The 46,910-nt window shown below is 49.2% G+C and carries 33 protein-coding genes and 1 pseudogene; 17 read left to right on the forward strand and 17 right to left on the reverse strand.

Annotation, left to right across the window (positions count from 1 at the left end):
• The 4 genes from ACOJTG_RS07310 to ACOJTG_RS07325 all read left to right on the forward strand — a co-directional run.
• A partial coding sequence (locus ACOJTG_RS07310; RefSeq protein WP_420153202.1) for an efflux RND transporter permease subunit occupies nucleotides 1-292 on the forward strand: 292 nt, incomplete at its 5' end.
• Nucleotides 285-1,721 (forward strand): TolC family protein, encoded by a 1,437-nt coding sequence (locus ACOJTG_RS07315; protein WP_420153203.1) that lies wholly within the window; start codon nucleotides 285-287, stop codon nucleotides 1,719-1,721. The genes ACOJTG_RS07310 and ACOJTG_RS07315, both read left to right, overlap by 8 nt.
• 696 nt (nucleotides 1,722-2,417) lie before the next feature.
• Nucleotides 2,418-4,826, forward strand: coding sequence for a TonB-dependent receptor (locus ACOJTG_RS07320; RefSeq protein ID WP_420153204.1), 2,409 nt, complete (start codon nucleotides 2,418-2,420; stop codon nucleotides 4,824-4,826).
• 12 nt (nucleotides 4,827-4,838) lie between these two features.
• Nucleotides 4,839-6,170 (forward strand): hypothetical protein, encoded by a 1,332-nt coding sequence (locus ACOJTG_RS07325; RefSeq protein ID WP_420153205.1) that lies wholly within the window; start codon nucleotides 4,839-4,841, stop codon nucleotides 6,168-6,170.
• 108 nt (nucleotides 6,171-6,278) lie between these two features.
• Here the strand turns inward: ACOJTG_RS07325 and ACOJTG_RS07330 are convergent, their stop codons facing one another.
• The 8 genes from ACOJTG_RS07330 to ACOJTG_RS07365 all read right to left on the reverse strand — a co-directional run bounded on the left by ACOJTG_RS07330 (nucleotide 6,279) and on the right by ACOJTG_RS07365 (nucleotide 13,667).
• Nucleotides 6,279-7,100, reverse strand: coding sequence for an alpha/beta fold hydrolase (locus ACOJTG_RS07330; RefSeq protein WP_420153206.1), 822 nt, complete (start codon nucleotides 7,098-7,100; stop codon nucleotides 6,279-6,281).
• Between the two features lie 113 nt (nucleotides 7,101-7,213).
• Nucleotides 7,214-7,729: a DsbA family protein gene (locus ACOJTG_RS07335; RefSeq protein WP_420153207.1), complete on the reverse strand. Its 516-nt coding sequence runs from the start codon at nucleotides 7,727-7,729 to the stop codon at nucleotides 7,214-7,216.
• A gap of 2 nt (nucleotides 7,730-7,731) precedes the next feature.
• A complete protein-coding gene (locus ACOJTG_RS07340; RefSeq protein ID WP_420153208.1) occupies nucleotides 7,732-8,193 on the reverse strand; it encodes a redoxin domain-containing protein in 462 nt (153 codons plus the stop codon).
• 46 nt (nucleotides 8,194-8,239) lie between these two features.
• The gene (locus tag ACOJTG_RS07345) at nucleotides 8,240-8,893 is read right to left on the reverse strand and encodes a YoaK family protein (protein WP_420153209.1); all 654 of its coding nucleotides are present in this window, start codon (nucleotides 8,891-8,893) and stop codon (nucleotides 8,240-8,242) included.
• 3 nt (nucleotides 8,894-8,896) lie between these two features.
• Nucleotides 8,897-9,928, reverse strand: coding sequence for a cupin domain-containing protein (locus ACOJTG_RS07350; protein WP_420153210.1), 1,032 nt, complete (start codon nucleotides 9,926-9,928; stop codon nucleotides 8,897-8,899).
• A gap of 183 nt (nucleotides 9,929-10,111) precedes the next feature.
• Nucleotides 10,112-12,322, reverse strand: coding sequence for a response regulator (locus tag ACOJTG_RS07355; RefSeq protein WP_420153211.1), 2,211 nt, complete (start codon nucleotides 12,320-12,322; stop codon nucleotides 10,112-10,114).
• Nucleotides 12,323-12,388: 66 nt separating this feature from the next.
• A complete protein-coding gene (locus tag ACOJTG_RS07360) occupies nucleotides 12,389-13,084 on the reverse strand; it encodes a LytR/AlgR family response regulator transcription factor (protein ID WP_420153212.1) in 696 nt (231 codons plus the stop codon).
• A gap of 109 nt (nucleotides 13,085-13,193) precedes the next feature.
• Complete coding sequence (locus ACOJTG_RS07365; protein WP_420153213.1) at nucleotides 13,194-13,667, reverse strand: Dps family protein; 474 nt, start codon at nucleotides 13,665-13,667, stop codon at nucleotides 13,194-13,196.
• Between the two features lie 342 nt (nucleotides 13,668-14,009).
• On the opposite strand from ACOJTG_RS07365, the gene ACOJTG_RS07370 reads away from it, so the two are divergent.
• The gene (locus ACOJTG_RS07370; protein WP_420153214.1) at nucleotides 14,010-17,450 is read left to right on the forward strand and encodes a PAS domain-containing protein; all 3,441 of its coding nucleotides are present in this window, start codon (nucleotides 14,010-14,012) and stop codon (nucleotides 17,448-17,450) included.
• Between the two features lie 91 nt (nucleotides 17,451-17,541).
• Here ACOJTG_RS07370 and ACOJTG_RS07375 read toward each other — a convergent pair whose 3' ends face one another.
• Nucleotides 17,542-18,756 carry a hypothetical protein gene (locus ACOJTG_RS07375; protein WP_420153215.1) on the reverse strand — a complete coding sequence of 405 codons (1,215 nt, stop codon included), beginning with the start codon at nucleotides 18,754-18,756 and terminating at the stop codon, nucleotides 17,542-17,544.
• Between the two features lie 124 nt (nucleotides 18,757-18,880).
• On the opposite strand from ACOJTG_RS07375, the gene ACOJTG_RS07380 reads away from it, so the two are divergent.
• Nucleotides 18,881-19,534: a hypothetical protein gene (locus tag ACOJTG_RS07380; RefSeq protein WP_420153216.1), complete on the forward strand. Its 654-nt coding sequence runs from the start codon at nucleotides 18,881-18,883 to the stop codon at nucleotides 19,532-19,534.
• Nucleotides 19,535-19,536: 2 nt separating this feature from the next.
• On the opposite strand, the gene ACOJTG_RS07385 is transcribed toward ACOJTG_RS07380, so the two are convergent.
• A complete protein-coding gene (locus tag ACOJTG_RS07385; RefSeq protein ID WP_420153217.1) occupies nucleotides 19,537-20,127 on the reverse strand; it encodes a M949_RS01915 family surface polysaccharide biosynthesis protein in 591 nt (196 codons plus the stop codon).
• A gap of 156 nt (nucleotides 20,128-20,283) precedes the next feature.
• Between ACOJTG_RS07385 and ACOJTG_RS07390 the strand changes: the two genes are divergently transcribed.
• On the forward strand, nucleotides 20,284-21,276 hold the full coding sequence (locus tag ACOJTG_RS07390) for a hypothetical protein (protein ID WP_420153218.1): 993 nt from the start codon (nucleotides 20,284-20,286) through the stop codon (nucleotides 21,274-21,276).
• Between the two features lie 88 nt (nucleotides 21,277-21,364).
• On the opposite strand, the gene ACOJTG_RS07395 is transcribed toward ACOJTG_RS07390, so the two are convergent.
• Together ACOJTG_RS07395 and ACOJTG_RS07400 are read right to left on the reverse strand one after the other, a co-directional pair.
• The gene (locus tag ACOJTG_RS07395) at nucleotides 21,365-23,275 is read right to left on the reverse strand and encodes a DUF4153 domain-containing protein (protein WP_420153219.1); all 1,911 of its coding nucleotides are present in this window, start codon (nucleotides 23,273-23,275) and stop codon (nucleotides 21,365-21,367) included.
• A 44-nt stretch (nucleotides 23,276-23,319) separates the two neighbouring features.
• Entirely contained in the window at nucleotides 23,320-23,736 is a 417-nt protein-coding gene (locus tag ACOJTG_RS07400) for a hypothetical protein (RefSeq protein ID WP_420153220.1), read from the reverse strand.
• Between the two features lie 235 nt (nucleotides 23,737-23,971).
• Between ACOJTG_RS07400 and ACOJTG_RS07405 the strand changes: the two genes are divergently transcribed.
• From ACOJTG_RS07405 to ACOJTG_RS07430, 6 genes are all read left to right on the forward strand, one after another.
• Nucleotides 23,972-25,507 carry a TPM domain-containing protein gene (locus tag ACOJTG_RS07405; RefSeq protein ID WP_420153221.1) on the forward strand — a complete coding sequence of 512 codons (1,536 nt, stop codon included), beginning with the start codon at nucleotides 23,972-23,974 and terminating at the stop codon, nucleotides 25,505-25,507.
• 195 nt (nucleotides 25,508-25,702) lie between these two features.
• Nucleotides 25,703-26,566 carry a pirin family protein gene (locus ACOJTG_RS07410; RefSeq protein ID WP_420153222.1) on the forward strand — a complete coding sequence of 288 codons (864 nt, stop codon included), beginning with the start codon at nucleotides 25,703-25,705 and terminating at the stop codon, nucleotides 26,564-26,566.
• A 25-nt stretch (nucleotides 26,567-26,591) separates the two neighbouring features.
• The gene (locus ACOJTG_RS07415) at nucleotides 26,592-27,203 is read left to right on the forward strand and encodes an NADPH-dependent F420 reductase (RefSeq protein ID WP_420153223.1); all 612 of its coding nucleotides are present in this window, start codon (nucleotides 26,592-26,594) and stop codon (nucleotides 27,201-27,203) included.
• A 37-nt stretch (nucleotides 27,204-27,240) separates the two neighbouring features.
• Nucleotides 27,241-27,522 (forward strand): GNAT family N-acetyltransferase, encoded by a 282-nt coding sequence (locus ACOJTG_RS07420; protein ID WP_420153224.1) that lies wholly within the window; start codon nucleotides 27,241-27,243, stop codon nucleotides 27,520-27,522.
• A 139-nt stretch (nucleotides 27,523-27,661) separates the two neighbouring features.
• Complete coding sequence (locus tag ACOJTG_RS07425; protein ID WP_420153225.1) at nucleotides 27,662-27,871, forward strand: (4Fe-4S)-binding protein; 210 nt, start codon at nucleotides 27,662-27,664, stop codon at nucleotides 27,869-27,871.
• Between the two features lie 148 nt (nucleotides 27,872-28,019).
• The gene (locus ACOJTG_RS07430; protein ID WP_420153226.1) at nucleotides 28,020-28,367 is read left to right on the forward strand and encodes a nuclear transport factor 2 family protein; all 348 of its coding nucleotides are present in this window, start codon (nucleotides 28,020-28,022) and stop codon (nucleotides 28,365-28,367) included.
• Between the two features lie 55 nt (nucleotides 28,368-28,422).
• Here ACOJTG_RS07430 and ACOJTG_RS07435 read toward each other — a convergent pair whose 3' ends face one another.
• The 4 genes from ACOJTG_RS07435 to ACOJTG_RS07450 all read right to left on the reverse strand — a co-directional run bounded on the left by ACOJTG_RS07435 (nucleotide 28,423) and on the right by ACOJTG_RS07450 (nucleotide 34,352).
• Entirely contained in the window at nucleotides 28,423-29,010 is a 588-nt protein-coding gene (locus tag ACOJTG_RS07435) for a Crp/Fnr family transcriptional regulator (protein ID WP_420153227.1), read from the reverse strand.
• Between the two features lie 146 nt (nucleotides 29,011-29,156).
• Nucleotides 29,157-29,546 (reverse strand): YidH family protein, encoded by a 390-nt coding sequence (locus tag ACOJTG_RS07440; RefSeq protein WP_420153228.1) that lies wholly within the window; start codon nucleotides 29,544-29,546, stop codon nucleotides 29,157-29,159.
• 180 nt (nucleotides 29,547-29,726) lie between these two features.
• Nucleotides 29,727-31,418 (reverse strand): RagB/SusD family nutrient uptake outer membrane protein, encoded by a 1,692-nt coding sequence (locus tag ACOJTG_RS07445; protein WP_420153229.1) that lies wholly within the window; start codon nucleotides 31,416-31,418, stop codon nucleotides 29,727-29,729.
• Nucleotides 31,419-31,430: 12 nt separating this feature from the next.
• Nucleotides 31,431-34,352 carry a SusC/RagA family TonB-linked outer membrane protein gene (locus tag ACOJTG_RS07450; protein ID WP_420153230.1) on the reverse strand — a complete coding sequence of 974 codons (2,922 nt, stop codon included), beginning with the start codon at nucleotides 34,350-34,352 and terminating at the stop codon, nucleotides 31,431-31,433.
• A gap of 345 nt (nucleotides 34,353-34,697) precedes the next feature.
• Here ACOJTG_RS07450 and ACOJTG_RS07455 point away from each other — a divergent pair, with 345 nt between their 5' ends.
• Nucleotides 34,698-38,633, forward strand: coding sequence for a hybrid sensor histidine kinase/response regulator transcription factor (locus tag ACOJTG_RS07455; RefSeq protein ID WP_420153231.1), 3,936 nt, complete (start codon nucleotides 34,698-34,700; stop codon nucleotides 38,631-38,633).
• A 464-nt stretch (nucleotides 38,634-39,097) separates the two neighbouring features.
• Here ACOJTG_RS07455 and ACOJTG_RS07460 read toward each other — a convergent pair whose 3' ends face one another.
• On the reverse strand, nucleotides 39,098-40,432 hold the full coding sequence (locus tag ACOJTG_RS07460; RefSeq protein WP_420153232.1) for a hypothetical protein: 1,335 nt from the start codon (nucleotides 40,430-40,432) through the stop codon (nucleotides 39,098-39,100).
• Between the two features lie 167 nt (nucleotides 40,433-40,599).
• Between ACOJTG_RS07460 and ACOJTG_RS07465 the strand changes: the two genes are divergently transcribed.
• From ACOJTG_RS07465 to ACOJTG_RS07475, 3 genes and pseudogenes are all read left to right on the forward strand, one after another.
• The gene (locus tag ACOJTG_RS07465; RefSeq protein ID WP_420153233.1) at nucleotides 40,600-43,623 is read left to right on the forward strand and encodes a SusC/RagA family TonB-linked outer membrane protein; all 3,024 of its coding nucleotides are present in this window, start codon (nucleotides 40,600-40,602) and stop codon (nucleotides 43,621-43,623) included.
• 19 nt (nucleotides 43,624-43,642) lie between these two features.
• Nucleotides 43,643-45,319, forward strand: coding sequence for a RagB/SusD family nutrient uptake outer membrane protein (locus ACOJTG_RS07470; protein ID WP_420153234.1), 1,677 nt, complete (start codon nucleotides 43,643-43,645; stop codon nucleotides 45,317-45,319).
• A gap of 47 nt (nucleotides 45,320-45,366) precedes the next feature.
• Nucleotides 45,367-46,910: pseudogene (locus ACOJTG_RS07475) on the forward strand (hypothetical protein); the annotation flags it as partial.

Consider the following 46,910-nt stretch of genomic DNA (forward strand, 5'->3'; position numbering starts at 1 on the left):
GGTTTTCAATGCCGCCATCGAGGGAGCCAAGGCTCGTTTCCGCCCCATTTTGATGACTTCTTTCGCCTTTATTGCGGGACTGATTCCGCTGGTGATTGCTACGGGCCCCGGTGCCATTGGTAACCGTACCATTGGCTCATCCGCTCTGGGTGGGATGCTTTTCGGAACGGTATTCGGCGTTATCGTCGTACCGGGTCTGTACTACATCTTTGGCAGTATTGCGGCCAAGCGTAAACTCATCAAGCACGAAGAGGAAAATCCCTTAACTGAAGAAATTGAGCATCATGTTTAGAAATCGAATCATTCAGTACGCGGGCCTGATTCTTTTTTGCCTGCTGTACACCACGGCGTGTAAGGTACCTTCGCTGGTGCCGAAAACCGAAAATAAAAAGTTACCGGGCAGCTACGGCTCTTCGGAGGATTCCACCAACACGGCTCAGCTTAAGTGGCGGGAGTTTTACAACGACCCCAACCTGGTAGCCCTGATTGACACAGCCCTGAAGAATAATCAGGAATTGAATGTGGTCTTGCAGGAGATTGAGATTTCCCGGAATGAAATCAGTGTCCGTCGGGGGGAATACCTCCCCTTCGTGGGCCTGAGAGCCGGAGCGGGTTTCGATAAAGTACCCCGGTATACCAACATCGGAGCCATGGAAGCCACTACGGAGATTAAACCGGGCAAACCCATGCCCGAACCCGTACCCGACCTTGGCTTAGGGGCCTATGCTCGCTGGGAAGTGGATATCTGGCACAAACTGCGGAATGCTCAGAAGTCAGCCGTGAAACGGTATCTGGCTTCCAGCGAAGGTCGGAACTTCGTCATTACGAACCTGATTGCCGAAGTAGCCAATAACTACTTCGAACTGTTGGCTCTGGATAATCAGCTGGCCATTCTGAAACAGAACATCGAGATTCAGACCAATGCGTTGGAAATCGTGCGACTGCAGAAGCAGGCGACCCGCGTAACTGAACTGGCCGTACGTCGATTTGAAGCTCAGGTATTGAATACCCGTAGCTTGCAGTACGACATTCAGCAACGGATTACGGAAACGGAAAACCGGATTAACTTCCTGCTGGCTCGCTATCCGCAGCCCATCGCCCGGAATGACGACGCTTTTAATACCATGATTCCGAAAACGATTCAGGCGGGTTTACCCTCGCAGTTGCTTACCAATCGTCCGGACATTCGCCGGGCGGAGTTTGAGTTGGCCGCGGCCAAGCTGGATGTACAGGTAGCACGGGCTCAATTCTACCCTTCGCTGGGTATTTCGGCTTCACTCGGTTACCGGGCCTTCAGTCCCGCCTTTTTGTTCAGCACGCCCGAGTCGATTCTGTACTCGCTGGCGGGTGAACTGGTAGGACCGCTGGTTAACCGACGAGCGATTACAGCAACTTACGCGAATGCCAATGCTCGCCAGACGCAAACGGTGTACAACTACGAGCGGGTCGTTTTGAATGCGTATTTTGAAGTAGCTAATCAACTGGCCAAGATCAATAACCTGGAAAGAAGTTATGATCTGAAATCGCAGGAAGTACAAGCCCTCACGCAGTCGATTGATATCTCCAATGATTTGTTCCAATCGACCCGGGCGGATTACATGGAGGTACTGCTTACCCAACGGGATGCTCTGGAATCACGGTTTGAACTGATCGAGACCAAAAAGCAGCAACTTAATGCCATGGTGAATATCTATCAGGCCTTAGGAGGCGGCTGGAATTAATACATTCGTCAAGCGAGTACGCTGACAAAAAGCCCGGATTCAGTTGAATCCGGGCTTTTTTGTTGGTTCAGAAAAAGCTCTTACCGGAGAACTCTCTCAGAAGATGAATGCAACCTTACCATGTTCCCGGAAGACTTCCCTAAGTACCCTTGCAAAAGCATGCTTACCCAACCAAGCAGGTTGAAACCCTAGGAATCAATAGAAATCATTAAACAAATTTTAATATATATTAAACTGAAGTTAGTCTAAAAAAGCTGGTTTTTGATTAAAATTAAAACTTCCCCATCATTTTTTAGCTTCGCTTTTTACTTGCCGTCACGGCTGGAAGTGTGTTCTTGTCAGGTCTCTTTTCTCGAAATTTTACGTCTTTCATTATCTGTTATTCAAGTAATAAATAAAGTATCAATAATTTCATTATCAAATACAAATCCCTATTTATCAATAGATTACATACTACAAATAGTCAAAACAAAAGGCATTCATTGTATAAGATCAGTCATTCGTAGAAGTACATCACCAGACGAATGGCAACCTGACATACAGACTAACAACCGCTACTGATTTCCTTACTCGCTTCATTGTAATCTTTAGCATTTTTAAAAACGGCGTTCGGAATTTTAATCCCGTTTTTATATTTTCGCACCACCATTTATTTAGTCTTGGTCTAAATAACATCCCATTGAAATTTTACCACGCATGAAATATATTTATCTGGTGTGCTTACTGCTGGCCAGTGGTTTGGCTTTTGCTCAAACCACCCCACTTCAGGTCGCTACCGTGAAAGGCAATATTCATTTCGAAGGAGGTACCGGCGTAGAGCATGTCACGGTCCGCATTAAGAATAGCAACGTAGTAACCATGTCCGATCAGCAGGGCGGTTTCGAGCTAAAGAACGTACCCTATGGACACCAGGAGATTCTGATTACATCGGTAGAAATCCAACCCAGGAGTTTAAAACTCAGCGTCCATAAATCGTCCCACAGCGTATCCGTTCTCGTTAACAAGGCCGTACAGGATCTGGCCGAAGTGCAGGTGACCCACAAAACCGAAAAAAAAGAGCTGGAAACCCAGGGCTTTGCGGTCAACGTAATCGAGACCAAGGATGTCGCCACCCGCAATTTTCAAACCAACGAAATGCTGGATCGCACCGTTGGGGTACGCGTTCGTCAGAACGGGGGTCTGGGTTCGGCAGTAACGTACAACTTGAACGGCATGTCGGGTGAGTCGGTACGTATATTTATTGACGGCATTCCTATTTCCACCTACGGAGCTTCCTTCAGTTTGAACAGCATTCCCCCGGCCTTAATCGAGCGAATTGAAGTATACAAGGGCGTCATTCCGGCTCATTTGTCTGACGATGCCCTGGGCGGAGCCATTAATGTGATCTTGAAAAAAGGGATGAGTAATAACCTCACGGCCTCGGTTTCGTACGGTTCCTTCAATACGCTACAGGCCAATGTCAGCGGTACGCATCGGTCGGCCAAAAGTGGGTTTACCGTAAAAGCTTCGGGCTTCTATAATTACTCGGACAATGATTATGAAGTGTGGGGAAAATTCGTTCGGAATATTCTTCCGAATGGTCGTTATGATTACGTTCGGGCTCGTCGCTTTAATGATTCGTATCGCTCCGTTGGCGGCCAGATTGAACTGGGTTTCACGGATGTAAAATGGGCCGATCAGTTTTTCATTGGCTACAATGGCTCCAGCGATTATAAGGAAGTACAGCACGGAACGTACATGTCCATTCCCTACAAAGGACGTTTTACGGAATCCGAAGCCCACGTGTTCAGCCTGAATTACCGCAAGAAAAACTTCGTGGTAAAGGGATTGGAGTTAACCGTAAGCGGGATGTCGAGTATGCGGAAACAGGTGGTTGTGGATACGGTGAAATGGAATTACAACTGGTACGGCGAGCGTAGCGTCGGCCTCGACGGCAGACCCATTTTGCGTCCTACGGGTGCTCAGCAGGGTGCTCCTACCATCAATCACATCAACCGAAACGTGACGACCTTCCGGGCGGGGGTAAACTATGATTTTCACAAGAACCACCGCTTGGTTGTCAACCAAATCTACTACAACATTGACCGGGATCAGCAGGATTTCATGCGATCCGTACTTGAGCGGGAATTTATCGGAACCCGTAATCTGGCCAAAAATATCACTTCGGTAGCGTACGAACTGAAAGCACTGAATTCCAAGTTACGAGCGAACATTTTCGGTAAATATTACCAACAGAAAATCGACCGCATGGATCCTGTACTGGTAGAAAACAACCGGCGGGAAAACCGCACGTCGAGTAACAAAACGACAACTGGTTACGGAGCGGCTCTTTCCTACGCGGTTATCCCTAATCTGTACCTACTTACTTCCGCCGAACGGGCGGTACGCCTTCCTTCTGAAAATGAAGTCTTTGGTAGTCCGGGCGAAAACATTGTAGAGAACTTCGGAATCCGTCCGGAAACCAGTAATAACCTCAACGTGGGTTTCCGAGCCGGAACGTACACATCCGGATCACACAAGTACAACTTTGCTGTTTCCGGTTTCATTCGGGATACCCGGGATAAGATTGTCCAACGAGTGAACCCGCGTCTGAACGATGCCGTACAAACTGATCCTTTCGAAAACCTGGGCAAGACGAAATCGATTGGTTTCGAAGTCGAGGGTAACTACATCTATAACAATAACCTGACCGTTGGACTGAGTGCCTCGAAGTTCAATTCGGTCTTCAATATGCAGTACGACCCGAATGGTCGGGAATATGATTACTACCGTCGCCAGTTGCCCAATGAGCCTTTCTTCACTATTAACAGTACGGTTCAGTATTCTTTCAAAAATGTGCTGAAGTCAAATGCAAGACTGAATGTGTATTACGGATTTCGTTTCGTAGAGCGGTTTTACACCACCTGGATGATCATTGAGGATTTCCGCACCCCGCGTCAGTACATCCAGGATCTGGGAGCGAGTTACATGTTCCCTAACAAACGCTTCATCGTGAGTGCCGACATCAAGAATATGTTCGACCGACAGGCGTACGACAATTTCGCCGTTCAGAAGCCCGGACGAGCCTTTTACCTGAAGTTAAATTACACTATAAACAATTTTTAATCAATCGCTTCCATGAGAAAACAAGGTCTGAATCTTTCCCTGTTAGCCGGTCTTTTGATGACGGTTGCCCTGACGGGTTGTAAGGATAGTAATACGGGTACCGACCCAGAAACCGACCCTAATGCGGATCGTTGGATTACGGTAGCGGGAGCCTTGATGGGCACTACGCCCGGTGATGGCAACGGGGGTACGATGGTCTATTCCGTAAGTAAGGAGGATGCCAAAAATCCGAATGTATCCATCAGTGTTTACGATAATGGTTTCGGTGTAAAATCAACGCGTACCGCTCGTTTACAAGCTTCCGAAGATGGCAAGACGCTTTTCAACATTGCTTATAACGGTGATAATGGCGGAGAATTTGCCCGCTATAAAGTAGAAGGAGCTGGCAAATACACGCAGGAAGATGTAACGGTAAACATCTCGCAGTACGCGAGTGCAACCCCACGCTGGGTGAAGCTTTTCGATGGTGACAAAACGGGTATTGCCGTAAACGTAACGACGCCGACGGCTAATAATGCTTCGAGTGGACCTACGCCATCGGCTCCCTTCGCGTATTTCCGGGGTACGGCGACGATCCTGGCTCTGAATTTACAAGACGTTTTGATTACGGGTTACAAACAGTATCAGATTCCTTTAACGGCGGCTGAAGAATTACAGGGTCACACCATTTTCCGTCTGGACGCTCCCGTACTGAACAAAGCTCAGAATAAACTCATCGTGGGTACCTGGATGCAGAAAAGAAACCCAGCCACGGGTACTACCGAATCAAACTTTACGCGTCTGGGAAGTAAAGCCGTGATTGTTGATTATCCTTCCCTGGAAAATCCGAAGGTAATTACGTCAACCGTAGGTTTTGGTGATAACAGCGGTTACCGTAGCCACAACTCATTCTTAGCGGATGATGGTAACATTTATCAGGCGACGCAACGCGACTCAAAAGGTTCGCACATTCTGAAAATCAACCAGAGTAACGAATACGACAACTCCTATGTATTCAGCTTAGACGCTGCTTTGGGCGTGAAAAACGTGTACGTGGATTGCTGGAAATACGCGGGTAATGGCATCGCGTATGCTTTGTACAGCCAGGATGGTTCGGATCAGGGTTACGTAGCTCGTTTGGATCTGAACGCGAAAACGGCTACGAAAGTAGATTTGCCTTACGAAGATGGTCTTGATTTTGGTCAGTATCAGGGCATTCTGGTGAGCGGAGACGAAGTATACATTGCCTTCACTCCCGTAGGAAAAGATGGCAATATCTACATCATTAACCGTACGTCCGGTGCCATAACCAAAGGGGCTAAACTGGTAAATAAAGCTGGTAACCACTACATCGGTATTTTCTAGTACTCTTTCGTACGAACATCAATAAAAAGCTGTCTCCCTTTCGAAAGGGAGACAGCTTTTTATTGATTAGCCCGTAGGTAACTAGACTAAGAAGAATATGGACTTCCGTTACGCTTGGATGAACGCCAGTATATCTGCATTGATCGTGGGGGCTTCAGTTGTAGGCATACCGTGCGGAAATCCTGGGTAGGTAATGAGTTTTCCGTTTTTGAGCAGTTTCACCGCTTTTTCCGCTGAGTTATGGATCGGCACGATTTGATCGTCTTCGCCGTGGAGCACCAGAACGGGAATGTCCACCGCTTTTAAGTCTTCCGTAAAATCCGTCTCTGAAAACACTTTGATACAGTCATAATGAGCTTTGATCCCGCCCATCATGGCCTGTCGCCACCAGTTATCCTGAATGCCCGGCGAAACGTTCGCTCCTTCACGATTGTATCCGTAAAAAGCCGTCGTAAAATCTTTAAAATACTGGGGTCGCTTTGTGGCCGTTCCCTCCCGGATTTCATCAAAAACCGATAAGGGTACGCCATCGGGATTATTCTCGCTTTGAACCATGACGGGCGTTACGGCACTGATCAAAACCGCTTTGGCTACGCGATCTCTTCCGTACTTGGCTACGTACCGAATGACCTCACCTCCACCCGTGGAATGCCCGATGTGGATGGCATCTTTCAAATCAAGAAAAGTAGTAAGCTCGGCGACATCGGCTGCGTAGGTATCCATGTCGTTGCCGGTATCGGTTTGCGTAGACCGGCCGTGTCCCCGACGATCATGGGCAATCACCCGGAATCCCTTTTCGAGGAAAAACATTAATTGAGCATCCCAATCATCACTCGACAGGGGCCAGCCGTGGTGAAACACGATGGGTTGACCCGTTCCCCAGTCTTTGTAATAGATTTCGGTACCGTCTTTAAGCGTTAACTTACTCATGGTTTTTGGGTTTAAAAGGTTGTTCACTACTCAGAAGATACTAGAAATTGACGCGGCTTACTACAAGCTTTTTTACAAACCAGCAATATGTATTGGGAAGAAGGACCCTATTTCTAGCTAGCGTTTGATCGAATGAGATCCAGCAAATTTTCTGCTCCGCCGTTAAATTTCTGGCCGTTTACAAAGAAGGAAGGGGTACCATTGACCCCACTGTGCATCCCACTTTCAAAATCGGCGTCTACTCGATCTTCCAACGAATCCTGCTTTAAATCATGTTGAAGTTTTGTTTGATCCAGGCCTAGTTTTTCAGCCAGCTCAAACAGAAAGTCGGTACTTAATGATGATTGGTTTTCGTAAATAGCGTCGTGCATTTCCCAGAATTTTCCCTGCAACGCGGCGGCCTCGGCTACGAGTGCGGCTGGACGAGCAAAGGGGTGAATTTCAGACAAGGGAAAGTTGCGGAATACGAACTTGATTTGATCCCCGAATTCACGCATTAATTCTTTCAAAACCGGATACGCCGCTCCGCAGTAAGGGCATTGGTAATCCCCATATTCGACGATTACCAAATTGGCGTCTGCCTTACCGATTGCGTGGTCTTGACTGCTAACGGATGGTTTTAATTGCATGGCTAGTGATTGGTTAGAGATTCCAGAGCGTCCAAAATTCCATCGGCACCGGGATTTATCGCCGTCGGTGACCGATAACTCCAGGCAATGACGCCGTCCTTATCAATGACAAAAAGAGCCCGATCGCATTCACCCTCGGCCTCGTTATAGACTCCGTATTGCTTAGAGATGTCTCCCTTCGGTTCAAAATCGGCCAGTAGGGGGAAGTGTAAATTTCTGGATTGAGAAAAAGCCAGATGGCACCACTTACTATCTACCGAAATACCCAAAATTTGAGCATTGTACTTTTTAAAATACTTGAGCATTTCATTGTACAAGGCCATCTGGTCACTGCATACGGGACTCCAGTCAGCGGGGTAAAAGGCCAGGACCACATTACTACCTCTAAATTCACTCAGACTAACTTTCTGATCGGGGGTGGCATACAAAGTGAAATCCGGGGCTTTGTCATGAACAGTTAACATAAGCAGTAGAGGTTGAGATAAGGTGTTGGCCCGTAGGTTAATTACTTCACAAACGAGTATAGGTATACGACAAAAACCATAAGGCCCCAGCTGGTACGCACAATACCCAGGAATGAAAGGTCTGCAAACAAACTACTGCCAGCCCCGCTCCTCCGATAAAACCCAGCCATATCAGTAACAGACGCAAAGCATTCTTTTTGCTTTGCTGCTTATCAGCAAAGTTTTTTGCCGTAGTAAACAAAGCCATCTGGCGGGCAATGGTACTAAGCGTACCCGTTACAAAATCGGTATTGACCGCTTGTTTTCCCACTGCAGTAATGAGGGTATTCATCAGCCCCATCGCGAAAGCAATGACTCCAACGGAGATCGTTTGGGCGATGGTAAGGACGTGCGATAAAAATACATAAAAAAACAGAATGCCGGAAATTACCCGGAAGAGTCTAATTCGAGTACGTTCACCTTCGCCAATCAAGGCGTAAGTTCCCGCGTATACGCCCGTCGTAAAACTTACTATGGCCGTCATACAGGTAAGCACGATGCCGTATTTTTCTTGAGTAATCGAAAAACCAGCCTGGGTCGTATTGCCACTCATGAACGATACGTACGTTTTGCATTGCAGGAAAGCCACCGCATCGATGAATCCTGCCAGAAGGGCCATAATAACGGCCAGTCGTTGCTGAGCCGCCAGTGACGCTTGCATAGTTTAGGGAATCAGGAATTTCTGCGTATGCGGGAATTGATTCACGATTTCCGCCCCTACTCCGAAATTACCTTCCAGTAGATCTGCTGGGTTGCCCTTTAGCCACATACTCAAATCGATGGCTTCATAGTGGCCACTGTTGAACCCGAGTAATACAATCAGTTTGGTATCTCCGGTGTTTTTAATGTAATGGCCCGCACCCATGGGTACGTATCCCACATCTCCCGCTTCAAAGTCATCCCGAACGAAGTTTCCTTCCGCCAAGAATACGCCCATTTCGGCCTTGCCCTGAATGAAATACTGCCATTCATCCGCGTTCGGATGCCAATGGAGTTCGCGTAACCCACCGGGTTCGATTTCGAACACCGTTCCAGTAATTGTTTTGGCAATGGGGAAGTCAGCCTGCGTTACGACTCGCTGGGTTCCACCTCCCGGAACGACACGGGGCTGCTGGGCTCCCAGTGGATACCGGTGTGGGGAAGTCAACGTGGCGGTAGGGCTTGGCAATCCGATGCCTGAGCTGACGGACGGCACTTGCCCCTGAGCGAAGTAGACTTCTTTGTGCGGAAGCTTGCCTACCTCTTCCACGCTGATCCCCAGATTTTGGGCGGCTATTTCAGGCGGTACCGAAGAAACAAAGTCAGTAATACTAAAGGTGTGGTCTTCAGAGAAGTTACCATTATCGAAAATGAGAATGAAGTGACACTGCTCCGTACCCATGCACTGAAGCACGTGTCCGTATCCCCTGGGAAAGTACCAGACGTCCCCCGGCGAAAAAAGGTCTACGTGTGTATTGCCTTGCGGATCAACTACGGTAGTGCGAAGGTTCCCCGAGATAACGTAGGCCCATTCGGCGGCGTTGGCGTGCCAGTGTAGTTCCCGCATGGCTCCGGGGTCCAGTCGCATGGACACACCCGCCAAACCGACCGATGCCGGAAAATCAACTACGGATGCTCCCCGGGTAATCCCACCATCACCGAGGCGAGGTTCTTTTTTCTCCAGTTCGTATTTAAAACTAATTTTTTCCTGAGCCATGATAGATTAGATAAGAGGTTTTTTTGTTTTCTGAATTAAAAGTACCGCTCTTCTAGGTCTGAACCCAGGATGAATCGTTGAACAGGCAAAAGCAATCGTTGAAATCAAGAGCCGGATCGTTCAGCATAAAAAAGCCCCGGATGTCGCAGGACAGCGGGGCTTTTGGGCAAATACGCAGAGCTACTAAGGGTGATTGGCGTAGAAATGCATGGCCTCTTTCAGGGAAGTTTCAAGAATGGTCTGAATTTCCTGTAGTATCTGTAGTGTCTCCGGGACAGGCTGGGTTTGATGTTCCAGAAAATCCAGTTGGTTTTCCAGCAAGGGCAGTATCCCCATCATCGAAACGCTGGTCTTTAAATCGTGAGCTATGTGATTGACTAAGGGATAATCCCCCAACTGATACGCCTGCATCAATTGCTTTAGAGCCTGGGGTACCTCCTCGATGAATTGCAAGGTTACCTTTTTCTCAAAATTTTGGTCGCCACCGCTGATTAATCGCATGTAACTCAGATCAATCTTTTCGTACGAACCCGGAATACGTTCGGAAATTGTTACGGGCTGTTTCGGTTTCAAAAAGCCGAATCGCGAGATTACATTAAAAAGTTCCTCTTCATTGATCGGCTTGGAAATGTATTCATTCATCCCTCGACTAAGGCATTTTTCCCTTTCCCCCGCCATCGCATGGGCCGTCATGGCAATAATAGGTATCTCCAGTTGAAGCACTTCCCGGATCTGCTGGGTAGCCGTATAGCCATCCATGTGTGGCATCTGAATATCCATCAATATCAAATCGTAGGTACTATCCCGCAGCTTTTCCAGGGCCTCTAAACCGTTACTTACCACGTCAAAAGCTACATTCCATTGTAGCAACAAATGCTTCATCAGACTCTGATTCGTCGCATTATCGTCAACAACCAGAATAGACAGCGGCATGTAGGTTTTGTCTTTCAAATAAATAGCCTCCGAAACGGGCTTTTGATCCAATTGCTCTTCGGCCACTTCGTATGGAATGTAAAAGTCGAAGGTGGTACCTTTTCCCGGTTTACTCTGAACCGTAATCGTCCCCTGCTGTAAGAAAATGAGATTTTTAGCGATGGACAGGCCTAAACCCGTACCGCCATAATTCCGGGTGGTCGAGGCTTCGCCCTGATTAAACCGATCGAAGATTTCTTCCAGTTTTTCACTTTCAATGCCGATTCCGGTATCCGTAATTCGAAAGCCCAGTTGAATGGCCTTATTCCCTAACGATTTATTATATACGTCAATACTGATATGGCCTTGCTGCGTAAACTTGATGGCATTACCGATCAGGTTGACTAAGACTTGCGTAAGCCGGGTAGCATCACCGATTAGCGTGTCGGGAATGGAAGGATCGATGGTTACGTACAGTTGTAACCCTTTTTCTTTCAGTCGTTCGCCGAATAAGGTTTGAATGGAATGTACTAATCCACTCACGCTGAACACCCCAGGCGTAATCCGCATCATTCCGGCCTCGATTTTGGATAAATCTAGAATCTCATTGATGATGGCCAGCAGACTTTCGCCTGACTTCTGAATGGAATGCACGAACGCCATGGATTCAGTATCCAGTTTTCTTTTTTGCAGTAAATTGGTGAAGCCCAACATACCGCTCAGGGGCGTACGGATCTCGTGGCTCATATTCGCCAGAAAATTTTCCTTAGCCTGAGCAGCAACGGATGCTTTCTTCTCCGACTCATTCAACTCCTGGATCAGCTGATTTTGTCGCTGAAACTGTCGGACAATAAACAAACAAATGACCCCGCCACCCGCGAACAGTAAAATCAGAATCGCCAGATCATACCAGCGGGCCTTGTTACCCCGCTCTTCACTTTCCTGACTCAGTTGCATCATTTCGTACTGCCGGCTTTCGTAGATTTTAGCCGTTGTCGCCGTGATCTCGTCCGAGATTTTCCGGGCTCGGGGATTGACGATTGAGCTGGTTTCATTCATGTTTCCCTGTACCAGAAAACGATTCAACAGCCTTTCCTTGGTGCTTTTCTTTTCCAGTGCCAGCACGCTCAATCGCCGGATCATGCGGTGAACGGCCGTATCCGTCGTGTTGGTTGAAAGCGAATCCAGGAACATTTCCACCTTATCGATATTCTCGTCCACCCCTTTTAGGTGCGAGGTATCATTGGTAGCAATGGATGCCCTGATACGACTTTCGACGCTTAAAATATCCCGATCTATTTCGCGGAGGTAATTCCCGGCACGCAGCTCTTTGAGCAACGTTGCATTCGTATTAATCAGCTTTACCGTGTTTCGGGTTGAATTGATTTGTAAAGCCAAGAGCAAAACAGTCCCGGCAATGAAGGCCAGAAAAATGAAATAGGCGAAACGCTTATTACCCATTACCGAAGAAATAATTGTCATTGGAAGCTCTGGGTAGGCATGATGATAACTCCATTACGTTTATACATTGACCTTTTCTAAAGGAGATCAAAACACATTCATTCGAGCATTAAGGCTTTTTCGGTACGCATCGGCTACGGGCAGAAATTTATCCCCAATCGTCACGCCGCCATCCTGAAGCGTATCAATTTTATTGACGGACACAATGTAGGACCGATGAATCCGGATAAATTGGGTGGAAGGTAGTCGTTCTTCCGCCGTTTTCAGTTTCCCGTGAATGGCAAACATTTTCTGGGCTGTATAAAACTTTACATAATCCCCCATGGCTTCCGCGTACAGAATATCTTCGAAACGCAATCGTCGAATGATCGTGGTATCCCGGATAAACAAAAACTCATCGTTTTCATAGTGCACGTTTTCCCGTTTGCTATCGACAATGGATTTTGCTTTGGCAATCGCCTGAATGAACCGAGCCGGCGTAACGGGTTTTAGCAGATAATCGGCAATGTTCAGTTCAAACGCCTCCAGTGCGTACTCCTTTTTTGAAGTCGTAAATACGATAACCAGATTTTGGCCTACTAAATTTCGGGTTAACTCCAAACCCGTCATTTCAGGCATTTCAATATCCAGAAATAGTAAGTCTACTTCCTGTTGTTGCAGGTGATTATACGCATCCATTGCATTGGAATACTCTCCTACGATCGTCAGGCCATTTACCTGCTTGGCGAGCTGACTCAGAATGGATCTGGCAATGGCATTATCGTCGACAATTAGGCCGGTCATAGCGGGGATTCGGTTGTTGCTTTCAAATATATTTGATTCCCTACGATGCTCGTTCTTTTCACCCGCAAAATTGCCTCCTGCGTTACTGGCTCAGTAAAAAAAGGATAATCTAACGGAAATAGGACCGCAACATCCAGGCCATTTGTTCGTGTTTTTCCATCAGACCCGTAATGAAGTCACTGGTTCCGTAATCTTTGTATTGCTCCGCAAAGGGTACGATGTTACCCCGTAGAAAGGCAATGATACTTTCATGATCAGCCAGCAAATCTTTCATAAACCCCCGACCATCATTGGTATGTTCGGTGTATTCCGTCAGGTGCGTTAATTGCAGAAACACTTTCATACTGGCGGGGGCGTAATGACCAATCTGACGAATGCGTTCGGCTACACTATCGACGAGTTCATCCAATTGCCGATACTGCGTTTCGAAGAAGAGATGCATGGCGTGAAAATCATCGCCGGTTACATTCCAATGGGCATTACGGGTTTTCGTGTAAAGCAGATACTCATCGGTTAAAACCTTGGTTAACTGAGCAGATACGGCGTGCGTATGGGGTTCGGGAATACCAATATTTACTTTCATGACCGTAGCGTTTGTGTCTGTTGACAAAACTATAACTACCGATAAGAATGTAACAACGGTAATCGTTGGACGGGTCAACTCAATCGTTGAATCAGCCTTCTTACCCTACGAAAGCCCTTTACATCTTTGGTAGATTAATCAACTTTTTACAGTATTTCAAAAGTCGTTCCTTAAGCTTGCCCACACACGAATGAGTACCCTAAAAAAAAATCCACTACCTCAAGCCTAGAAAAAGAGTTAACCTCGTCTTTTTATACTTATATAAGACCAAATAGACTTATCTTGGTGCTTGTACGCAAGCTATAAGTTACCCGCCAAATGCATTATCTGAGACAAGAACTTTTGAAATTACTAGTGAACGATGACCGCATTTTTGATTTTTTTCAAGATGCGGGCATCTGGACCTGGGATTTAGTTAATCCTGACAATCAGTGGATGAATCATACCTTTTGGGAAACGTTAGGTTATCAGCCTGACGAGATGCCTGAAATTTTCCAAGGCTGGCGAACCCTGATTCATCCGGACGATGTCAAATTAGTTCAACAGTCATTGCAGAGCCATCTAGCGGACCCCTCGCAACCGTTTGAAGCCATTATTCGGTATTTGCATAAAAATGGCTCCTTGGTATGGATTCGCTGCCGGGGTATTGCGTTGCGTGACCAATCGGGTAAAGCGATCCGCATGCTAGTCTCGCACATAGACATAACGAAAGAAAAAGAAGCCGAATTAAAAGCCCGTCAGGAGTCGCTACTCTACCAGTACATTACCAATAGCGAAGTTCTATACATTGCCAAGACGGACCTAGAAGGCAGATACACTTTTGTGAGTGAGTATTACGCCAAAGTTTTAGGGCACACCCCGGAATACCTGATGGGCCGATTGGCCAGTGAAGATGTCATCGAAGAAGATTTGCCCATTGGACATGAAACATACCAAGCCTGCATCCAACAACCGGAAGTCCCCATTACGATTTTATTAAGAAAAAGAATCTATCCCAATCTGGTAAAAGCTTACGAATGGACCTACCTGGGCTTGACGGATGGGCAAGATCGTCCGGTATCAGAAATTCTTTTTTTAGGCCGTGACGTTTCTGAAAGTGTAAGAACCGAAGCCGATTTATCGGTTTTGCTTTCCAGTATGAGTGATATTTTTTTCATGAGTACGCCCAAAGGCTTGATTACGTATTTAGCTCCGGTCTGGACTCGCGTGTTGGGCTATGAGGTAGAATCCTGTTTAGGGCAACCCTTAGAGGCCTTTATTCATCCGGAAGATGTTGCTCCGTCCTGGGAGGCTATGGAACAAGCGAATACGTCGGGACGAGCCCGCCTGATTCAGCGACTACGGCACCAGGATGGTCATTATTTATGGATGCAAACGCAGGCAAATCGGCACGAAGTAAGCGGAGAAATCGTCTGGACCAGTGATGACATAACGGATCGTAAAGAGGCGGAAGAAGCTTTACTACGGACCCAACAACTTTTAGAACATACGGCTCAGATCGCTCGCGTGGGAGGCTGGGAGTACATCGTTAGTACGGAGAAAGTATATCGCTCTTTGGAAGCTCAGGCCATTTACGAGGTAGAGCAGAGTGAGATTTTGGATACTGACAGCGTTTTTCAAGCTTTTACGGATGTAAACCTCCGTCAGCAGGCTAGGGATATTCTTCTGCATGCGAGAGACACGAATAGTACCTGGGATTTCGAGGGCGAGATTTTAACCGCGAAGGGTAATCGCAAGTGGATTAGAAGTCAGGGAAGAGCTGAATTTAAAAATGGCACGTGTGAACGCCTCATTGGTACTACCCAGGACATTACCGAGCAGAAAGCCGCTCAGGTAGAGTTATTACGAACGCAACAGTTTTTGGAAGATACGGGCCGGATGGCCAAAGTCGGAGGCTGGGAATTAAGTCTGCCCAACGAGCAACTCTACTGGTCTTCGGTTACGAAAGAAATACATGAAATGCCTCCGGAGGTTGAACCAACCCTAGCTGCCGCACTTAGTTTTTATGCCACGCCTCAAGACCAAGAGCTAATTTTGAAGGCCTTGCAACAGACCATACAAACGGGTATCCCCTGGGATTTGGAAGCCCGTATCCGAACGGCAACGGGCCAACTCAAATGGGTGCGATCAAAGGGCCGGACTGAATTTGTGAAAGGACAGTGCGTACGGGTATTTGGAACGTTTCAGGACATTGATGATCGCAAACAAATCCAGGCCGAAACCGAAAAAGCCCGCCAGCAGGCCGAAGCAGCAAGCCGGGCTAAATCGGAGTTTCTGGCCAATATGAGCCACGAAATCCGCACTCCCCTGAATGGGGTTATCGGCTTTACGGAACTTTTACTAAAATCCCAACTTGACGAGACGCAAGTACAGTACCAGCAAATGGTCCTCCAATCGGCCAATTCCCTACTGGACATCATCAGTGACATTCTCGATTTTTCAAAAATCGAAGCGGGTAAACTGGCCCTCAATCCCGATAAAATAAATGTCTGGCAGCTTACCGAGCAGGCCCTAACGATCATCACTTCGCAAGCCCACCAAAAAGGGTTGGAAGTTCTCCTCAATATTGACCCTGCGGTACCAAGCTGGATTTGGATCGATGGTGTTCGTTTACGACAAATCCTGGTCAATCTGCTGGGAAATGCCGTTAAATTTACCCTCAGCGGTGAAATTGAGTTGAGTATTCATGTGATCAAAACCCAAGGTAACCAGGCTACTTTACGCTTTTCCGTTCGCGATACGGGCGTGGGTATTGCCCTTGAAAATCAGCAGAAAATCTTCGAAGCATTCACGCAGGAAGACCTTTCCACCACGAAAAAATTCGGTGGTACAGGCTTAGGACTGACCATTTCAAGCCGCCTCTTACGACTGATGAACAGTGTTTTCGTTCTGGAGAGTACGCCCAATCAGGGCAGCACCTTCAGCTTTGACCTGGACGTACCGGTTGAATCCCAGCCCCGTAAAACCTGGCCTAACTTAAAAGCGATCCGCTCCGTATTGATTGTGGACGATAATGCCAGTAATCGGCTCATCCTGGAACGAATGCTTCTGCTGGAAAATATTGCCAGTACGCAGGCGAAAGACGGAATAGAGGCTCTAACGTTAGCCGCTCGTCAGGATTTTGATGTGATCATCCTGGATTACCACATGCCTTCGCTCAACGGCTTGGATACCTTGACGCAACTGCGAACGTACAGTCGCAAAGCTCAACAACCCTTTGTGATCATGTACAGCTCTTCCGACGATGAGCAGTTGCAACGTATTTCGCCGGATTTACAGGTGGCCCAGCGACTGATTAAACCCGTACGAACGCATCAATTGTTTAGCGTACTTTCAAGCTTGTTTGAACCTCCCCGCACTCCTGCTACGGATACTGCTGTCGCGTCGGAACAAGACTTATCAAAAAGCTTTTCCGTACTGATTGTGGAAGATAATCCGGTCAACCTTTTATTGGCTAAAAAGCTCATCGGCTCCCTCAGACCCGATCTGAAACTTTACGAAGCAAAGGATGGCTTTCAGGGCGTGAAAGCGTATCAAAATTACCAGCCGGACCTGATTCTAATGGATATCCAAATGCCGGAAATGAATGGCTACGAAGCTACGCAGGCGATCCGGGCCTTGGAGGCTTCGAGGGGTACGCATACACCGATCTTAGCCCTTACCGCGGGAACCTTACCCGGCGAACGCGAACGGTGTCTGGCTGCGGGCATGGATGAGTACCTGACCAAACCCGTCGCACGAGCGGTACTGGAAAAAGCATTGAATGAGGTTTTACCCCGTTGAGTTGATTAAAATACGGTAGTAGTTCCGTTCCAGGTATTCCGATTCAAGGTTAGTACCTGGAACCTTATAAACCCTACGCTTAACCTAGCCTTTATTCCATGCGGGAGAGCTTATAGTCGTGAATCACCTTTCCCGCTGGCGATACCACTAACACGCCGTGGACGTAATCCGCTTCCGGACCTCGGCGGTACTCGATGGCAAATCCCTGCTTACATTTCGCCGTGCTATACAAGGTGTAGGTGTCGGGTGCTAAGGCCCACAAAATTTCTCCCGTTTGTACATCGATTCGCTGAATCGTGATGGGCGGATTGGGGGCGGCTGTCGTATTGACTACAATTAGTAATGCTTTGTCATCCTGATACAGAATTTTCGGAGCAAAGTATTTTCTTCCGGGGGTCAGATTTTGCCGCTTTACTTCACCCGTAGTTTTGGAATAGTTCGTTTCGATGAGCTGATACTCCCGGTTCTCATCGAAGGGACCACCCAAATAACCGAATTCAAAGAAATGACGGTCGAACTCCGTTTTCCATACCAGCTCCGCCTGCTCCACTGTTTCTACCAGTCGCTGAATCGTTGGAAAGTAGTAATAGCTTTTCCCTTCGTTGTTCATCACCTTGATCATCGCTTTAGCGTAATCAAAGTCCAGTCGGGCTACGCCTGAACTCAGGGCAGGGAAGTCTTTAAAAACTTCTTGCGTAACTTCCTTTAACTCATTATGCTCGACATCCAGTTGTACCAATTGCGTACTACAACCAATGGCGTAGATCAGATGGGGAGCGTAGGTTTTGAAATCCAGAGCACACCGCTTTGTACCAAACGTTTCGTCAGCGATTACGCGATCTATCAATAATTTTCCGTCCGTTACCCGATTAAACTGAGCGTGTACTTCCTGCTTTCCGGTACCGTTTCCCTGGTCGATAGGATCTGTTCCCAAACGCAGATAGACCGGGTCGCCCGTGAGGGCGTTGGTGTACACGAAGCTGTCGTAGTACATGCGGGGCGGCTTATACGTAGAAACCACATACGTGGTTGCTTTTTTGGATTGAAAACCAATCACGATACCATACACGACCAAAATTCCCGCAATAATACCAAGCAGCAGAAACATCGGCAGCCGCCCGTTCCCCGGTGGTGCGGAGCTGGGCCGAGGCGGCACCGGATCGTAGTGGTGATACACATGGGTATCGTTGCTCTCCAGGTAGTATTCCGTACGGCAATTCTGGCACTGAAATAGGTTGGGTCTAAGCTCAATTTTGAGCGTACTGCTGCAATGCGGACAATGGATTGCTTTGATTTGTTGGGCCATGCTTGGATAAAAACAATCGAAACATGGATTAGGTTTTAGGAAAAGTACGTCGGTTTGGGAGCCATCCCTTTCCGGCATTCATTCACGTTCTGATCTAACCTGAATCCGTCTTAATAGTACCCGTATGCATCGTTTCGCCACTGGATTCTTGCTTGGATACGGGATCTTGGTTCTGATGGTTCACGTCAGTATCGACTATTTTCTGGATTTGTACACGTTTACGGATTCCGGTACGGTGGCACTCGTTGCCGGTGTGGCGGTCTTGCCATTGGCCGTATACACCCTCTTTCGGCTCCTGCCTATCCTCGAATGGCCGTGGTACGGTAATGTGCTCATCAGTTTCGCCATCGGCGGTTTTTACGTTCTATCCGCCTATTTCACCGTCAAAAAACTGGATCTGCTCTGGAGTGTGGCTACGCGACCCGGTACTGAACAACAGTGGCCAATCGGTGCCGTCGAAAAAGTTTTTGCCGGACGAGCGGGCTTCGTCCATACCCAAGTTACGTTACGGATGAATCAGAAACCGATCCCTCTGGAAGCCTCCCGAAGTAGCTATTTCTGGTTGAAAAACCGAAAAACCATTCGTGGAAAAGTAAGTATTTCCGGTCTCAATGAATACGTGATACGAGAGCTAGACGTATCCGCCAACGAACGCTGGCAGGCCCGAGGAGCGTACGGGCAGGACTGGTTTCAGCGGTATCGGTGGCTGGGTATACTCCTCGTTTTGTACGTGATCTGGCAAGTGCTTAAAGACCGATTTTTCTCGAAGACGCCCTAGTCTTATTCCATCACTTCCACCAGATAGGCCTTCCATAGCTGCTCGGCGTACCTTTCAAACGTACTCTTTCGAAAGCCATTGCTGGTAATGGTTCCGCCGTCGGGTTGTACGGCATGGCCCACTTTCAGTTTGCCCATACCCCGCATCGCGTATTTCGTAGTGCCTTCGTGCATGATGATTTTTAGCTCACTGGGACTCACGTCTCCCCGGCAACCGATCCGATACGCTACCCATACTTCCGCCTTTCCATTTTTGTCTAGATCCGTAACTTTAAAAGAACCGGGAACAAAGACAGCGACCCGATCCAGCGGACAATCGCTTATGCCATCGCGTAATTGCCAGAGCATTGAACCGTTTGACGTATACACATACGCAGCAAGATGAGCCTGATCTTCCAACGTAGTAGTTTCGGTAGTAAGGGCTACGTAATTGCCCGTTTGATCCTGAAACTGAAGGGCCTGCAAGGGCTTTCCCTTATACAAAAGGCCGGAAGGCAAGGCGGTAGGGGCCACTACCTTTGACTGTACTTGTCCCCAGACTACAGCCTGAATCGAGACGATGAAAAGGGTACTCAGCAAGCGTAGAAGTATCATGATTCGGTAAGACCTAAATCTTAGTACAATCCCGTAGAAAGAAGTGCTTCGAAGAATGAACGGCGTTTTTGGTTTCAGTACTAGGCGATCCATTTCTTCAGAAAAACCATTTTCTTAGCCAAAAGTTATTGCTAAAACCTTTTTCAATCTATTCCTATGTCTTTGAAAAGTCTGTCAAAAACCCGCTGGAGCCTTGAACCGCAGCGGGTGGTTATTTACCCGTCCGGAGTATTTTACCTATTTACGATTGTCTTTGCCGTATTTGCTACCGGGCTCCTGTTACTTTACGTCACCTATCAAAACACCACGTTTTCCGAATCGCTTCCTTTTGTGCTTTTTCTACTCCTGATCGTGGCGATCTTCTGGGGTCATGCGGGTACGTTCGTCGAATTTGATCACAACAAAGGGCACATGCGTAAGATGTTCTTGGGATTTATTCCAACGACGACTACGCCACTATTCAAACTTCAGGGAATCAATGCGGTAAGTAATTTGGCGGGCAGCTATAATTATCGGCTATTTCGTAAAGATTCCCGCTATGGGAAGGGCTTGGTTGTTTCCTGCGGGTATACCAAATCCAATGACCCGAACGCCCTGGCATTTGTCGAGGAAGCCGTACCAGTAATCCATCAGTTCCTGGATCAATACAATACGCCCGCTGATTACGTAAAGGTACCGCTTACATCCTATCAATTTTTCACGAAAGAAGGGCCTGTTTTTACGGTTAAAAACACTAAAGCCGGAGCAATCGTGATTGGATTAATTTTCATCGCCATTGGTATTTCGCTGCTGGGTCTGGAAACTAACGGCCTATTGGCGAAAGTAGTAATCATCGCGATTATGCTGGGACTCGGATTTATTTTCTTCAATGCCGCCTATACCCAAACGACTTTAAACACCGATACGCAGTTGATCGAACGAACCGGATGGATCAAGGGTCTGAACAAACGGTATCACTTTGGAGCTTTCGCTGGACTGCAAACCGTACGCCAATCGATTAATTTCGTGTATACGGGCACCTCCATTAACATGCATTTTCACGTACCCGGCAAGGCCGATCGGCAGGACGTGTTTGCCATTGCCACGTTCCGAAAAAGTGCTCAGGTAGAACGTTTCGTCGATGAGCTTTACCAGATCATGGAAGGTTAAAGAGAAAACGTAGGTAATAACTCCGTAACCATCGGACGAAGCAAGGCCTTGCTTCGTCCGATTTTCGTTTAGTAGTACGTTGGTCGAATCAATCCGTTTGCTTGATGAAATACAATACGCGAAAGGAAAGGATTTTAGGGCCTTGCTTCTTCGCGTATTCGAAATTCAACTCCTGAAGTTGTGCCATCACCCGGAAGCCTTCTTTCTCCTGCGTCAACTGCAGCATCTCCTTTGGCAGCGTATAGTTTCGATTCAGTGCCTGCGAACTCGCCTGATTTTCGTACGCTTTCAATTGCTTTTCCTGCTGCACGATTCGCAAGGCCAGTTCGTTGGTTGGAAACACAAAACGGGTCTTGCCGATCATAAAAGTCAGGTTATAATCAACGCTATCGCTATACGTAATTACAGAGCCAGCCAGCGTATCTGATAAGCTAGTATCGACAAACATAGATCTATCCAATAGGTAATCATAGCCTTTCAGGTTGGATAGGTTACTTCTCGTGCGGATGAAGTAGCTGGTGCTCAGTTCAGGAGTATTCTCTTCTTCGGCCTCGTACGAACGGTACTCATACCCACTCAGGCCCAAATAGTTTTGTACCCAGGCAGTACCCGCCCATTTGATTTCCAACTCAGAAGGCGTGTAATCTCCGCTCTTCTTATACGTTCGGCGGAGTGAGTCTTCCTTCTGGGCTAAATCGATACTGAGAATGGGTTGCAAGGCCGTAAACTCGTAATTCTTTAAAATATATCCCAGAGCACTCGCCATTCGTACCGCTGTGCGGGGTTTCAGGGTAGTAGCGTCAACCGGAACCAGTTTTTCTTCTCGCACGGCCTTTGCCTGCGTGAACAGATCTACGAGAATGTTCTTCTGGGAACGGAAACTAACGGACGTCGCACTTTGTGGACCATAGGTAATCAACAGAATCGCTAAGGCCAGCGAAACGGGGATCGTTTCAATGGTGGCTTTTTTGTACCCTAAAAAGTAGACCGTCAGGAAGGTAAGCCAGGCTGCCAGTACCATCAAAAAATACCGATGCTGGGTGATGCCATACGTACTTACTCGCTTGGTAATGGCCAGTACCAACAGAATTAACAGAGGAATCAGACCTACGTAAAAGTATTGACTATAGGCACTAATCCAGCCACGGCCCTCCTGCTTGCGAATAGGATATACCAGGAGCAGAGCCAGCAGCCCAAGACCCGCGTAACCCAGAATAAGTCCCGAAACCAATCCTTTTGGCAATTGCCATTCGATCAGTATTTTCAACTCGTACGCTAGTAGAATAACTAGGTACACCAGGGCCAGTGGCACCAGAATGTACTGGCTGAAAAACTGCAAGGCTTTGGGATATGACTCAGGATTTTCTTCTTCCCGGAGCTGCTCGGGAATTCCACTCAGAAAGAACAACGTATTGAATAAACCGAAGATCACTGCCCAGATTTTGTACAGGTGATGCCAGGCCATATTTAAACCAAACAGGGAATTAACGGCCGTATAAGCGGTTGTTAACCCAAGCACCAGCACCAGACTGTACAAAACAGCCGTCATAAATCGCATAAAGAGCGTTTTGTTGAATTGCCAAAAAAACAGCGTATCGCCCGTACCCGTAAAACCCGCAAACGAAACCAGCAAGTGTGTACCAACGAATAGTAAGCCAAAGTGTACGGCATCCTGGGGGTACGCTTCCGGTCGAAGTATCCAGAAAAAGAAAAAAGCGATCGCCGCTGCCAAACCCTGTACTACCCATCGGCGTTCTTGGGGCCAGCCTTTACTGTGTCCAAACAGCGACGCCGACAAGCAAAGCGGCAGACCCAATGCGGCCATCATCACCAGGCGGATGTACTCATCTCGAGTCAATGGCCCCCCGGGCTCATCCGCGGTTAGAATGGCCGCCGCTATCGTGCCGATCAGAGCGAAGGTACATTCCAGCGGGTAACGTCTCAGGGTCTGAGCCGTGTTCTGAACGAGAACGGTGGCAGTTGGGAGCTTAAGAGCCATAGTACTGATTAAGTTGAAGGTTGGATAAATAACTATCGGATCAGCTAGAAGAAAATATCAATGTAATCGGTAGTGATGCCGTCGCAGTTGAGCTTCTCGAACAGCCGCCAGTACTTGCGAGTACCCGTAGCCCGAAACACCTGAGGTCCCACGCGTTCGCAGGGTTTTCCTTCGTTGATGGATTCGATTCTGGAAACGATTTTTCCGTCAAACAAAAGTTTTCGTTCGGCTACCTCAACGGTTCCTTGAATGGTTACGTATTCATTTCGAGTTGGGTCCCGCTGTTCACCTTTGATTTTGTATTTACCTTTGCCTATGGACGTTACCTCAACCGTTCCCGGTTTGGCATTATTGAATTCGATCCACTGAATCCGCAGGTCGTGGGAGCCGGTTCGGAGTTCCTGAGCAAAAAGGGGACTAGTCAGAAAAGAGAGAAAAATCAACAGAAAAGGGATTTTCATAAGGAATGCGTATACCATTAAAAATTGCAATAAGTAGGGGTTCTGTTCGCGACCCAACGGTACCTATTTTAAACGTGTTTTGATAATAATTGTCTGGAATTTGATCATTACCAGCTACCGAATCTCCCATGGACAGAACGCGAATTAAGTGCTTTTACGTAGGTTTTAAGCAAACCTTATCTTTTTTCGATCGTTAACGAAAGAAGTACTGTTTCGAACTACCCGCCACGTACGCATGAATCCTACGACGCTTCTTTGCTCCAGAATATTTTCAGTAATAGCGATCAACCGTATTCTTTTCGCTGGTCTTGGACTGATCCTATGGTTGGGGTTGATTGGGGTACAGGCCCAGAGTTTTTCGACCGTAGAAGATATTCCGAATCCCAAAGAGGACGCTCAGGGCTACATCAGTGACCCCGCCGGGTTACTTCCTCTTTCCGATTTTGATTCCATTACGCACGTTTTACAAAGACTTGAACGTCGTACGGGCGTCGAGACAGCCATCGTGATCATTCCTGATTTTAACGAAGATGAGGACGATTTCAGCTTTGCTACCGAACTGTTTCGTCACTGGGGTATAGGCAAGGCCAAAGCCAATAACGGTCTTCTGCTCTTCATTGCTACGCAGCGACGGCAGTACCGTTTTATTACGGGTTACGGGTTGGAAGGAATACTGCCCGACGCTACGCTAAAAGCCATGGGCGAGGAATTGCTAGTACCGGCCTTTCGTAAACAAGAGTACGGCGAAGGTATCCTGGCAACCGTGCGAACTTTGTCCGATTACCTGCAACAGCCCGCTCACGAAAAAGAACTTTCTTCCCTGCTCAGGCAGTACAAACCCCGATCCAGTACTGATCTATCGGGTTTGCTTGTCTTTCTCGTACTGGTGAGTTTAGCCGGATTGGCTTTGTGGCAGCTAGCTAGCTTTACGAAAGGTGCTCCGGTAAAAATCATTCCGAACCGTTACTCCGAAACGCTGGAAATCGTCGTACTGGGTTTGATTATCGTCGTGGGTATCCTAATCGTCCTTCTTTTTTTTACGGGATCGTTTTCAAAATTATTCCAGCATTTTGCTCAGGTACTGCCCTACCTGACCTACGTTACCATTGGTTTTGTACTGTTTTTCAAGCACCTCCATACGCTGGCTCACCTGAGAAGCCAGTACCGGGATGATCCAACGTTTTTCAGTTCGGTACAGCATCTGTTCCGGGTTACCTGGTGGCAGGTACTCCTTTCGCCGCCTACGCTTTTGTATCCGATGTTGGAAAGAATTCGATCGCAACGTAGCACCAGCCGTTTTACGCCGCCACTCGACAGTCAGGGCCACCCCATGCAACGGCTCAACCCGGATGAAGCCTCCGACCGCAACGGTTTTCTTTCTATGGGACAACAGGTCGAAGAAAAGCTCAATAGTCTGACGTACGATGTTTGGCTGGGAAGTCAGGGGGAACGCAAGATCATTCCGCATCCGTCGGATCAGTACGAGACGCATCTGGCTTGCCCTGCCTGCGGCTTCCGAACCCTCAGTGAACCCGTTACGCTTACGATCACACGGGCGACGCAACATCAGGCGGGTACGGGCAAGAAAGTGAGAATTTGTCGGCATTGCAAACACGAGGTTTTCATCAAATCGGTCGTTAAAGCTCCCCTTGCTGAGCAACGCTCCGGGTCTTCAACCTTGTCTGGCAGTAGTCGTTCCTCTTCCTCGTCTTCTTCCGGTAGTTGGGGCGGGGGTACTACGGGCGGCGGTGGAGCCGGAGGTAGCTGGTAAGCAGCCTTCAGGTTAGATCGCTTGTAGACCCTGTGTCCGGGGTTTATCTCATCCAAAATACTGACTCTTCAGTTATGTTCTTCCCAAAACATTCCCAGCTGTTGTTGACCTAGATCAACGTTTTTAATTATCCTAGCTCATCGGCTTCAGGCGTTAGATTCGAGTACGTTTGTACGAGATTTAACACTGAAAATAATGATACAAAGATCCGTTACCAAGATTTATACGCCGCCTAATGAACGGGGCTTTCTGGGGGGCGGTCACATCGCTCGTAGCGTAGTTACTGGTGGCTTTAGTCAAACCGATCCTTTTATTTTCCTGATGGACGACATGCTGGATAAAAAGGATCACGACCCTGCGGGTGGTCCGCATCCGCACGCGGGATTTGAAACCGTATCGTTGCTCATCGACGGAGAAATTAAAGAACGCCTAGAGTCGATGAAGAAGGGCGACTTTCAATTGATGACTGCCGGTAGTGGTACCATTCATACGGAAACCATTGATGGTCCTACCAAAGGTCGTTTGTTTCAAATGTGGCTGAGCCTTCCCAAAGTCAACCGCTGGGTGACGCCCCGTCTACAGATTTTACCCGCCGAGCGGGTACCTACACTCAATCAGGAGGGTGTACAGTTGCGTTTGTACAGTGGTTCACTGGCCGGTATTCACTCGCCCGTACAAAACTATACGCCCCTGATCGTAGCAGAATTTGAATTACATCCCTCGGTAGCGTATTCGGTGCAATTCCCGGCTGACTACAATGCTTTCCTCTACGTGATTAGCGGTTCCCTGAAAATTGGTACACAAACCATCAATCAGGATCAGGTTGCCTGGCTGGACCTCTTTAAGGAAGAAACGGCTAGTGAGCTGCGTATGCAGGCGGGGGAAGCCGGCGTACGTTTTGTCTTATACGCGGCCAAGCCCACGCACGATGCGATTGTTTCGCACGGCCCTTTCATTGCCAACACACCCGAAGAAATCAAGGACCTGTACAGCCAGTACCGCAGCGGTAATCTGCAACACATTGCCGCGGCATCGGACGCTCAGAAACTGATCTACTAAATACGGTTTTAACCAAGTACGAATCATGACGAAGACGATTGGCATTATTGGTGCCGGGCATATCGGACGGGCCCTGGCTACGCATCTATCGCAAACAAACCATCCGGTCTGGCTTACCAATAGCCGGGGGGCCGCCTCGCTGGAATCCTGGGTAGCCACTACGGGAGGGTCCCTACGGGCGGCGGATCTACAGGAAACGATTGAGAACGCGGACGTTTTGTTTATAGCCGTACCCTGGAACCACTTAGAAGAGCTAGCTAAAGACTTGGCCGCTTTTCGGGGTAAAATCCTGGTGGACGCGACGAACAACATCGTATCCGTAAACCCTTTTCAACTGGCGGATACGGGAGGAGCAACCACTGGTTCGTACGTAGCCAGCCTTTTTCCGACTCATCACGTCGTCAAAGCCTTCAATACCCTGGCAGCCGCTACGCTTGCTCTACCGCCAAAAAATAGTACGGGGACCCGAGTTATTTTCATGAGTGGCAACGATGACGAAGCCATCCAAACCGTAAGCCGTATCACAAAGGATATGGGTTTTGAACCGATTGTTCTGGGCAACTTAACGGAAGGCGGCAAACTTCAGGACGTAGGCGGCCCTTTATCCGGGATCGAACTCATGCAAGTAAAAAAGTAAACATCAGCTCTATCAACACGTAAACCACCATTTATTCATGGTCATTCAACATCAGGACAACGGAAAGAACGGGAAATTTTATGTAGAAGTGGCGGAAGTTTCAGAAGCCGAAATGACGTACCTCTGGTCGGGGGAGCAACGCATCATCATTGACCATACTGAAGTCAGTGACGTACTGCGAGGGCAGCAGGTGGGAAAACAATTAGTACAGGCCGCCGTTGATTTTGCCCGCGAAAAACAAATAAAAATACTACCGCTTTGTCCCTTCGCTAACGCCGTATTCAAAAAAACGCCTGACTTTCAGGATGTCTTGTTTTAACGTGACGGTCTGGTTCCTGTCTTGATCCAAACATTTTCGACTCATGAAAGAAGCTATTCCCCTGTGTTTGTAAAGGCTTTTTTCTAATTTGTCTGTTAAACAGATTCATCCGATTACTCACCATTTACGATACCTACCTATGACCAAGGAATATTCGAACGGCGAGATTACGATTCTCTGGAAGCCGGAACTTTGTATTCACTCGGGTAATTGCGTGAGACTTTTGCCCCATGTCTACCATCCTAAAGAACATCCGTGGGTAAGCCCCCAAAATGCCAGCACCGCTGAGCTGATTCATCAGATCAATCATTGCCCTTCAGGTGCCCTAAGCTATCGGGAAAGGGAATAGGTTTGGAATTCAAGTAGTAGTATCCCCAGCGTAGTAGAATCGGTGTAAAATGCTGTTGAAGGACAGTATTTTACACCGATTCCCCTCTATTTCTTTAATAGCTATCCCTCGTATACTTTTCTCTACCCTTAACTGGAAAGAATCCCCTATGGATGCCAAAACCTTACAGACGCTACAAGACGTACACGTGGCTGCCTGGAATGAAAAAGATTCCGTTAAGCGTACGGAGCTTTTGCAGACGATTTACGCGGAAGACATGCAGCTGTACGATACGCATTTTATTCTGCAGGGAATCAACGCCGTATCGGACTTTATTGGAAAACTAATCAACGAAGATCCGCATTACTTTTTTTCCGCCGCTCAACCCATCGAAGCTACCCAAAACGGGGTTCGGCTATACGGAACCATTGGTACCGCACAGGGTACGCTCAGCAGCATGGATTTTATGGTGATTGAAGACGATAAGGTGCATCACTTGTATGTCTTTATGGGCTAAGCGACACTCATCAGTAGATACAACTTTCTTCGTATTTGCTTGAAACCAGATTCCCTCATTTTCTGACGGACTGATTACGTATGCGGCTAAGCGTTTCCTTGGTCATGCCCAGGTACGAAGCAATCACGTGTTGGGGGAAGCGTTGCAGGAATTCGGGATGCTGCTTAATGAGTTCTTCGTAACGGTATTCAGCGGTATGGTAGATGGAATCGTGAAGCCGCCGTTGAGAAGCAATGTGATGGTTATCATCCAGTTGAATCCGCATTTCATTAAAGGCAGGAATACAATTCAACCGTTCGTAGTACTCATTGGCTTTGGGCAGTAACAGTAAATCGGTTTCTTCCCAGGCATCAATGTTGTAGATGGAAGGCGTTTCTTTATGGAAACTTTCCCGATCGGATACCCACCAGTCTTCGATACACAAATTTAGAATGTGCTCGTAGCCCTTTTCATCAACGGTATACTGACGGGTCGCTCCTTTAATGATGAAACCAATGTACTTGCACACTTCCCCTTCCTGTAAAAGAAACTGCCTTTTCCTTAACTTTTTGGGAATGAAGGCTTCCTTAATCAAGCTTACCTCCGCTTCAGTAATCGGGCTGTGGGATCGGGTCTTGATGTAGTCGAGCAGATAAGCGTGCATGCGTGTTTGTTAGGGAAGGTAGCTGACAAAGGTAATAAGGTAGAAGGACTGTTTCAAGCTCCTACCTGAACACCTATCGGTCAGCATTTGATACAGACAAAGCCATACATATCTTATGGGAAAGAGATACCAGGCCCTTACTAGTCTTAGGTCGTTTGAATAACGTACCATAAAAGCAACATACTGGCGATGAATAAGAGGCCCGTAATCACCTGCATGGCTAGTGCGGAATGATAGTACTGTCCTTGATCCAGTTGCCGTTTGGTGGTTTGGTAACGCAGGTACCCGAGCAGCAGGGTAAGGGAGCCCAAGCCGATGAGTAAAATGCCAATGATGGGTGAGTAACCCGTTGAGTACACTTGATTTTCTCGGCCTAATGCGGCCGAAATTTGTCGGATAAACAGGGAAAACTTGACCACTACAAAGCCAAACCCCATCACCCCGATACTGGTCCGAACCCAGGCCAAAAAGGTTCGTTCATTTGCCAGGTGATCATTGGCACTGGCTTTTTTCAGGGGCAAAGGTTCTTCATTCATACGGCATGAGTTCGTTAAGTAGATCGAAACTACGGATTCGCCTCGAAAAGCTCATCCCTTTACAAAAAGCTTATTCCAACCCGATCGCTATTCTTTCTTAAAAAAAGGCAGCCCGCAAGAACTGTGTTCCTACAGGCTGCCTAACTAGTTTTAGAGGTAAATGGGATACAGCTTCAGCGATTAGTACCCAGGGTTCTGCTGCAATTGCGGCGATACGTTCAATACGTTAAAACCGATGGGAAAAATACTCGTGTGCGAATCGGCATCGGGTTGTTTGTCCCACCAGGTTCCGGTATTGAACTGATTAAAGCGAATCAGGTCCGTACGACGGCGGCCTTCGCCTAAAAACTCGCGACCCCATTCGTCGAGTAATTCCTGTTCCGTCAGCGTACTGCCATCCGCCGGATACAAACTCGGCGAGCCCGCCGGGTAGTACCGCTTCCGAACGCGATTCAGCAAGTCGGCTGCTTTCGCTTTATTTCCGGCCCGGAATTCGCATTCCGCCAGGGTGTAATAGACTTCGGCCAGACGAATTTCGGCGTAATCAGCTTCGATTTTGTGCTCGTCTTCCGTACGGTAGAATGGATACTTGAGCATGTATACGCCGGAGTTTTGATCGGCGTGGTTCATGTTCGACTCCTTATCCGCCGGTACCTGAGTGGGAGGCGTGTTTTTAAACCAGCCCACCTGATCCCGAATGTACAGTTTGTAGCCACGGGTACTCGCCAGGGTATCGCGGTTGTTATTGTAAGTCAGGTAACCGTAGAGGAACATCCCTTCCCGACTGTTGTTGCCCAGGTTGCGGTACTTTTTCAACCGAACATCATCGCTGTACTTCTGGAACTTCACGAAGGGCTTGCCCAGCGTAAACGGATATTCGACATTATCGACATTGCGACCGGGCTGCAGGGCAAAACGGGGGTTACTGCCGCCCCAGTCGGTGAAGCCCAGGTAGTTCTGGGGAGCATTGTAAGGCATCATCCACCAGTACATTCCGCCTTCGTACTGCCAGTGCGAGCGACCAAAGGTACCCGGAAAGGCAAAAACGGTTTCCGGTGATTGATCGTTGTTCCAGTCAAAAGGAGCATCCCAGCGATTTTCAATGGTGTAGTTGCCGTATTTCCCATCTACAATATCCCGGCAGATGGTCGCACAGTCCGCGAAGTGGTCTTCGTTGATGTATACCTTGGCGTTCAGGTACAGACGGGCCAGTAGCGTCATCGCTCCCGCCTTCGTCCAGCGACCCTGGAACAGTTCCGTACCGGCATCGCCTTTCATGGCTAGATCAGGTAAGGCTTCCTTGAGTTCCGTTTCAATAAAGCGAAACGTCTCCTGCGGCGTGGATTGGGTCGTACCTTGCGTTTCGCCTTTTACCCGGGTGATGATTTCAATATTGCGGTAGAAATCGAACAGACGGAGGTAGTACCAGGCCCGCATGGTGCGGAGTTCGGCAATAAACTGCTTCTGCTCCGCCGCCGTCAAATTGAATTTGGCCGGATCAATGGCTTCAATATCCTGTAACGAGTTCGTGGCTAAAGCAACGCCCGTGTAGAGGTTGTTCCAGGCACCGCTGGTGTAGCCATCCTGCGACGTCCAGGTATGCTGGTGAGCCCGGATAAATTGTCCACCGTCGTACCAGTCGCCTTCCCGGTTGGGCGTCATGAACTGATCGGCGGGCAATTCCTGCATAATAAACTGATCGCCCTGTACGGTCCAGTAGCCGTGTTCGAAAGTCCGCAGAAACGTACGGTACACATCTTCCTTGGTTTGGAGGAAGTTTTCGGAGGTAATCCGATCGTACAGCGTCTCGTCCAGGTTCGTACAACTGCTGAGCACACTCGTCAGTAAAATATAGGAAAGTATCTTTTTCATGTGAAGTAAAGGTTACAGACCCAGTTGGATTCCGGCCAGAATCTGGGTGGTCGTGGGATAATAGGAACGGGAGCTGTTGTTACCGGAAGCTGAGCTGTTGATACCGGGATACAAGCCGTTGATGGGGTATCGATCGGGATCACCGCCCGTGAAGGAGGTAAACGTCAGCAGGTTCCGGGCCGCCGCGTACAGACGAATCGAGCGGATGGCTTTCAGATTTACTTTCGGCGTATAACCCAGCGTTACGTTATCTAGCTTCAGGAACGAGCCATCTTCCAGGAAGTAATCCGATAAGATTACGGTCGTAGCCTGATTAGTTAGTTTAGCGTACTTACCCCCGCCGTACGCTGAAGTCAATACGTTGGCATTGGACTGCGTACCGGGCGTACCCGTATAGAAAGCCTGCAAATTGAATAGTTTGTAACCTACCACGGCCCGGAAGAATACCGAAGCATCCCACTTTTTGTACGTAAACGTGTTGTTTAAACTCAGAGTGGCTTTCGGTAAGCCGTTTCCTACCACGCGTTTATCGTCGTTATTGGCTTTATCGGCGGAAATGATGTCTCCTTTCTGGTTGTACACGAGCAGTTTGCCATCATCACCTACGCCTGCTGCGTGCAGCATATAGAACGTACCAATCCGCTGACCTTCCTGTAAGCGTTGAGCCGTTCCGGGCGATCCGGGGCTGGGCAGACCAACGACGTCAATGTAGTTTTGGCCCTGATACGCTGCATTGGAGAAGGATACGAATTTATTGCTATTGGTAGCTCCCGCAAAGGCTACACTATAAGTAAAGGCAGACGTTGAAACGACCTGGGCATTCAGTTGTAATTCGATCCCCGAGTTCTGCATCGTTCCTACGTTAGCGTAGGTAGAACCCTGGATGTTGGGGGGCAGAGGCACCGAGTAAAAGCCCAGCAGATCCTTGTTCTTGCGGGTATAGTAGTTGATACTTCCCGAAAACCGTTCCTTAAAGATCGAAAAATCAACGCCAAAGTTCAGGTTTTCCGCCGTTTCCCAGCGTAAGTCGTAGTTCGTGTTCTGGCTGGGTCCCCACACCTGATACTGCGATCCGTTGAGGGGATAGTAGCCGTAGCCACTGTAGGTATCTAGTGACAGGTAGTTACCGAAATCCTGGTTTCCGGTCACCCCGTAATCGGCCCGAAGTTTCAGATCGTCAATCCAGCTTAGGGGCTTCATGAACGCCTCCTGGCTTAAACGCCACCCCACGGAAGCCGCGGGGAAGTTACCCCACTTGTGGTTATAACCAAACTTGGAAGAACCTTCGCGGCGTAAGCTGGCCGAGAACAGGTATTTGTCCTGCAAGGCGTAGTTGACCCGACCGAAGAAAGCAATCAGACGGGAATCGTTTTTGTAGGTTCCCATGCCATTGCGGCCTTCCACCTGCTGATACAGACCCGTTCCGATGTTGTTATACGTCAAGGCATCGGAAGGCATCTGGCGGTTTTCGCCCGATAGACCTGAGCTTTGGAAGTACTGGTACGAATACCCTCCGAGTACTTTCACGTCATGAACTCCTTTCGTCAGCGAGTAGTTACCCACCCACTCCAGACTTCGCTGGTCGTACTTGTTATACGCCCGGCTGGCCGAGTTCATGCTACCTTGGTACTGAGCGGCGTAGGTAGAAGTCGAAGGCCGGAAGAAAAAGTCAAAGTAATCCCGGGTAAACTGACCAAACGTCAGCTGAGTGGTCAGCGTCGGCAGGAGGTTCACCAGCAAACTGGCGTTGTAATCGAGGATCTTTCCTTCGGTACCGCTTTGTTCGGTACGTAGCCGCTCAACGGGGTTGAACGGTGACGAAAAGCCCGACTGAATGCGGTTATAACGCGTCGGATTCTGGGGATCAAAAATAGGGAGGGTTGGATTGAGCGTCAGAGCCTGATCGAAGGAATCGTAATCGGCATTATTGCTTTTGAAGTAACGCGGAGCTACGTTCAAACTCAGCGTATACAGATTGTTGGCCGAGGTGTGATTCAACATCAGACGAGCTCCGTACTCTTCACGACCCGAGCGTAAATCCAGACCCTGAGCATCCCGGTAATCCGCCGTAGCCCGGTAGTTATTACGGGCATCACCGCCGGAAAAGGACAGGCTATGTTTGTGGGAAAAAGCGGAAGCACGCGTAATGGATTTCAGCCAATCCGTCTGGGCACCGAAGTCCGTCCCCCGGTTCTGAGCCAGAAACTCACTGGCCGAGAGCGTTTTCAAAGGCATCGCAGCGAAATCGAAAGCTCCGTAGCCGTTGTAATCCACCTTAGAGCCCTGAGAGCCTTTTTTCGTCGTAATGATGATTACACCGTTGCTGCCACGGGTACCATAAATGGCCGAAGCCGCTCCCCCTTTCAGGACATCAATCGACTCAATATCGTTCTGGTTGATGTTTTCGAGTACACCACCGGGTACACCGTTCACGACGACTAGCGGTCCCAGACCTGCATCCCGCGAGGATACGCCCCGTAACTGAATGCTCGGCATGGAGTTCGGATCGCCACCTCCCGTATTGGTAATGGTCAGACCGGAAACCTTACCCTGCAAAGCAGAAATAGGGTTGGTGACACCTACGGTTAACAGGTCTTTCCCCGAAACGTGCGTAATGGCACTGGTTACCTCTTTTTTATCGAGGGTACCGTACCCTACTACTACTACTTCATTCAAGGAACTACTGGATTCTTCCAAAGTGACGTTAATCACGGGTTGATTACCAACGGTAATTTCCTGTTTTACGAAACCGATGTACGTATACGTCAATACGGAACTGGCTCCCTGAACGTTAATTTTGTAATTCCCTTCGGCATCCGTGAGCGTACCGTTATTCGTTCCCTTTTCAAGAATGGATACGCCGGGCAATGGATCGCCGGTATTACTAATGACTTTCCCCGTGATGGGTACGGCCGCTAGCCTGGGAACAGCCATCAGTGAATAGCTGACTAGAAGTGCGGGCAACAACAGCCACAGGCCGCTCCATCGGCGGCATGGGCCAGAAACATGTAAATACGAAAGCATGCAAGTAAACGTGTTAGGATTAAGGGGCAGTTGGGGCTACGAAAAGTGCCAGTATACCAGGACCTAAATCAGGAAGAGAAGAAGAGAAAGCAAGTGCTATTTTGCATCATTCACACAATAAATAGTATCCTGCAAAGTAAGATTTAGAAAGAAAGTACTTAGAATCCCTGCGTATCAATTTTGATTCAAATTGTATCATAATAACTACCGTCTCACGCCGGCGTTGTAGTTTTAAAGACTAGTTGTATCGCGTGTATGAGGCGTTATCTTTTTTCAGTTCTATTGCTTCTGTGGGGAATCGGTTCCGGGGCTCAACCCCACTATTCCAACTTTAAATCCTACCAGGTTGCCGACGGTTTTTCCAGCAATACCATCACCTGTATTTTGCAGGATCGGCGGGGCTTTATGTGGTTTGGCAGCCGCAACGGTCTAAATCGCTTTGATGGGCATACGGTGAAAGTTTTCCATCACTCGGTAAAAGATTCGCTGAGTCTGGGAAGTAATACCGTTTACAGCCTGTGCGAAGATCAGCAGCAACGCCTGTGGGTGGGTACATCCAGGGGCGTCTACTGGTACGATCCCCGTCTGGAAACGTTCCAGCGTTTTACGGGTGTTCCAGCCAATGAAATCCGTTTCTTACAAACGGACGCCCAACACCGGGTGTGGATTATTGCGGGCTTTAAGCTTTACTGTTATCAGCACAACCGGGTTAAAGTCTATTCCTTTGCCCAGGATCAGTCCATCTTTCTACACGTCTCAGACCGGGGTACGGTTTGGGTAACGACGGAGAATGGTCGACTGAAAAGGTACGATGCCCGTTCGGATCGTTTCGAGGAACTCCCCCACCCCAGCCAGGTGTATGCCCGCATTGAGACGATGTACTCCATGGGTGATACGACGCTGCTACTGCGGCAGGGTAATCAGGTATTGCTCCATCACATCCAGCAGCGACGGACGGTTCCTTTAACGGGCAGCAACGGCCTCGAAATGCGGGTCAATTCCATACTCCGAAAATCGCCGTACGAATTCTGGATTGGTACCGAATCGGGCATCTACGTTTACAATAGTCGCACGCAGCAACTGACACACATTCAGGCCCAGTACGGAAACCCGTATTCGATTACGAATAACGCCATTGCCTGTTTGTACCAGGATCGGGAAGAGGGCATCTGGATTGGTACGGCCTTTGGGGGCGTTAATTACTACTCCGATCATCTGACGCATTTTACCAAATACCTGCCCTTACCGGGACAAAACAGTTTGAGTGGCAATGTCGTACACAGCATTCAGAAGGATGGTCAGGGGAACCTGTGGATCGGTACCGAGGACGCGGGTTTGAACAAGTTGAATCTGGCTACGGGGCATATCAAATCCTTTCGTCCCGGTTTGGGTCAGCACGGGATTAGTTATCAGAATGTTCACGGACTACTGGTCGACGGCCAGCGACTCTGGATTGGTACGCTCGAACACGGCCTGGACCTGATGGATTTAAAAACGGAGAAAGTGATCCGCCGGTACCGGTCTGCCCCTCAGCCCGGCCATTTCAGCAGCGACTTTATCGTGACGCTGTACAAACGCCGAAACGGAGATATTCTGGTGGGTACCTGGAATGGCCTCTTTCGGTACCGACCTCAGGAGGACGACTTTGTCGCCGAGCCCTTCTTTAATATCCAGACCCAAACCATTCACGAAGCCAGTGACGGTACGCTTTGGGTAGGAAGTTACGGTCATGGCGTTTATTACGCGAATGAACGAACCGGCAAACGGGGGCATTTTACCACCCGTTCGGGCCTTCGTACCAATTACGTCAATCACCTCTACGAAGATCGACACCACCAGCTCTGGATTTGTACCGAAGGGGGCTTGACCCATTATGATCCAACCCAACACCGGTTTACGCATTATACCGTAGAAAATGGTTTACCGGATAACCAGATATTTCGGGTGGAGGAAGACCGCTTCGGATATATATGGATTTCCACCGGACGGGGTCTGGCCCGGTTTGATCCCCAGCGAAATCAGTGGCAACACTACTTCACCGCTCACGGCTTACCTACCGAGCAGTTCAATTACAATTCGTCCTTTAAAGACACCGATGGCAGCCTTTATTTCGGCACGGTCAAAGGACTCGTTCACTGGGATCCGGCTTCATCGGTTCACCCGAATCAGTATATTCCGCCCGTGTACATCACCGGGTTACAGGTGAACAACCAGGAAGTCCGGATCGGAGCGAAAGACTCGATTCTGCGGCAGTCCATTACCCATACTCCGGCCCTGGTGCTGTCCCACCGACAGTCTACGTTGAGTCTGGACGTGGCGGCTCTGAGTTATACCAATGCCCCGATCAATCAATATCGGTATATGCTGGAGGGGATGGATCCAACCTGGGTTAACCTGAGTAATAACCGCAAGATTTATTATACCAATCTACCGGCGGGTTCGTACCGTTTTCGGGTACAGGGTTCGAATAATGACGGTATCTGGAATCCCAAAGAAACCGTACTCCGCATTCAGATTTTGCCTCCCTACTGGGCGACGCCCTGGGCATATGTGCTGTATGCCAGTCTGGTTCTGGCCATTATTTTCATTATTTTCCGATACTATCATTTAGCCGTTACGGAAAAGAACAAAAGGCAGATGAAATCGCTTGAGATAGAAACGGAACGGGCCATATATACGAGCAAAATTGAGTTTTTTACCAACGTTGCTCACGAAATTCGTACGCCGTTAACGCTCATTAAGTTACCTCTGGATAAATTGCTATTTCAGCCAATTCAGGACCCCCTTTTACGTGAAAGCCTACACATGATGAAAAAACATACCAATCGCCTGATCGAACTAACGAATCAGTTACTGGATTTTCGAAAAGCCGAATCCCAGAGCATTCGTCTTCATTTTGCCAATACCGATATCAATGCCCTGCTAAATGAACTCTGGCTCTGGTTCAAACCTGCCGCGGATGAGCGGCAGCTCAGCTTTAAACTGGAACTACCCCGCATTACGCTACACGGCTTTGTCGATGAAGAAGCGTTGCGGAAGATCCTGAGTAATCTGCTCAGTAATGCCATCAAATACGCCGATTCCTCGATTCTGGTAAAGTTGCTGCCGTTTAGTAGTGAAGATGATCTGTTCCGAATTGAGGTCAGTAACGATGGTTACCGTATTCCGCAGGAGTTAAAAGATAAGATTTTCGAACCCTTTTACCGCATCAAGGAAACCGACCAGCAACCCGGCACGGGTATTGGACTGCCCCTGTCCCGAACGCTGGCGGAGCTGCACAAGGGGACGCTGACGCTGGAAACCGACCGACAGGAGATGAACTGCTTTCGGGTAAGCTTACCCATTCACCAGGAAAACGAGCTGGACTTTCCATCCTTTTCAACCAATGAACTTACCGAAGAAGACGTACTAGCTCTGCAGGAATTGGACCCTTCCAAACCAACGCTCTTACTCGTCGAGGATCAGCGGGAAATCAGTGCGTACATTCATCAGGAATTCAGTGACCGCTATAACGTCCTCATCGCCTACCACGGTCAGCAGGCTCTGGAAGTTTTGCAGAAGGAGAATGTGCAATTGGTCATCAGTGACATCATGATGCCCGTGATGGACGGCATTGAGTTGTGCCGGACCATCAAATCAGACCTGGCTTATAGTCACGTGCCGGTTGTACTCCTCACGGCGAAAAACTCGCTACAGTCAAAAGTGGAAGGGCTGGAAGTCGGAGCGGATGCGTACCTGGAAAAACCGTTTTCGGTCATTCACCTGGAAGCCCAGATCGAAAGCTTACTGGCCAACCGGAACCGGGTGAAAGAGTACTTTGCCCGCTCGCCTCTGACACCCTTCAAGGGGATGGCGTATACACCGGCGGATAAGGCTTTTCTGGAACAGCTGAATCAGGTCATCTACGATCACATTATCGATATGGAACTGAACGTGGATCAGCTTTCCAGGCTTATGAACATGAGTCGACCGACGCTTTACCGCAAAATCAAGGGTTTATCGGATTTAAGTCCAAATGAATTGATTAACCTTTCCCGCCTGAAAAAAGCCGCTGAGTTACTGGCCACGGGGCACTACAAAATCAATGAAGCCGCCGCTCTGGTCGGGTACAGTTTGCCGACGAACTTTTCGCGTGATTTCCAGAAGCAGTTTGGTATCACGCCTAGTCAGTATATGAATGGGAAAGGTTAAGGTGTTTTTGCTGTTTGATTCAACTGAGATGCTTTATTAACCTAGACTGGGTTTCGTCTTCATAACTGGCTGACTAGTAGCATGTGGTCCACTCCACGACTAACGATAGCTTGCTCAGGGCCTCCGCATTGCAGCTATCGTAGGTCGTTCCGCGGTCCACATGCAGGAGATATTTTCATCCCTTGACCATAGGTGAGGGTTATTAGAAAAATAAAATACCTTCATGGAAGACTTAAATCCAATCCCCGTCCTATCGCATTCCATGGGGGCCATCCCATGGTGGCTCCCTCGGTAATGCGGTGGCCTGGAATAAGAGGAAGTCAGCGGTGGGCGTACCCGCATGCGATGCCCGGCATGGGATGCCCCGCATGGAATGCATACGGACTAAATGACTAGCCGTCTTTCAGGAACGAAAGCTGACCGTACAGGCTTGATTATCGTTAGCATACCGCTTAAACGTCTTATTAAAAACTCCCTTGGAACATTTTACCCGTATTCAAATCCTTTAAGTTCAGCGAGCTTACGGTTCCTACGCCGGAAAAACGGATACTTACGCCGTAGATTTGCTGTAAGGGATGCGTATAGGTGCTTTCGAATACCTGTCGGTCATTAATGTACAACCGGGCGTGCTGATTTTTTACCAGCAAGCGTAACGTACCTCCGCGGCGTAAATCGGCCCCGAGGAAACTCAGATCCTCCTGTCGCCCATACCAACCTTTTTCGGAAAGGATCAGTCGTGACCAATACACACAGCCGGGTTTGGTCACGACAAAGGTATGGTTGGATGACTCACCCATAATCCGGACATCCACCTGAGAGCACCGAATGCCGGTCCGGTCGGGCGTAGTGATCAAATGCGTTTGCAGTTCAAAGTTATCCCCGCTGATACCCGTTTGCTGAGCGTTGGTAAATTCTACAAAAAAGGTACGATTGGTATCAATACCCGCCTGAGACAGCTCCCGCGTGTTAATTGTTCGCTTTCCACCCGTAAACAAAGCTGGTACGTCAATGGGATACACCCGCGAGGTGTCGTACATCATATAAGCCGTTGCCGCCCAACCCTGCGTGGGCAGGTACACCGTGGTGGAATCGATGGGTTCATTGCCCTGCATTAAAACAGCCTGATACCGGCCGGGCACTTCGTAATAATGGTTATAGACACTCGTATTCGGATTCACTGCCATACGCTTGCCATCACCGAAATCCAGCGAATAATCATCCGCTCGTTCCTGGGGCGTTTGCACGGTAAAAATGGCCGAATGCGGGTTTTCGCCTACGGGATTTTTACAGATCAGGGAAGGCGTACCTTCCGAACTTGATCCCTGACTCATTTTCCAGCCTGCCCACAGGGCCAGCAGCACTAGTAGACTCATCCCCATCCACAAAAGCGTACGGGTTGGAGATCGTTTCGGAACCGGACTTTCGTTCCGTTCCGGTGCATTTTGATGGAGTTCCTCTTCGATGAGGGGTTCTTCTACCTCCGGCAGGGGTTCCTCCTCCGCCATCACTTCCACGAGCTGGTCCCAATCCCCGAAGCCCGCGTACGCAGCCAGGGCGTCGCGGGTCGCTTTTTGCGGATAATACCGGGCATCCGTCTTGATCTTTCCAAAAATTCGCTTCAGCGTATTGGGGCTGATTTGTACCCGGGTCTTCCGAAACAGGATTCGACTGAGTAAAATGTAGTCTCCGTTCGTCCATTCGGACCACTCTTCCCTCCCGTATGTCTCGGCAACTCGCTGGCAACAACGCTCCAAGTAGTAATAACTCCAGGTTTGCTCCTGGCCTTTATCCGTAACCATTGGTTTCTATATTACTGTACATCAGACACTTACCTTGTCCATAATTCTGTATAAGGGATTGGATACCCCTCCTGCTTTCAACACCGTATAGTCCAAAATTATGTTTGTTAAGTTAAATCACAAGTCCGGTAAAATTGCAGAAGAACCTCTAATTATCAGAAAAAATTATGCATTTAAAACTACTACTAAGCAGTCTGCTATACTTAAGTATCCTGTTGCCTGCTTTTGCTCAGAGCCGTTCCATCACGGGTCGCGTCACGGATGAAAAGGCCAAGGAGCTACCGGGCGTCAGTGTAGCCATCAAAGGAACGCCTCGCGGTACGACTACCGACGCTCAAGGCGATTACCGACTGGCCATCGCGGATACGGGGTCAGTAACACTTACCTTCTCTTCCATTGGCTACCAGAGCCAGGACATTCTAATCACGGATCAGGCCGTACTGAATATTACGCTGAAAGCAGCCGAACAATCGCTGGATGAAGTCGTTGTGGTCGGCTACGGAACACAGAAGAAAAAGGACCTGACGGGGGCCATTTCCACCATTGATTCTAAAGATGTAGCGGGTCGCCAGACCGTACAGATTTCGGAAGCCTTACAGGGCAGTATTGCGGGCGTATCCGTCACCCGGAGCAGTGGAGCCCCCGGAGCCAGCTCCAACATTCTCATCCGGGGCATTACAACGCTGGGCACCAACGCTCCCCTGATCATTGTGGACGGTGTACCAGTCAGTACCATCGATAACGTCAATCCGAATGATGTGGAAAATATTACGGTACTGAAAGATGCCGCTTCAGCCGCCATTTATGGTTCTCGGGGAGCCGCTGGGGTTATTCTGGTGACGACTAAGCGATCCAAGGAAGGCCAAACGAGTTTTGAATACAACGCCGAATACGGGTTTCAGAAGCCAACTGCTCTGCCCGCTTACGTCAATGCTCCGGAGTACATGCGGCTGTTTAACGAGCAGGCCACCAACGACGGCTCTTCCGCAGGTCCCTACGCCGCCGATTACATCACGAACTTCGACCAGTACCACCGGGATAAACCGGACGTTTTTCCCTTTGCCAATACCGACTGGCAGAAAACCATCCTGACGCGGGCAACGGCTCCGCGGGTCCGCCACGATCTGGTGTTTACCATGGGAACGGGTAAAATTAAAACCAAGGCCTCGCTGGGGTACACGAAATCCGGGGCTTTTTACGACAACTACAACTATGAGCGGTACCTGATGCGGGTCAACAACGATTTGCAGGTGAATTCTAAATTGGGTATTACGCTGGATGTCACCTACAAGCGAACCAAGTCGCTTTCGCCCGTGGTTAATCCCTTGTACGAAGCCCGATTGATGCCTCCGATCTATGACGATTACTACTCAGATGGTCGGTACGCCCTGGGCAAGGATGGACGAAACCCGATTGCCCAGCTCAACGAAGGGGGAACCAACAATGAGTACTACAATCAGGTGATGGGCCGACTGGCCTTCAACTTCAAACCCATCGATGGACTAACCCTAACGGCCCTGATCGCTCCGAGTTTTGATTTTGACCGGGGAAAAGCCTTTGCCAAGCGAATCACGTTTACGAACCTCGACGGTAGTACGAGTGCTTTCAGCAATCAGCCCCGTACGACGCTGAACGAACGACGGCAGGAAACCACTAACATTACGGGTCAGTTTTTAGCCAGCTATTCCAAAGAAATCGGCTCGGGCCATAACGTGGATGTGCTGGCGGGTTACGAAGAACTGTATAATTCCAGCGAAACGCTGACGGCCTCGCGGAGTGGTTTTGCCCTGATTGATTTTCCGTACCTGAATGCTGGTTCGCAAGAGTTACGCGATAACTCCGGCAGTGCCAGTGAGGCCGCCCTGCGTTCGGTATTTGGTCGACTTAAATACGATTATCAGAACAAGTACTACATCCAGGGTAATCTACGCTATGATCAGTCTTCCCGCTTCAATCGCCAGCACCGCGACGCTTTATTCCCTTCGATTTCTGCGGGTTGGACGATTTCCGAAGAGAACTTTCTGCGGAGTACGCCCTGGCTATCGTTTCTGAAAGTACGTGGTTCGTACGGCGTGGTAGGCAATGAGCGAATCGGGAACTATCCGTATCAGGCGACCATCAGTTTCAGCAATGCTCTTTTTTACCAGAATGGCGTAGTCGTTCCACTGAACGGCGGTGGTCAGGTGGACTATGCTGTCGAAAATATTTCCTGGGAAACCACTCGAACGCTGGATGCGGGTATTGACGCCGCCTTCTTCAAAAACCGACTGAGTGCGGCCCTTGACGTCTACCACAAACGCACCTACGATATCCTGCTGGCCCTGGACATTCCGCTATACCTGGGTTATGAACGGCCGCAGCAAAATGCCGGAATCATGGACGTGAAAGGTTGGGAACTGGAAACCAGCTGGCGGGATCGGATTGGAAAAGTCAACTATTCCATTGCTTTCAATATTTCCGACTCCAAGTCAAAAATTGTGGATTTGAAAGGTACCCAGATTCTGGGTAGTCAGTCTACGTTCAAAGGCAGTGAGTACAACGAATGGTTCGGTTACCGCTCGGCGGGTTTATACCAAACCGCCGAGGAGGCCCGTCAGTCCCCGCGACTGAATACCAACGTTACGGCGGGCGATGTTCGCTACGTGGATATCAATAACGATGGCCGCATCACGCCCGACGATCGTGTGTTACTGGGCGGTTCCCTGCCCCGTTTTCTGTATGGCAGCACGATTCGACTGGATTATCAGGGTTTTGATCTGGGATTGGTCGTTCAGGGCGTTGGTAAAAAACTCAGTCGCCTGCCCGATGAAATCGTACGACCCTTTGGGGAAGCGTTTGGAAACGTACCGCAGGAAATTGTGGGTAAATTCTGGAGTAAAACCCATGCGGCGGAGGTTAACGCCCGGGCCCGGTATCCGCGACTTTCGACGCAGTCGCTGGCGGCTAATTACGAAACGTCTGATTTCTGGCTCATCAACGGATCGTATTTCCGCGTCAAAAACATCACGCTGGGCTATACCCTGAAAGGAGACGTGCTCAAGAAACTGGGCCTGCAATCGACGCGATTGTACGTTTCGGCCAACGACGTACTCCGGATTCACCACTTCCCCCGCTACGCCGATCCGGAAGCCGCGAACTCCTCCTACCCCATCGTCACCACCTTTCTGGGCGGTATCACTCTACGCTTTTAAGCTCCTTCACGGCTTCGTTATGAAAAAATATCTGTTTCTTCTGCTGGGAGGTATCGGTCTTACCGCCTGCAACTCGCTCGACTTGAACCCTTTGTCTGAGCCCTCCACGGCTACGTTCTACGCCAATCAAACTGAACTCGAACTGGCGGTGAACGATCTGTATCGCCTGGATTTCTGGGGGAACGACAATGAACAATTCACGGATAATTACTGGCATCGGGGTATGCTGGGCAATGCGGTCACCTTCGGCACGATGAATTCTGAAGATGCCACGACACAGGCCTATTGGACGGTCTGCTACAAAGCCATTGCCCGGGCGAATTCCTTCCTGGCTAACAAAGATCGGGCAGCGGCCAATACACCCGCGACCGTACTGACGCGACTGGAGGCAGAAATGCGACTCATCCGAGCCTACCAGTATTCCAGACTCCTGACGCATTTTGGCGACGTTCCGCTCATTACCGATCCGCTGGTACTGGAGCAATCGTATAGCGTGATCCGTACGCCCCGTAATGAAGTGTTGACCTTCGTTTTCAATGAACTTGATTTTGCCATTGCGAACCTGCCCGCTTCGTACCCCACTTCGGCTGTACGTCGGTTGACCAAAGGGGTAGCCCTGGCCATCAAAGCCCGTACGGCTCTGTACACGAACAACTGGGCAGTAGCCAAGGACGCTTCTCAGGCCATTATGCAACAGACCGGAGTATACAGTCTGCATTCAAATTATGGTCAGCTCTTTCTGAAAGCCGGCGAAACCAGTCCGGAAATCATTCTCAGTATTCCCCGGGATGAAATGCAGAAGGTATTTACAACGGGTACGCCCGTGCGGGATCAGCTACCACGGATTGCGGGCGGTTTTGGAGCCCAGATTCCCACCCGGGAGCTGGTCGATGCCTACGAATGCCGCGATGGCAAGCCCATCGACGAATCTCCGTTGTACAATCCCCGGGAGCCGTTTAAAAACCGCGATCCCCGCTTAACGGCCACGGTTGTTGAGTTTGGTACAAATTGGCTGGGGTATACCTATCAGCCGCACCCCGACTCGGTTACCGTTTTCAGTAGCAAGGAAAATCGGCGAGTGGCCAATCAGGATACCCGGAGTGTCGCGGCATTTGCCAGTTTTACGGGTTTTCTCTGGAAAAAAGGCATCGATCAAAGCTGGGCCGACAAGCAGAGCGAAGATGCCGATGCTCTGTTGATCCGCTACGCTGAAGTGTTACTAACCTACGCCGAAGCGAAAATAGAACTGGGCGAAATCGACCCGACGGTGTTACAGGCCATCAATCAGGTACGGGCCCGGGCTTACGGGGTGCGGGTAGACGATACGGCGGCGTACCCGGCCATTACCACTACGAACGTGAGCGAACTACGGCAAATCGTTCGGCGGGAGCGTCGGGTGGAATTTGCCAAAGAAGGCTTGCGATACATGGACCTCATCCGCTGGCGACTGGCGGAAAAGGCACTCACCCGACCCGTCATTGGCTTACCCGATCCGGCTGCCCAGAACCGCTCCAAATGGCCCTTTCCCGGTGTTACGCCAATCGATACGGATGGACTGGCGGACTACTCCGGTTTTGGCACTGACGTTAAAATTGTGGCTCAACGCAGCTTTGACGCCAGCCGTCAGTACCTCTGGCCCATTCCCGCCCTGGAGATCCGCGTCAACCCCAATCTGACGCAAAATCCGGGTTACTGAAATTCTCCGTACTGCTCTATCCTTTCCCAAATTACTTTTCGATTCGAATGAAGAAACTTTTTCTTTCGGCTTGCGTAGCCGCTCACGTACTACTCGCGGATTCCTGCGGGGCCCAATCCCTTCGCCGCCCCTCGTTCAGTGGTATTTATCCGCACCTCGCCATGTACAACCGCGAGGGCGAATGTGGTACGGGGGCCGTCGTACCCTGGGCCAATCAGCTGTGGGTCATCACCTACGGTCCGCATTTACCGTTTGGTTCTTCGGATAAACTGTACGCCATTAGTCCGGATTTGCAGCAAACGATTCGTTCGGAAAGCATAGGTGGTACGCCCGCCAATCGAATGATTCACCCGGAAAGCAATCAACTTTTCATCGGTCCCTACGCGATTGACGCGAAGGGACAAGTTCGTACCATTCCGTATACCGCTATGCCCGGTCGACATACGGGCAATGCCCGCCACCTCACCGACCCTGCCCACAAGATTTACTACGGTACTATGGAAGAGGGTTTTTACGAAGTGGATGTAAAGACGCTAAAACCCAAGCTGTTGTACGAAGACGGAAACGTAAATCGCCAGAAAGAATCCGATGAATCCAACAACCTCCAGAATGCCCTGCTTCCCGGGGCTCATGGCAAAGGCTTGTATTCGGGGCAGGGCGTACTGGTTTATTCCAACAACGGTGAACCCGGCAAAAGGGCTCTTGAGCAGTTCGATGTTCCGGCGGGTTCGCTCTCCGAGTGGGATGGTCATGACTGGAAAGTCGTTCGCCGCAATCAATTCGTGGAAGTAACGGGTCCCGGCGGTATTTACGGCAATAAAAACCCGCAGGCGGACCCGATCTGGGCGACGGGCTGGGACCATAAATCCGTTTTGCTGGGCGTACGGAATCCGCAAACGGGCTGGCAATTTTTCCGATTACCCAAAGCCAGCCATTCGTACGACGGAGCACACGGTTGGAATACCGAATGGCCTCGGATCCGGGATGTTGGCACGCCTCAGCAATCGGATTATTTAATGACCATGCACGGGCTATTCTGGCGGTTTCCGGCGACTTTTACCACGGCTAACTCGGCCGGGATTCGTCCCCGCTCGGCGTATCTGAAAGTCATTGGTGATTACACCCGTTGGAATAATCAGCTGGTATTTGGGTGCGATGATTCGGCTCAGAAGGAATTTTTGAATAAGCGGAAGGTAAAAGGCAGCATCGAAGGTCCCGGCCAGTCCAATTCCAACCTGTGGTTTACTTCGCTGCAAATGCCCGATGAACTAGGCCCTAATACCGCCGAAGGAGCCGTCTGGCTTCAGGAAACCGTAGATTCCGCTTCCGAACCTTTTCTGTTTGCGGGCTGGAAACACCGCTCGGCCTGGGTACAAAACCACGATTCGCAGGAAGTGACGCTGACGTTTGAAGTAGATCAGAAAGGCACGAATACCTGGACCACGCTGCAAAAGGTCGTACTCGCTCCGGGCGGGTCGAAACACCTGACCTTTACCGAAAAAGCGGCCGAATACGGCATCGCCGATGATTCCTATTCGACCCACGCGGCCTTCTTTGACTATGACAAGGACGGCGATCTGGCAGTGGTCGG

The sequence above is a fragment of the Siphonobacter sp. genome (assembly GCF_048595215.1).
Lineage (GTDB): Bacteria > Bacteroidota > Bacteroidia > Cytophagales > Spirosomataceae > Siphonobacter.

Coding starts and splice junctions, on each gene's coding strand:
- ACOJTG_RS07365 (WP_420153213.1), bottom strand. CDS start 13,667: ATGAAAGTAAATATTGGTATTCCCGAACCCCATACGCACGCCGTATCT.
- ACOJTG_RS07470 (WP_420153234.1), top strand. CDS start 43,643: ATGAAAAAATATCTGTTTCTTCTGCTGGGAGGTATCGGTCTTACCGCC.
- ACOJTG_RS07360 (WP_420153212.1), bottom strand. CDS start 13,084: ATGACCGGCCTAATTGTCGACGATAATGCCATTGCCAGATCCATTCTG.
- ACOJTG_RS07330 (WP_420153206.1), bottom strand. CDS start 7,100: ATGAGTAAGTTAACGCTTAAAGACGGTACCGAAATCTATTACAAAGAC.
- ACOJTG_RS07425 (WP_420153225.1), top strand. CDS start 27,662: ATGACCAAGGAATATTCGAACGGCGAGATTACGATTCTCTGGAAGCCG.
- ACOJTG_RS07320 (WP_420153204.1), top strand. CDS start 2,418: ATGAAATATATTTATCTGGTGTGCTTACTGCTGGCCAGTGGTTTGGCT.
- ACOJTG_RS07335 (WP_420153207.1), bottom strand. CDS start 7,729: ATGCAATTAAAACCATCCGTTAGCAGTCAAGACCACGCAATCGGTAAG.
- ACOJTG_RS07380 (WP_420153216.1), top strand. CDS start 18,881: ATGCATCGTTTCGCCACTGGATTCTTGCTTGGATACGGGATCTTGGTT.
- ACOJTG_RS07445 (WP_420153229.1), bottom strand. CDS start 31,418: ATGAAAAAGATACTTTCCTATATTTTACTGACGAGTGTGCTCAGCAGT.
- ACOJTG_RS07395 (WP_420153219.1), bottom strand. CDS start 23,275: ATGGCTCTTAAGCTCCCAACTGCCACCGTTCTCGTTCAGAACACGGCT.
- ACOJTG_RS07455 (WP_420153231.1), top strand. CDS start 34,698: ATGAGGCGTTATCTTTTTTCAGTTCTATTGCTTCTGTGGGGAATCGGT.
- ACOJTG_RS07390 (WP_420153218.1), top strand. CDS start 20,284: ATGTCTTTGAAAAGTCTGTCAAAAACCCGCTGGAGCCTTGAACCGCAG.
- ACOJTG_RS07325 (WP_420153205.1), top strand. CDS start 4,839: ATGAGAAAACAAGGTCTGAATCTTTCCCTGTTAGCCGGTCTTTTGATG.
- ACOJTG_RS07450 (WP_420153230.1), bottom strand. CDS start 34,352: ATGGCTGTTCCCAGGCTAGCGGCCGTACCCATCACGGGGAAAGTCATT.
- ACOJTG_RS07435 (WP_420153227.1), bottom strand. CDS start 29,010: ATGCACGCTTATCTGCTCGACTACATCAAGACCCGATCCCACAGCCCG.
- ACOJTG_RS07355 (WP_420153211.1), bottom strand. CDS start 12,322: ATGACAATTATTTCTTCGGTAATGGGTAATAAGCGTTTCGCCTATTTC.
- ACOJTG_RS07405 (WP_420153221.1), top strand. CDS start 23,972: ATGAATCCTACGACGCTTCTTTGCTCCAGAATATTTTCAGTAATAGCG.
- ACOJTG_RS07375 (WP_420153215.1), bottom strand. CDS start 18,756: ATGGCCCAACAAATCAAAGCAATCCATTGTCCGCATTGCAGCAGTACG.
- ACOJTG_RS07420 (WP_420153224.1), top strand. CDS start 27,241: ATGGTCATTCAACATCAGGACAACGGAAAGAACGGGAAATTTTATGTA.
- ACOJTG_RS07460 (WP_420153232.1), bottom strand. CDS start 40,432: ATGGTTACGGATAAAGGCCAGGAGCAAACCTGGAGTTATTACTACTTG.
- ACOJTG_RS07430 (WP_420153226.1), top strand. CDS start 28,020: ATGGATGCCAAAACCTTACAGACGCTACAAGACGTACACGTGGCTGCC.
- ACOJTG_RS07410 (WP_420153222.1), top strand. CDS start 25,703: ATGATACAAAGATCCGTTACCAAGATTTATACGCCGCCTAATGAACGG.
- ACOJTG_RS07350 (WP_420153210.1), bottom strand. CDS start 9,928: ATGGCTCAGGAAAAAATTAGTTTTAAATACGAACTGGAGAAAAAAGAA.
- ACOJTG_RS07415 (WP_420153223.1), top strand. CDS start 26,592: ATGACGAAGACGATTGGCATTATTGGTGCCGGGCATATCGGACGGGCC.
- ACOJTG_RS07385 (WP_420153217.1), bottom strand. CDS start 20,127: ATGATACTTCTACGCTTGCTGAGTACCCTTTTCATCGTCTCGATTCAG.
- ACOJTG_RS07465 (WP_420153233.1), top strand. CDS start 40,600: ATGCATTTAAAACTACTACTAAGCAGTCTGCTATACTTAAGTATCCTG.
- ACOJTG_RS07440 (WP_420153228.1), bottom strand. CDS start 29,546: ATGAATGAAGAACCTTTGCCCCTGAAAAAAGCCAGTGCCAATGATCAC.
- ACOJTG_RS07400 (WP_420153220.1), bottom strand. CDS start 23,736: ATGAAAATCCCTTTTCTGTTGATTTTTCTCTCTTTTCTGACTAGTCCC.
- ACOJTG_RS07345 (WP_420153209.1), bottom strand. CDS start 8,893: ATGCAAGCGTCACTGGCGGCTCAGCAACGACTGGCCGTTATTATGGCC.
- ACOJTG_RS07340 (WP_420153208.1), bottom strand. CDS start 8,193: ATGTTAACTGTTCATGACAAAGCCCCGGATTTCACTTTGTATGCCACC.
- ACOJTG_RS07315 (WP_420153203.1), top strand. CDS start 285: ATGTTTAGAAATCGAATCATTCAGTACGCGGGCCTGATTCTTTTTTGC.